60 protein-coding genes (2 of these 60 cut by a window edge) are annotated in these 55,106 nt (G+C 62.6%); 27 read left to right on the top strand and 33 right to left on the bottom strand.

All coding sequences use genetic code 11. The features are described 5' to 3' along the window. Nucleotides 1–674, top strand: the 3' portion of a protein-coding gene (locus JGU71_RS21005) for a protoporphyrinogen oxidase (protein WP_199706250.1). It extends 673 nt beyond the left edge of the window; 674 of the gene's 1,347 nt are visible here — the last part of the coding sequence; its start codon lies off the left edge, out of view; the stop codon is at nucleotides 672–674. A 22-nt stretch (nucleotides 675–696) separates the two neighbouring features. Further along, nucleotides 697–1,392 (top strand): hydrogen peroxide-dependent heme synthase, encoded by a 696-nt coding sequence (gene hemQ, locus JGU71_RS21000; protein WP_199706249.1) that lies wholly within the window; start codon nucleotides 697–699, stop codon nucleotides 1,390–1,392. On the opposite strand, the gene JGU71_RS20995 is transcribed toward hemQ, so the two are convergent. From JGU71_RS20995 to JGU71_RS20965, 7 genes are all read right to left on the bottom strand, one after another. Then, nucleotides 1,341–2,006 (bottom strand): TetR/AcrR family transcriptional regulator, encoded by a 666-nt coding sequence (locus JGU71_RS20995; protein WP_199706248.1) that lies wholly within the window; start codon nucleotides 2,004–2,006, stop codon nucleotides 1,341–1,343. The genes hemQ and JGU71_RS20995 overlap by 52 nt on opposite strands. After that, entirely contained in the window at nucleotides 1,993–2,661 is a 669-nt protein-coding gene (locus JGU71_RS20990) for a hypothetical protein (protein WP_199706247.1), read from the bottom strand. Before JGU71_RS20990 ends, JGU71_RS20995 begins: the two co-directional genes overlap by 14 nt. A 132-nt stretch (nucleotides 2,662–2,793) precedes the next feature. Further along, nucleotides 2,794–2,985: a hypothetical protein gene (locus JGU71_RS20985; protein WP_199706246.1), complete on the bottom strand. Its 192-nt coding sequence runs from the start codon at nucleotides 2,983–2,985 to the stop codon at nucleotides 2,794–2,796. Nucleotides 2,986–3,125: 140 nt separating this feature from the next. Continuing rightward, nucleotides 3,126–3,545: a peptide-methionine (R)-S-oxide reductase MsrB gene (gene msrB, locus JGU71_RS20980; protein ID WP_199706245.1), complete on the bottom strand. Its 420-nt coding sequence runs from the start codon at nucleotides 3,543–3,545 to the stop codon at nucleotides 3,126–3,128. A gap of 19 nt (nucleotides 3,546–3,564) precedes the next feature. Beyond that, nucleotides 3,565–4,899 carry a glycosyltransferase family 87 protein gene (locus tag JGU71_RS20975; protein ID WP_199706244.1) on the bottom strand — a complete coding sequence of 445 codons (1,335 nt, stop codon included), beginning with the start codon at nucleotides 4,897–4,899 and terminating at the stop codon, nucleotides 3,565–3,567. A 72-nt stretch (nucleotides 4,900–4,971) separates the two neighbouring features. Continuing rightward, nucleotides 4,972–6,543: an alpha/beta hydrolase gene (locus JGU71_RS20970; protein ID WP_199706243.1), complete on the bottom strand. Its 1,572-nt coding sequence runs from the start codon at nucleotides 6,541–6,543 to the stop codon at nucleotides 4,972–4,974. 22 nt (nucleotides 6,544–6,565) lie between these two features. Further along, complete coding sequence (locus tag JGU71_RS20965; RefSeq protein ID WP_199706242.1) at nucleotides 6,566–7,339, bottom strand: pyrimidine reductase family protein; 774 nt, start codon at nucleotides 7,337–7,339, stop codon at nucleotides 6,566–6,568. A gap of 35 nt (nucleotides 7,340–7,374) precedes the next feature. On the opposite strand from JGU71_RS20965, the gene zapE reads away from it, so the two are divergent. Then, nucleotides 7,375–8,391 carry a cell division protein ZapE gene (gene zapE, locus JGU71_RS20960; RefSeq protein ID WP_199706241.1) on the top strand — a complete coding sequence of 339 codons (1,017 nt, stop codon included), beginning with the start codon at nucleotides 7,375–7,377 and terminating at the stop codon, nucleotides 8,389–8,391. Here the strand turns inward: zapE and JGU71_RS20955 are convergent. Further along, nucleotides 8,388–8,966 (bottom strand): GNAT family N-acetyltransferase, encoded by a 579-nt coding sequence (locus tag JGU71_RS20955; protein ID WP_199706240.1) that lies wholly within the window; start codon nucleotides 8,964–8,966, stop codon nucleotides 8,388–8,390. The two genes, zapE and JGU71_RS20955, sit on opposite strands and share 4 nt — an antisense overlap. A gap of 228 nt (nucleotides 8,967–9,194) precedes the next feature. Here JGU71_RS20955 and JGU71_RS20950 point away from each other — a divergent pair, with 228 nt between their 5' ends. Beyond that, nucleotides 9,195–10,829, top strand: a complete 1,635-nt coding sequence (locus tag JGU71_RS20950) for a VWA domain-containing protein (protein WP_307829747.1) — start codon at nucleotides 9,195–9,197, stop codon at nucleotides 10,827–10,829. A gap of 16 nt (nucleotides 10,830–10,845) precedes the next feature. On the opposite strand, the gene JGU71_RS20945 is transcribed toward JGU71_RS20950, so the two are convergent. Together JGU71_RS20945 and JGU71_RS20940 are read right to left on the bottom strand one after the other, a co-directional pair. Beyond that, complete coding sequence (locus tag JGU71_RS20945) at nucleotides 10,846–11,301, bottom strand: SRPBCC family protein (RefSeq protein ID WP_199706238.1); 456 nt, start codon at nucleotides 11,299–11,301, stop codon at nucleotides 10,846–10,848. Nucleotides 11,302–11,363: 62 nt separating this feature from the next. Further along, nucleotides 11,364–11,825, bottom strand: coding sequence for a PaaI family thioesterase (locus JGU71_RS20940; RefSeq protein ID WP_199706237.1), 462 nt, complete (start codon nucleotides 11,823–11,825; stop codon nucleotides 11,364–11,366). Between the two features lie 107 nt (nucleotides 11,826–11,932). On the opposite strand from JGU71_RS20940, the gene JGU71_RS30615 reads away from it, so the two are divergent. From JGU71_RS30615 to JGU71_RS20925, 3 genes are all read left to right on the top strand, one after another. Then, complete coding sequence (locus JGU71_RS30615; RefSeq protein WP_372433209.1) at nucleotides 11,933–12,616, top strand: DUF6597 domain-containing transcriptional factor; 684 nt, start codon at nucleotides 11,933–11,935, stop codon at nucleotides 12,614–12,616. Between the two features lie 5 nt (nucleotides 12,617–12,621). Continuing rightward, on the top strand, nucleotides 12,622–13,476 hold the full coding sequence (locus tag JGU71_RS20930; RefSeq protein WP_199706235.1) for a prenyltransferase/squalene oxidase repeat-containing protein: 855 nt from the start codon (nucleotides 12,622–12,624) through the stop codon (nucleotides 13,474–13,476). 67 nt (nucleotides 13,477–13,543) lie between these two features. Next, on the top strand, nucleotides 13,544–13,843 hold the full coding sequence (locus JGU71_RS20925; protein ID WP_199706234.1) for a hypothetical protein: 300 nt from the start codon (nucleotides 13,544–13,546) through the stop codon (nucleotides 13,841–13,843). 6 nt (nucleotides 13,844–13,849) lie between these two features. On the opposite strand, the gene JGU71_RS20920 is transcribed toward JGU71_RS20925, so the two are convergent. Then, nucleotides 13,850–14,380 (bottom strand): CAP domain-containing protein, encoded by a 531-nt coding sequence (locus JGU71_RS20920; RefSeq protein ID WP_199706233.1) that lies wholly within the window; start codon nucleotides 14,378–14,380, stop codon nucleotides 13,850–13,852. Between the two features lie 249 nt (nucleotides 14,381–14,629). On the opposite strand from JGU71_RS20920, the gene JGU71_RS20915 reads away from it, so the two are divergent. From JGU71_RS20915 to JGU71_RS20905, 3 genes are all read left to right on the top strand, one after another. After that, nucleotides 14,630–14,914 (top strand): hypothetical protein, encoded by a 285-nt coding sequence (locus JGU71_RS20915; protein ID WP_199706232.1) that lies wholly within the window; start codon nucleotides 14,630–14,632, stop codon nucleotides 14,912–14,914. Nucleotides 14,915–14,999: 85 nt separating this feature from the next. After that, nucleotides 15,000–15,440, top strand: coding sequence for a hypothetical protein (locus JGU71_RS20910; protein ID WP_199706231.1), 441 nt, complete (start codon nucleotides 15,000–15,002; stop codon nucleotides 15,438–15,440). 136 nt (nucleotides 15,441–15,576) lie between these two features. Beyond that, nucleotides 15,577–15,963, top strand: coding sequence for a DoxX family protein (locus tag JGU71_RS20905; protein WP_199706230.1), 387 nt, complete (start codon nucleotides 15,577–15,579; stop codon nucleotides 15,961–15,963). 11 nt (nucleotides 15,964–15,974) lie between these two features. Here JGU71_RS20905 and JGU71_RS20900 read toward each other — a convergent pair whose 3' ends face one another. From JGU71_RS20900 to JGU71_RS20890, 3 genes are read right to left on the bottom strand one after another with little or no spacing between them, the layout of a single operon-like run. Beyond that, a complete protein-coding gene (locus JGU71_RS20900) occupies nucleotides 15,975–16,613 on the bottom strand; it encodes a hemerythrin domain-containing protein (RefSeq protein ID WP_199706229.1) in 639 nt (212 codons plus the stop codon). A 12-nt stretch (nucleotides 16,614–16,625) separates the two neighbouring features. Beyond that, on the bottom strand, nucleotides 16,626–17,117 hold the full coding sequence (locus tag JGU71_RS20895) for a luciferase domain-containing protein (RefSeq protein ID WP_199706228.1): 492 nt from the start codon (nucleotides 17,115–17,117) through the stop codon (nucleotides 16,626–16,628). 2 nt (nucleotides 17,118–17,119) lie between these two features. Continuing rightward, entirely contained in the window at nucleotides 17,120–17,539 is a 420-nt protein-coding gene (locus tag JGU71_RS20890; RefSeq protein WP_199706227.1) for a VOC family protein, read from the bottom strand. 119 nt (nucleotides 17,540–17,658) lie between these two features. On the opposite strand from JGU71_RS20890, the gene JGU71_RS20885 reads away from it, so the two are divergent. Then, nucleotides 17,659–18,306 carry a TetR/AcrR family transcriptional regulator gene (locus JGU71_RS20885; RefSeq protein WP_199706226.1) on the top strand — a complete coding sequence of 216 codons (648 nt, stop codon included), beginning with the start codon at nucleotides 17,659–17,661 and terminating at the stop codon, nucleotides 18,304–18,306. Between the two features lie 326 nt (nucleotides 18,307–18,632). After that, nucleotides 18,633–19,295 carry an STAS domain-containing protein gene (locus tag JGU71_RS20880; RefSeq protein ID WP_199706225.1) on the top strand — a complete coding sequence of 221 codons (663 nt, stop codon included), beginning with the start codon at nucleotides 18,633–18,635 and terminating at the stop codon, nucleotides 19,293–19,295. Between the two features lie 88 nt (nucleotides 19,296–19,383). On the opposite strand, the gene JGU71_RS20875 is transcribed toward JGU71_RS20880, so the two are convergent. Next, nucleotides 19,384–20,526, bottom strand: a complete 1,143-nt coding sequence (locus tag JGU71_RS20875) for an acyl-CoA dehydrogenase family protein (RefSeq protein WP_199706224.1) — start codon at nucleotides 20,524–20,526, stop codon at nucleotides 19,384–19,386. A 76-nt stretch (nucleotides 20,527–20,602) separates the two neighbouring features. Between JGU71_RS20875 and JGU71_RS20870 the strand changes: the two genes are divergently transcribed. Then, entirely contained in the window at nucleotides 20,603–21,208 is a 606-nt protein-coding gene (locus tag JGU71_RS20870) for a TetR/AcrR family transcriptional regulator (RefSeq protein ID WP_307829746.1), read from the top strand. Nucleotides 21,209–21,237: 29 nt separating this feature from the next. Here JGU71_RS20870 and JGU71_RS20865 read toward each other — a convergent pair whose 3' ends face one another. The 5 genes from JGU71_RS20865 to JGU71_RS20845 form a co-directional block, all read right to left on the bottom strand. Beyond that, nucleotides 21,238–22,005 carry a DeoR/GlpR family DNA-binding transcription regulator gene (locus JGU71_RS20865; protein ID WP_199706223.1) on the bottom strand — a complete coding sequence of 256 codons (768 nt, stop codon included), beginning with the start codon at nucleotides 22,003–22,005 and terminating at the stop codon, nucleotides 21,238–21,240. Between the two features lie 10 nt (nucleotides 22,006–22,015). Beyond that, nucleotides 22,016–24,109: a 4-hydroxythreonine-4-phosphate dehydrogenase PdxA gene (gene pdxA, locus JGU71_RS20860; RefSeq protein ID WP_199706222.1), complete on the bottom strand. Its 2,094-nt coding sequence runs from the start codon at nucleotides 24,107–24,109 to the stop codon at nucleotides 22,016–22,018. Between the two features lie 73 nt (nucleotides 24,110–24,182). Beyond that, entirely contained in the window at nucleotides 24,183–24,863 is a 681-nt protein-coding gene (locus JGU71_RS20855) for an SDR family NAD(P)-dependent oxidoreductase (protein ID WP_307829745.1), read from the bottom strand. Next, nucleotides 24,860–26,125, bottom strand: coding sequence for a sialidase family protein (locus tag JGU71_RS20850; RefSeq protein ID WP_233529848.1), 1,266 nt, complete (start codon nucleotides 26,123–26,125; stop codon nucleotides 24,860–24,862). The genes JGU71_RS20855 and JGU71_RS20850 overlap by 4 nt, the downstream gene beginning before the upstream one ends. After that, complete coding sequence (locus tag JGU71_RS20845) at nucleotides 26,122–27,696, bottom strand: ABC transporter substrate-binding protein (RefSeq protein WP_199706221.1); 1,575 nt, start codon at nucleotides 27,694–27,696, stop codon at nucleotides 26,122–26,124. The genes JGU71_RS20850 and JGU71_RS20845 overlap by 4 nt, the downstream gene beginning before the upstream one ends. Before the next feature lie 313 nt (nucleotides 27,697–28,009). Between JGU71_RS20845 and JGU71_RS20840 the strand changes: the two genes are divergently transcribed. From JGU71_RS20840 to JGU71_RS20795, 10 genes are all read left to right on the top strand, one after another. Continuing rightward, on the top strand, nucleotides 28,010–28,942 hold the full coding sequence (locus JGU71_RS20840; protein WP_199706504.1) for an ABC transporter permease: 933 nt from the start codon (nucleotides 28,010–28,012) through the stop codon (nucleotides 28,940–28,942). After that, nucleotides 28,942–29,883 carry an ABC transporter permease gene (locus JGU71_RS20835; protein WP_199706220.1) on the top strand — a complete coding sequence of 314 codons (942 nt, stop codon included), beginning with the start codon at nucleotides 28,942–28,944 and terminating at the stop codon, nucleotides 29,881–29,883. Before JGU71_RS20840 ends, JGU71_RS20835 begins: the two co-directional genes overlap by 1 nt. A gap of 1 nt (nucleotide 29,884) precedes the next feature. Next, on the top strand, nucleotides 29,885–30,709 hold the full coding sequence (locus tag JGU71_RS20830) for an ABC transporter ATP-binding protein (RefSeq protein ID WP_199706219.1): 825 nt from the start codon (nucleotides 29,885–29,887) through the stop codon (nucleotides 30,707–30,709). Further along, entirely contained in the window at nucleotides 30,706–31,617 is a 912-nt protein-coding gene (locus JGU71_RS20825) for an ATP-binding cassette domain-containing protein (RefSeq protein ID WP_199706218.1), read from the top strand. Before JGU71_RS20830 ends, JGU71_RS20825 begins: the two co-directional genes overlap by 4 nt. Then, nucleotides 31,614–32,573 carry an aldo/keto reductase gene (locus tag JGU71_RS20820; protein WP_307829744.1) on the top strand — a complete coding sequence of 320 codons (960 nt, stop codon included), beginning with the start codon at nucleotides 31,614–31,616 and terminating at the stop codon, nucleotides 32,571–32,573. Before JGU71_RS20825 ends, JGU71_RS20820 begins: the two co-directional genes overlap by 4 nt. Before the next feature lie 14 nt (nucleotides 32,574–32,587). Continuing rightward, nucleotides 32,588–33,352 carry an HpcH/HpaI aldolase family protein gene (locus JGU71_RS20815; RefSeq protein WP_199706217.1) on the top strand — a complete coding sequence of 255 codons (765 nt, stop codon included), beginning with the start codon at nucleotides 32,588–32,590 and terminating at the stop codon, nucleotides 33,350–33,352. Between the two features lie 711 nt (nucleotides 33,353–34,063). Continuing rightward, the gene (locus JGU71_RS20810; protein WP_199706216.1) at nucleotides 34,064–34,975 is read left to right on the top strand and encodes a universal stress protein; all 912 of its coding nucleotides are present in this window, start codon (nucleotides 34,064–34,066) and stop codon (nucleotides 34,973–34,975) included. 104 nt (nucleotides 34,976–35,079) lie between these two features. Next, nucleotides 35,080–35,958: a universal stress protein gene (locus tag JGU71_RS20805; protein WP_199706215.1), complete on the top strand. Its 879-nt coding sequence runs from the start codon at nucleotides 35,080–35,082 to the stop codon at nucleotides 35,956–35,958. Between the two features lie 25 nt (nucleotides 35,959–35,983). Next, complete coding sequence (locus JGU71_RS20800; RefSeq protein WP_199706214.1) at nucleotides 35,984–36,409, top strand: CBS domain-containing protein; 426 nt, start codon at nucleotides 35,984–35,986, stop codon at nucleotides 36,407–36,409. 132 nt (nucleotides 36,410–36,541) lie between these two features. After that, nucleotides 36,542–36,811 (top strand): hypothetical protein, encoded by a 270-nt coding sequence (locus JGU71_RS20795; protein WP_199706213.1) that lies wholly within the window; start codon nucleotides 36,542–36,544, stop codon nucleotides 36,809–36,811. A gap of 88 nt (nucleotides 36,812–36,899) precedes the next feature. Here JGU71_RS20795 and JGU71_RS20790 read toward each other — a convergent pair whose 3' ends face one another. The 8 genes from JGU71_RS20790 to JGU71_RS20755 all read right to left on the bottom strand — a co-directional run bounded on the left by JGU71_RS20790 (nucleotide 36,900) and on the right by JGU71_RS20755 (nucleotide 43,742). Further along, entirely contained in the window at nucleotides 36,900–37,160 is a 261-nt protein-coding gene (locus tag JGU71_RS20790) for an acyl carrier protein (RefSeq protein WP_199706212.1), read from the bottom strand. 9 nt (nucleotides 37,161–37,169) lie between these two features. Beyond that, a complete protein-coding gene (locus tag JGU71_RS20785) occupies nucleotides 37,170–38,405 on the bottom strand; it encodes a dihydrolipoamide acetyltransferase family protein (RefSeq protein ID WP_199706211.1) in 1,236 nt (411 codons plus the stop codon). 10 nt (nucleotides 38,406–38,415) lie between these two features. After that, complete coding sequence (locus JGU71_RS20780; protein ID WP_199706210.1) at nucleotides 38,416–39,390, bottom strand: alpha-ketoacid dehydrogenase subunit beta; 975 nt, start codon at nucleotides 39,388–39,390, stop codon at nucleotides 38,416–38,418. Further along, nucleotides 39,387–40,382 (bottom strand): pyruvate dehydrogenase (acetyl-transferring) E1 component subunit alpha, encoded by a 996-nt coding sequence (gene pdhA / locus JGU71_RS20775; RefSeq protein ID WP_199706209.1) that lies wholly within the window; start codon nucleotides 40,380–40,382, stop codon nucleotides 39,387–39,389. Before pdhA ends, JGU71_RS20780 begins: the two co-directional genes overlap by 4 nt. Next, nucleotides 40,379–42,169 (bottom strand): acetate--CoA ligase, encoded by a 1,791-nt coding sequence (gene acsA / locus JGU71_RS20770; RefSeq protein WP_199706208.1) that lies wholly within the window; start codon nucleotides 42,167–42,169, stop codon nucleotides 40,379–40,381. The genes pdhA and acsA overlap by 4 nt, the downstream gene beginning before the upstream one ends. Continuing rightward, complete coding sequence (locus tag JGU71_RS20765; protein ID WP_199706207.1) at nucleotides 42,166–42,858, bottom strand: SRPBCC family protein; 693 nt, start codon at nucleotides 42,856–42,858, stop codon at nucleotides 42,166–42,168. The genes acsA and JGU71_RS20765 overlap by 4 nt, the downstream gene beginning before the upstream one ends. Before the next feature lie 59 nt (nucleotides 42,859–42,917). Continuing rightward, the gene (locus tag JGU71_RS20760) at nucleotides 42,918–43,325 is read right to left on the bottom strand and encodes a hypothetical protein (RefSeq protein ID WP_199706206.1); all 408 of its coding nucleotides are present in this window, start codon (nucleotides 43,323–43,325) and stop codon (nucleotides 42,918–42,920) included. A 210-nt stretch (nucleotides 43,326–43,535) separates the two neighbouring features. After that, entirely contained in the window at nucleotides 43,536–43,742 is a 207-nt protein-coding gene (locus JGU71_RS20755) for a hypothetical protein (protein WP_199706205.1), read from the bottom strand. Nucleotides 43,743–43,999: 257 nt separating this feature from the next. Between JGU71_RS20755 and JGU71_RS20750 the strand changes: the two genes are divergently transcribed. Then, nucleotides 44,000–44,854 carry a universal stress protein gene (locus tag JGU71_RS20750; protein ID WP_199706204.1) on the top strand — a complete coding sequence of 285 codons (855 nt, stop codon included), beginning with the start codon at nucleotides 44,000–44,002 and terminating at the stop codon, nucleotides 44,852–44,854. Between the two features lie 110 nt (nucleotides 44,855–44,964). Here the strand turns inward: JGU71_RS20750 and JGU71_RS20745 are convergent, their stop codons facing one another. The 4 genes from JGU71_RS20745 to JGU71_RS20730 all read right to left on the bottom strand — a co-directional run bounded on the left by JGU71_RS20745 (nucleotide 44,965) and on the right by JGU71_RS20730 (nucleotide 48,418). Further along, on the bottom strand, nucleotides 44,965–45,573 hold the full coding sequence (locus JGU71_RS20745) for an Rv1733c family protein (RefSeq protein WP_199706203.1): 609 nt from the start codon (nucleotides 45,571–45,573) through the stop codon (nucleotides 44,965–44,967). Continuing rightward, complete coding sequence (locus tag JGU71_RS20740) at nucleotides 45,570–46,322, bottom strand: SDR family oxidoreductase (protein ID WP_199706202.1); 753 nt, start codon at nucleotides 46,320–46,322, stop codon at nucleotides 45,570–45,572. Before JGU71_RS20740 ends, JGU71_RS20745 begins: the two co-directional genes overlap by 4 nt. A 34-nt stretch (nucleotides 46,323–46,356) precedes the next feature. Beyond that, a complete protein-coding gene (locus JGU71_RS20735; RefSeq protein ID WP_199706201.1) occupies nucleotides 46,357–47,343 on the bottom strand; it encodes an Acg family FMN-binding oxidoreductase in 987 nt (328 codons plus the stop codon). 61 nt (nucleotides 47,344–47,404) lie between these two features. After that, nucleotides 47,405–48,418: an Acg family FMN-binding oxidoreductase gene (locus JGU71_RS20730; RefSeq protein ID WP_199706200.1), complete on the bottom strand. Its 1,014-nt coding sequence runs from the start codon at nucleotides 48,416–48,418 to the stop codon at nucleotides 47,405–47,407. A 172-nt stretch (nucleotides 48,419–48,590) separates the two neighbouring features. Between JGU71_RS20730 and otsB the strand changes: the two genes are divergently transcribed. Genes otsB through JGU71_RS20715 form a run of 3 tightly spaced genes read left to right on the top strand, consistent with a single transcriptional unit; the run spans nucleotide 48,591 to nucleotide 54,213 of the window. Then, entirely contained in the window at nucleotides 48,591–52,592 is a 4,002-nt protein-coding gene (otsB, locus tag JGU71_RS20725; RefSeq protein WP_233529845.1) for a trehalose-phosphatase, read from the top strand. Next, the gene (locus JGU71_RS20720; RefSeq protein ID WP_199706199.1) at nucleotides 52,589–53,602 is read left to right on the top strand and encodes an inorganic phosphate transporter; all 1,014 of its coding nucleotides are present in this window, start codon (nucleotides 52,589–52,591) and stop codon (nucleotides 53,600–53,602) included. Before otsB ends, JGU71_RS20720 begins: the two co-directional genes overlap by 4 nt. Then, the gene (locus tag JGU71_RS20715; protein WP_199706198.1) at nucleotides 53,599–54,213 is read left to right on the top strand and encodes a hypothetical protein; all 615 of its coding nucleotides are present in this window, start codon (nucleotides 53,599–53,601) and stop codon (nucleotides 54,211–54,213) included. The genes JGU71_RS20720 and JGU71_RS20715 overlap by 4 nt, the downstream gene beginning before the upstream one ends. A gap of 66 nt (nucleotides 54,214–54,279) precedes the next feature. Here JGU71_RS20715 and JGU71_RS20710 read toward each other — a convergent pair whose 3' ends face one another. Then, nucleotides 54,280–55,106: the 3' portion of a zinc-dependent alcohol dehydrogenase family protein gene (locus tag JGU71_RS20710; protein WP_199706197.1), read on the bottom strand. 223 nt of this gene lie beyond the right edge of the window; 827 of the gene's 1,050 nt are visible here — the last part of the coding sequence; its start codon lies beyond the right edge, outside the window; the stop codon is at nucleotides 54,280–54,282.

Raw genomic sequence — 55,106 nt, 5'->3', positions numbered from 1 at the left:
ACGCGTTGCTCGCTGCCGCCGATCCGGTACTCGAACTCGGCATGACCGTGCGCTCGATCGAACGGATCGGGACAAGCTGGCAGCTCGAGCCGCTGGGTAGCTTCGACGGGGTCGTCCTTGCCCTGCCTGCGCAGACGATCGGACGGTTGCTCGCGGTCGTCGCACCTGCTGCGGCGTCCGCTGCGGCTGCGATACCGCTGGCGTCGTCGGCGCTCGTAGCGCTGGCACTGCCTGCAGGCGCCGACCTTCCGCAGCATTCCGGCGTACTTGTTGCGACCGGAGAAAGTCTGCGCGCCAAGGCTTTCACGTTCTCCAGCCGGAAATGGCCGCACCTCGCCGAACGTGGCGTCGCACTCGTGCGGGCATCCTTCGGCCGCTACGGCGATTCGGTCGCCGATACCGGCGATGCCGACCTGATTGCAGCAGCGACCGAAGATCTGGCGACCGTCACAGGCGTGTCGGTGACTCCTACCGACGCGGTTGTCCAGCATTGGTCCGGTGGTCTTCCGCAGTATCTGCCCGGCCATCTCGATCGGGTCGACGAGATCGAGTCGGGCCTTGCCGACCTCGCTGGACTGGAAGTCGCTGGCGCGTTCCTGCGTGGGGTCGGCGTGCCTGCCTGCATCTCGGCGGGGTCCGCCGCTGCGGCACGCCTGCTGGCTGCTGTGCACTAGCCGTCATGGCACGATGGTGTGCGTGGCACGCCTAGATTTTCAGACACTCAATTCGACGATCCGATACCTGATGTTCTCCGTCTTTGCTGTCCAGCCGGGTCAACTCGGCGACGACAGAGAAGCGGCGATCAAGGATGCGCAGGTCTTCTTCGAAGGCCTCGCCGATAAAGGCGTCGTGCTCCGCGGTATCTACGACGTCGCAGGTCTGCGCGCCGATGCCGACTTCATGCTGTGGACGCACGCGGAAAACATCGAAGAGTTGCAGGCCGCGTACGCCGATTTCCGGCGGACGACCGTGCTCGGCAAGGCGAGTGCTCCGATCTGGAGCAACGTCGCACTGCACCGGCCCGCGGAGTTCAACAAGAGCCACCTTCCCGCGTTTCTCACGGGGGAGGAGCCGGGTAAATACATCTGCGTCTACCCGTTCGTCCGGTCCTACGAGTGGTATTTGCTGCCCGACGACGAGCGTCGCAAGATGCTCGCCGATCACGGCAAGGCCGCGCGTGCCTACGCCGACGTTCGCGCGAACACGGTGAGTTCCTTCGCGCTCGGCGATTACGAATGGATTCTTGCTTTCGAGGCACCCGAACTGCACCGAATCGTCGATCTGATGCGTGAACTTCGGGCGACCGAGGCGAGATTGCATGTGCGCGAAGAGATTCCGTTCTACACCGGCCCTCGCGTCGAGATCGACAAACTTATTGCGGCACTGCCCTGATCCGATTCGCTGTGGCTGTTACCGCGGTAGCCGAGTAGGTCGGCGACCATCGACTTCAGGCTGCTCAGCTGCAGGTCGCGGTCGTAGCCGAGTTCGCTCAGCCGGCTGTAGAGGCCGTCGACGAGGACGAGAACCCACCCGGCGAGTAGGTGCGGAGACGCTGTCGGTTCGACCTGGCCTGCGCGTTCGGCGTTCTCGATCAGTGTTGCAATCCCGTCGCGCGTCAGCTTCTCGGTGCCGGTGACCAGCTCTGCGAACTCGGGATCCTGGTGGCAGCGCTCGACGACGGCCGCCATCAGTCCCGCAATGATCGGTAGCCGCGCCTGCTCGGCACAGTGGTCGATCCACTCGATCACGCAACCGTACGGGTCGTCGGATTGTGCTGCCGCGGTGAAGAATTCGTCGAGGTCGGAGCGGTCCTGCTCGAAAATTGCGTTGAAGACCGCCTGCTTGTTCGGGAAGTAGTGAAACAGGCTGCCCGAACTGATGCCCGCCGTCGAGCAGATCTTCGCGGTCGTCGTCTTCGCAAATCCTTTGTCCGCGAAGCACTCCGCCGCGGCATCGAGGATGTGCAGGCGTCGTTTCGCATGTTGTTGTGGGTCAACGGTTCTCATCGGTTCTCCCCGCCACGGTGCTCCCTGCCACGGTGCTTTCCTCGGCGGCGATGTCGCGCTTTCGCTGCGCTGCTCGCTGCCGACGACCGACCTCGTTCGCGGCGATACCGATCGCGATCAGAACCGGGATCCAGTACTTCGCCGATGCTGCGATGGCTCCGACCCAGCCTGGCAGCGAGATGTCCGGCAGGTCGACGCTCGGCAGGGGAATGGTCGGCAGGTTCAGGTCGGGTAGATCGGGCTTGGGAATGTTCAGGTCCGGCAACAGGCGCAGCAGCAGATTCAGACCGAGGACCCCGGCGATGATCTCGATTGCCGCGATCCCGATGTGTCTGGCGGCGTAGACCTTCGGTCGGCGTTGTTTCAGCGCCGCGAGCCTCGCCTTCCTCGACCCGGTCGGGGGGTCGAACTCGATGTCACGTTCGGTGTCCTCGGGGGAACCGTCGAGCCGTAGTACAGCCTTCGATATCCGCGTACCCCAGCTGACGTCGACCGTGACCCGCGCAGCATCGAGATCGAACGTCACGGCACCGAAGGTTGGGATCCGACGCGTGTCGACGACGGTGTCGTCACGGAGTAGTTCGATCGACTTGTCGGCAGCTGGTCTGACGGCAACCGGGTGTCCTCGAACGCGCAAAGTCCACGTCTGATCCATAATCCCAATACTAGACCGCGTGCTCGGTTTATAGAAGATGTGAGGCGTTCGAAGCACGACGGCGCATGGTTGGTCAGTATGGGGTCGACCAAATGAAACCGCGTGGATGGAAGATTCACCGTTCCCGGCGGATCACTCGATCACACGGACCAGAGCGGACAGAATGCGGCCGAAGAACTCGTATTCGGTTGCGACTTCGATGACGGCGCCGTCGATCACGGTGTCGCGTCGGACTCGACGACTGCGACGAACGCTCACGGCCATAGAGCCGACGACGAGCAGCGACGCCGCAACGATCAGAACAACGAGCAGCAGCGGGTCCATGGATCCTCCTCTGATGTGGCAGCCGTGGGGCTGTCATCCGAGGGTCCCTCGACCCGCCCTGTCGCGATAGAAACCCAACGTGTCGAAACTTTCCCTCGACGGAGTGCAGGGTTTGTGCATCGGCCCGCAGTGGCGCCCGGCTACTCGGCGGGCTTCAACGTCAGCGAGATGGAGTTGATGCAGTACCGCTGATCGGTCGGGGTGTCGTACCCCTCGCCTTCGAAGACGTGGCCGAGGTGGCTGTGACAATTCGCGCACACCACCTCGACGCGCTTCATGCCTAGGCTGCGGTCGGTCTTCAGGATGACGGCGTCGGAGTCTTTCGGATCGAAGAACGACGGCCAACCGCAGTGGGACTCGAACTTCTCCGAACTACGGAAGAGTTCGGCGCCACATGCACGGCAGGCGTACACACCTTCGGTTTTGGTGTCGGTGTACTCGCCGGTGAACGGCCGCTCGGTACCCGCGAGTCGCAGGACCTTGAACTCCTCTGGAGAGAGCTTGACGCGCCATTCGTCGTCGGACAGCTGAACGGGGGGCTTGGATTCGATGGAACTCATGCCTCCACGCTAATAGGTTTCAGCGTGTGGTTGGGGCCGGCGATTCTGACAACTCTGTGACGGCGGTGTCGCCCGAGGTGGGAGCGGTCCCGGACGTGCTCCCGTCAGCGGGTGTCGATGCCGATTTGTCGATGACCGCACCCGGCAGCAGGTAGGACGGATCGATGCCCTTGTCGAGCCTGCCCTGCCGCCGCGCAGCGAGGTAGCGATCGGCGAGCACGGCGAAGATAACGAGCAGGAGCAGGCTCCAGCCCAGCGTGGTCTTCATGTATTCGGCGAGGCGACCGACATCGGGGAACCGCGTCGACAGCCAACTGTCGTAGTACATGAACCCGTAGATCGCCAACCACGCCGGCCAGTTCCGCAGTACCGAATTCTTGAGCACGACCGTCATCAGGAGCGGGAACAGCATCATCGAGTAGTACATCTGGCCGAGCGAACCGAGCAGCCACGACGCGGTGAGAATCACGCCCGACGACGTTGCGACGAAGAACAGTTCGTCGTTGCGGTAGTAGCGGTAGAGCAGCCACAGCGAGATCAACACCATGGCCACGAACAGCAACCGGATTCCCCAGGTCAGCCATGGCGCCAGACCGTAGTACTCGGCGTTTCCGACGATGGCACTGTTGAAGTAGTCGCGCGATTCGCCGAGGTAAGGCACCGTCTCGGTGACGAATGCCATCGGGTCCTTGGACAACGGCCAGGCAATTGCAGTGAGTGCCAGTGGCACGCCGATGGCGGTGACGAACACCTTCCATTGCCCCCGGACCAACGCGATCAGCAGTAACGGCGCGAGTATCGGTTTGACCGCGATCGTCAATCCGAGAGCGGCACCCGCCCACAGGTCGCGCCGCTTCAGCAACAGCATGATGAAGACGATTTCGCCGAGCAGCACACAACCGTTGACGTTGGTGAAGACCAACGTGTTGGTCACGGTTTCGGACGAGAACATCGCAAGAAGCAGGATCGGGGCGGCAACCGATTTCAGTCCGTAGCCGAAGAGCTTCAGCAACAGGTAACCCGCAAGAACGATGGCGAGTGCGTTGACCGCAATGAACAGCCACCGAGCCTTCTCCGGGTCGAGCACGGCCATCGGCGCGATCAGCAGAGTGCCGCTCGGTGCGTACAGATAGTGCGGATCGACCGAATCGAAGTTCGCGTAGTAGACCTCTCGATGATTGAGAAAGTCGAGCGCAGCCTGATAGACGGGCTTGAAATCGTCGGTGATGTAGCCGTTGATCGCCTTGATGAACACTCGATGCAACATCGTCATGATGGCGAGCGGCCACGCGACGTAGCAGATCACCTCGGTCGTCGTACGCCCGGTGCGAGGTTCGAGTTGTCTAAGGAACACTGGGGCACGGTACACCGAATGCGCACTCGGTTGTCCTATAGACACCCCGTTCGGGGTGGTTGCAGAAGTGCCTCAGGCGGGGCACACGGTCCCGTTCGGCGGCAGTTTGCCGTCGTTGACGTAGGCGACGACGCTGTCCTGAGCGCACCCGGAATGAGCGGTAACAGGGTGCCCCCAGCCTTGCCAGCTGAGTGCGGACACCTGACCGCCCGCGTTGCCGATGGCACCGGTCACCGAGCTGACACCCGAGTTGCCGGTGACCGGATCGGCGGCGCCGCTGAGCACCAGCACCGGGATCTTCAAGTCGGACGGCGCCGGGGGCGCTTGGGCTACCGGCCATGCCGAGCACGCGAGCATCGTCAGCGCGGCCTCGGGGCCGAAGATCGGGAACTTCTCTCCCCACTCCTTCTGCAACTCACGCACACGCTGCGGAGGCGGCCACTGCTGGCCGTCGCTGCATCGGTTGATGAACTGACCGTCACCCTCGGTCAACGCTTCCTCGCGGGCGATGAGCGATTGCAATGCGGTCACCTCACCCGCTGCGGCTGAGGCGAGGGTGTCGGCGAGTACGGTCACCCGGCTCGGCTGATCGCCGCGCGGCGAACCGAGGAAGCCGGAAATCGCGGTCAGCAGCGCATTGGACGAAATCGAGCCGAGCTGGCCGGCACGGGCTCGATTCACCAGGTCTGTGATCGCTTTGCGGGGGTCGGGTCCGAGCGCACAGTTCAACCCCGTGCACCGAGTCGCAAACGCGGTGATCGCGGCTTCGGCACCTTGCAACCTATGGTCCGTCAGCTGTGTCGCGTCCAAGCCGAGCCCCTCGGGCGAGTCGAGGATCAACCTGCTCACGTGCTTCGGATACTTCGCCGCGTAACTCAGCGCGACCTTCGCGCCGTTGCCGGTTCCGAGCAGGGCCAGTGTGTCGACCTGCCACACCGAACGGAGTTCCTCGAGATCGTCGGCGGCGTGGATGGCGTCGAAAGCAAGTTCCTGTGGCTGCAGAAAGTCTTTGCACGCGATCGTCGCGTCCTGGCTGAGTTTTGCGACAGCGTCGGCGGCATCTTCACCCGCCAGGCTGAACTGGGCGAGATCGAGCAGTTGGCGTCGCTGTTCGGGAGCGATGCATTCGATCGGCTGCGAATTGCCGATGCCGCGCCGGTCGATGGCGACGATCGGACGCGACGCGAGCAGGCCTGCAGCCGGACCTATGGCGAGCGAGGCAAGCGTGCCGGACGACGCTCGATCCGCACCCGAGGTGAGTACGAGCGGTGCTGCGTCGACGGGAGTCTGCGGCAGCCGTGCCCGCAGCGCCCCGACCGTGAAGGTGCCGTACACATTGTTTCCGGACTTGTCGATGGCGGCCGAGAACTCCGCGCAGTCGAGCACGAGCCCGGCGGGTCCGGCGCCGAGGCCGAACACTTCGAGTAGGGCGCGAGTGCAATCCCGCCATTCGAGATCGGTTTTCGGCTTCTCCAACGCGGGCAGCGGGTTTTCCGGCGGCGGCGTCGACGTCGAGTTGTCGCCACCCGAACCCTGGCTGTCGCGTTCGGTCGCGACGACCGGACGATCGGACGGGCCGACGCCACAGGCGCAGCAGAGCGCGACAATCATCCCGAGGACGGCCGCCAAGCGTGTCGAGCGCATAGTGCACAGCCTGCCAGGTTTTTCAGCGGGGCCGAGCGCGCACCCATCGCGTGAGGACGGTTCCGTCGTCGTCGGTCAGCAGATGCGCTCTCGCCATAGGTGTTCGAACGGTCTGCGGGGAGACCGCAATTCGACCCGTCGTACCGCTGACGAGCAGGGGCGATGTGGTGATGCACAGTTCGTCTACGGCGTCGTCCGCCACAAGTTGCCCGAACAGCGACGGCCCGCCTTCGCAGAGAATTCGATCGAGTCCGAGACCTTCGAGGGTCGTCAGTATCGCCTCGGTGCTCACCTGATCGGTGCCGATTTCCAACACCTCGGCTCCCGCTGCGGTCAACTGCGCTTTGCGTTCGGCAGGCGCGTCGCTACAGGTCAGGATGATCGGGGCGACGCTGGTGTCGGTCAGTAGCCGTGACGTCGGGTCGATGTGAGCGCCGGCGGAGACGATCGCGACCGGCGGAACTGCTGCAAGGCCGCGATCCAGGCGCCACTCGCGGCGGGCCTCGTTGGTCCGTGCCCCGCCGTAGTCTTCGGCTCGCGCAGTCCCGGCACCGACGAGGATGACGTCCGCCAGTTCGCGCAGAACTCCGAATACCTGCTTGTCGGAAGGTGTTCCGAGGCCGGTCGACGACCCGTCGAGATGGGCTGCGCCGTCGATCGTCGAAATGAAGTTGACCCGCAACCACGGTGCCGCGAGTTCTTCGGGGTAGGCGTAGAGGTCGCGAAGTTCGTCGAGACCGAGTGTCGTCGTGGTGTTGGAACCTGTGACCTGGGTCGCATTGTGGATATGCTGCACACAACAGATAAGAGCACGTCGTTAGGGTTGCGCGCATGCCCGAACGTCTCGTCGATCGCAGTCCGGTGGTTCCGGCTGACCAACTGGTCGCACAAATGGTCCCGCCGCCCATGTTCGACGATGTCAGTTTCGCGTCCTACATCCCCAATCCGAACGAGCCGACGCAGAAGGCAGCGGTCGAGAAGGCCGCAGAGTTCGCGAAGACGATCCCGGGGATCCGGTCGGGCGGCAAGCGGGGACTGTTCGGCAAGAAGCCCCAGCCGACCGGTGCCGGTCTCTACCTCGACGGTGGTTTCGGCGTCGGCAAGACCCACTTGCTCGCATCGATCTATCACGCTGCGCCGGAACCGAAATCGTTCGGCACGTTCGTCGAATTGACCCACGTCGTCGGGGCGCTCGGATTCAACCGAGCGGTCGAGGAACTGTCGTCCAACAGTCTGCTGTGCATCGACGAGTTCGAACTCGACGATCCAGGCGACACGATGCTCGTGTCGCGGTTGCTGACCGAACTCTCAACCCGTGGCGTCTCGATCGTCGCTACCTCGAACACACTTCCCGGACAGCTCGGCGAGGGTCGATTCGCGGCACAGGATTTTCTGCGTGAGATCAAGAAGCTCGGCTCGATCTTCGAATCGGTGCGGGTCGACGGACCCGACTATCGGCACCGCGATCTGCCCCCCGCACCGGAGCCGGTGACCGGCGAGGTACTGATCGAACGGGCGAATGCATTACCGGGAGCGACGCTCGACGACTTCGACGCGTTGTGCCGCCACCTCAGCAAACTGCACCCGTCGCGCTACGGAAAGCTTGTGAAGGGGGTGTCGTCGGTGTTCATCGACAATGTGCACCCGGTCGACGATCAGGCGGTCGCGCTGCGTTTCGTCGTCCTCGCGGACCGTCTGTACGACGCGAGCATCCCGGTGACGGTGTCCGGCGCGAAGCTCGACCAGATTTTCACGCAGGAGATGCTCGACGGCGGCTACCGCAAGAAGTATCTGCGCGCGACGTCACGATTGCTTGCCCTGTCGCGCTTTTCGGTAGCGACCGGTTAGCCCGATCGGCTGGGTCGGGCGGCTGGTTCGGTCAGTTGGATCGAACGCTGCATGACGAAGTCGTGGTGTAGCTGCGTTCCGACGCGGAACGTTTTGGTGCCGACCGTCTCGAACCCGTTTTTTGTGTAGAAGCGTTGCGCGCGTTGATTGTGTTGGTTCACGCCGAGCCACACGCCCGTGTAGCTGTTGGCCCGGGCGAATTCGACGGCGGCATCCATCAGCGCTGTCGAGACTCCTGTCCCGTGCTGGCCGGGGAGGACGTACATCTTGCTGATTTCGAGGATCGGTCGCAGGGTGACCACCTTCGCGACTTCCGCATCTTCGGGCGGGCCGTCGAGAAGCATGGCGTAGCCGACGATCTTGCCGCCCTTCGTCGCTTTGAGGACGGTGCGCAGCGGATCGGACAGGTATTCGCCGAATCGCTCGTAGCTCAACACCTCGTCGATGAATACTTCGATGTCTTCGGGACTAGCGTTCGGCGGACATGCAAGCGGGAACGTTGCTGCCGCAACATCACTGAGCGCTTCCGCGTCCCAGAGACCCGCCCGGCTGACGTCGACGGCAACCATGGTCATGTGACTAGTAGAACACGCAACAGTCGAGAACTGCGATATCTCCACGTTCGCCGTCGAGTGCCGAACCGCACGGGTTTCCCGCACACGATTGCGGTCTATTCGCCGCCTGCTGTCCAGGTCAGGCGCAGGTGCGGCGGGCGCGCACGTGGGGATTGCCCGATGTTGGCGAGCCGTGCGGCTGATCGATGTCCTTCTGCTCGGTGGCGCGGCCGTCCTAGAGTTGACCGGGTGACGACGATTACAAAGGGTGGCAACGTACCGCTTCCAGCCGCAGCAGGGCGGGTCCGCGTCGAGGTCGGTTGGTCGGGCGGTCCGAATCTGGATGCTGCTGCGCTCCTGCTGACCTCGGCCGGGAAAGTCCGCTCGGACGCGGACATGGTCTTCTACAACCAGCCGACGTCTGCGGAGGGCAGCGTTCGGCATCTCGGCAAATCCGGTACCAGGGATGCGGTCGCGGCCGACCTCGCCGCGTTGCCACCAACCATCGAGACGATCGCGGTGACAGCGTCGGCCGACGGTGCGCCCTTCAGCCAGGTCATCGGGCTGTCGGTGCAGGTCATCGACGAGGCAAGCGGTGCCGTCGTTGCGAGATTCGACGTCCCTCCCGCAGGCACCGAGACCGCCTTCGTTCTCGGCGAGCTCTACAAACGCAACAACGCGTGGAAGTTCCGTGCGGTCGGGCAGGGCTGGGCGTCCGGATTGGCAGGGCTTGCACAGGATTACGGGATTTCGGTCGACGACGATCCCGCCCCGGCCGTTCAAACGCCGCAGCCAGTGCATACGCCGCCGCCCGCTGCTCCCGCACCCACTGCTCCCGCACCTACTGCCCCCGCGTCCGCAGGTAACTCGTCGATCAACATGAACAAGGGCGTTCGGCTGGAGAAGCAGCTACGAGGCCAGCCGCCCACGATGGTCAAGCTGGTGAAGAAGGCAGGCATCTCGCTCGAGAAGAAGGGGCTGTCCGACCACAGGGCTCGCGTTGCGCTGTGCCTGGACATCTCGGCCTCGATGACCAACCTGTACAGGTCGGGCAAAGTCCAGGAATTGTGCGAGCGGGTACTCGGTCTTGCCGTGCAGTTCGACGACGACGGCGCGTGCGACGTATTCACCTTCGGCACAGGGGGATACGAGGAGGGTCCGCTCGATCTGCGCAACTATGGCGGTTGGGTTCAGAACCTGGTCGGCAGGCGTCGACTCGAGGGCGGCACGAACTACAACCGAGCAATGGAGGCGGTGCGGCAGTTCTACTTCCCCGAAAGCAAGGGTGGACCGCGCAACAGTCCACGGTTCGATCAGCTGCCCGTCTACGTCATGTTCGTGACCGACGGGCAGACCACCGATCAGGACGGGACGCGCAATCAGGTCACCTGGTCGTCCTACGAGCCGCTCTTCTGGCAGTTCATGGGACTCGGCCAGTCCAGCCGCAATGTGACGCCGGATCCGAACTACGACCAGACGAAGCATGCCGTTCCCGAGTTCGGCGGACAGCCTGCCCAACAGGGCGCGCCGGTGGGCTATCCGGGTCAGCCGGGGTATCCGCCTGCGCAGCAGGGCTATCCGGGCCAACCGCCGCAGGGTCAGCCTCCGGCGGATCCGCCGAAGAAGCGTCGAGGTCTCTTCGGCGGCGGCGGTGGCGGTACCGGAGGCGGTTTCGCGGCACGGCTTGCCGCGATGGCGACGGGCGATTTCAAGTTCCTGGAAGAACTCGACAACCTACCTGGCAGGTATCTCGACAACGCGAACTTCTTCTCGGTTGCCGATCCCGGCGCGTTGCCCGACGGTCAGTTGTACGACCTGATGATGGACGAGTACCCGGGTTGGGTTGCGCAAGCGCGACAGCAGGGCTTGCTGCCGCCACACTGACCGGTCCTGCGGTGGTTCAGTTCTCCACGACGTTCTTGATCCGGGTCAATGTCGTCCGCATGCCCTCACGGTTGGTTTTTCCGCGAGTCCAGCCGAACAGGGTCCAGTAGATCCGCAGTGGCAGAGCCGAGCCGATCTCGAAAGATTCGGTCACGTCGGTGCCGTCACCGCTCGGCTCGAACTGGTAGCGCCACGTATTCACCGGCATGCCGTTCGGGCCGAGGACGGTGAACGCGAACTCTCGACCCGGCTCGCACGCGATGATGCGGCACGTCGTCCAGTAGACGGGTCCGACGCCGTTTCGCTTGACGTGACCGCGAAACTTGACCCCGATCGCGGGTCCGGTAGCGCCGCCGAGCCATTCGGCCTCGAATGTTTCGGGGGAGAACTCGCCGGTCCTGGTGATATCGGCGACGAGGTCCCACACGGTCTCGGGTGGAACGGCCATGTGCACTGTCACGGAATTGCTCATGGGTCGACGCTACGACCGAGCCGTCGCGCAGATGCAGCCGGGTTGGGCGTGGATTCGTGGCGTCACCTCGGTCGCCATCGTTTCCACGTCGCTGTCGCGGCGGCACGGACTTTGCCGTCCCAGACCAATTCGACGTCGGCGAGAATCGTCGGCTCGGTGGCCTCGGTGATGGTTGCGCGCAGTTCGACCTCCTCGGTCAGCGAGCATGGCCTCAGGTACTTCACGTCGAGGCCGGCAGTCAGGTACGACAGTGCGGCGTCGCCGAGCGGATGCCAGCCCTGGCGGTCCGCTTCTGCCATAACCGCTGCGGCGCTGTGGCAATCGAGGATCGTGCAGATGATGCCGCCGTTGAGGTAGCCGATGCCGTTGTCGTGTTCGGGCCAGGGTCGGAAGGTGCCCGTGACGACGCCGTCGCCGGGAAAACTGTTGAGTTGCAGACCTTTCGGGTTCGCTGGACCGCAGCCGAAACAGGTTGTCTTGGGGTAAAGCCGCTGCTGGATGCTGACGGCGGCGTCGTGCGTCATGCTTGCTCCGTTGTTCGGGTTCTCGGGGTTCCCACTGGTGTACCGCATGTGGGTGCTACATCCCAGCGAAACGGTGGTGCGGTCGACGCGCGTTAGGCTGGGAATCGATGGTGTATCGGGAGTACAGGCCGCCCGCCGACCTGGTCGGCGTGGTGAGCTGTGTCTGGGAGCAGCTACCTGCCGAGGCCCACAGACAGCGTGTTGTGCCGGACGGCTGCCTGGATCTGACCTGGCTTGCCGATCGTGAGTTGGTGGTCGCGGGTGCGGACACTGCACCACGTCTCGCTGAACTCCCGGCCGATGTCTGCACGTCGGGAATCAGGATTACGCCCGGCGCCGGTGGCGCTGTCTTCGGTGTCCCCGCCGACGAATTGCGCGATCGGCAAGTCGACGCACATGCGCTGTGGGGCTCCGCGGCAGATCGTCTTGCCGCTGGATTGGCAGACGCGTCGCGGGCGGAACGGCTCACGCTCCTCGCCGGTGCCGTCACGGCACGAACGACACCGAACAATTCGTTGCCTCTCGAAGGGGTCCGTGTTCGCTGGACTGACGATCGGAGGGAGCGCAGCGACTGGAGGAGGAGGGAAGCGAGCACGATGAAGGCCCCTGAGAGACGCGAGCGGAGCGAGCTGCTGCCACCGGTTGGGCGCGCTCTCCGGTCCGTTGGCAGACAGAGCGCACGCCGCTGGCTACGCGAGCCAAGCGCACATGACCGAAGAAGTACGCAGGCTCACCGGTCGGAGTCCTGTCCGATTTCTGAAAGACCTTGTCTGACCCGCTGCGTAGCGTGACGGGAATGACGATCGATGTTGTTGCCGCCGAACGGTTTGTTCATGCGAACGCGCGCGTACTCGACAGACACAGGCTCGCGGCACTGCGTGGTCGACCGGCCGACCCGGTCCTGACCGCGTTGCGCGCGTATCGCAACTCCGACGGCGGCTTCGGACACGCCCTCGAGCCCGACGTCCGGACCCCGGACAGCGAGACGACGTGTGCGCTGCACGCGCTCGAAGTGCTGGCAGAGGTAGGAGCACTCGGCGACGATATGGTCGCACCGACGGTGGACTGGCTTGCCGCCAACGATGTCGATGGGGGAGTGCCGTTCGTTCTGCCCGGCGCTGCTGCCTATCCACACGGGCCGTGGATGGTTCCTACACCTGGCGGCTCGCATTTGACGTTCGGAATTGTCGGCGTCCTCGCCGCTGCCGATCTCGAACATCCGTGGATCGCTCGGGCGACCGAATGGTGTTGGGACAAGCTGGAGCGGCCGGACGAGTTGAACGCCTACTGGGTGAAGTACGCGCTTGTGTTCCTCGACGCGGTTGTTGACACTGCCCGCGCGGCTGCCGTCATCGACGGGTTCCGACCCTTACTCGACGAACAGGGGTCGGTGCCCGTGCCCGGTGGCACTGCCGACGAGCGGTTGACGGCGTTGACGCTGTCGCCACATCCCGGTTCGCGAAGCCGCGCCCTGTTCACCGACGATCAGCTGGAGGTCGACCTCGATCGTATGGCACGAGGTCAGCACGAGGACGGCGGCTGGACGTTCGATTGGCTCGGCTGGTCGCCGGGGCAATCGGCGGAGTGGCGAGGAATCGTGACCCTGCGAGCGTTGAGTGCGTTGTCGCTCAACGGTCGGATCTCAGTGTGAAGATAGCCGTGTGAATCAGGGTTCTTCCCCATGTACTCCGATGCCGAAGACTGGCTACCCTGAGTTCATGAGCAACGGCAGTTCGAAAGTCGCAAGTAGACGCGTGCTCGCGAAAATACTGGTGGCCGGTGCAGTCGTCACTACGCCGTCCGCTGTTCTTGCTTCGTCTGCCAATGCCGAGCCGGCGCCGGGGATCGACCAGCACGAACGCGATCGGGAAACCTACCGCGAACGCCAGGAGCGTAAAGAGAAACTGGTCGATCCGAGTCACGCGAACAACCGTTACTACTACCGACTCGATATTCCGTTGTGTCAGATGCTGTTCGAGCAGGAGAACTGGACGCGGCTCGAGGAGATCTGCCGCTGACGCCGATCAGGCCGGTCGCGCCAAGTCGATTGTCCAGTAGGAGTTCGAGTTCGATCCCGAGACGACGGCAATCCCGACGTCGGTGAACTTGCAGTTCAGGATGCTTTTGTTTTCGGAGTTCACGAATGCACCCACCACATCGGCGGAGGTTGCTGCGGGCGGCGTCATCAGGACGAGCTCGCCAACCGAGCTAGCTTCGTAGCCTGCATCTTTGATGCGGGTAGCCGGCGTCGACTTTCCCGAGCCGGCGCTGGTTGCGCGCTTGGTCCGCGCCATGTCTCCGCTGTGCGCCTCTGCCGCGCTGGTCAGCGCGCTGTTCAAGGCCAGTGAAGGGCAGCCGACCTTGTTGCGTGCAGCATTCATGGCGCCGACCGCGGCGTTGGGATCGAGCGGAGCCGCCGAAGACGGGGCCGCCAGCACTACGCTGCCTGCCGTAAGACCGATTGCCGAGACAGTCAAGGTCGCACCGCGGAGCCACGATGTCCGCGTCGAACGGCTGATCCGAGTGCTGGCTGACGTGTTGCTCCTACGATTCATAGGGGCAGACTAGCGGTCCAAAGCAACAGGCGCAGGTCGAGGTCTGTCGCCGCTGCCTGGTCAGTGCCGTTCGAGGTAGTTCGGTGAGCAGATTCTCGGCGTCGACGGGTGTGGCGAGCCGATTCGTAAAGACTCAGCAAAGTTGGGGGTTTGCCCCTATGTACTCCTGGGCGGCCTGCTGATAGACCTAAAGGACCAAGGGCCGCATCAGGATTCGGCTTGCCAACGCCTACATCAGGAGTGCGTTTCATGTTCAATACGAAGTCGAGCAAAGGTAAAGGACATCTCGTTGCGAAAGCGTGTGTTGTCGGCGCACTCGCAGTTGTTCCACTCGCGGTTGTCGCGGTGCCCGCGAACGCCTCGCCGGCCCCGGGAATTGTGCAGGTGGACAGGGATCGGCACCACAATCACCACGGCGATCGAGACCGGAACCACAACGACGATTTCTACCGTTTCCGGCTCGACAACAATCCCTACTGCTACTTGCTCTTCCAGCAGGGAAACTGGCATCTGTTCAACGCGGTCTGCCGCTAGCACCGCATAGCGGTCTCCGAAACGTCCCGATCGACGGCGTGCGAAGCGCTACGCTCCTGATCCGTCGGCGGGACAAAGGAGAAACATGAAGTTTTGCGTTGCGGTGGCAGCGGGGTTCGTGGCCAGCGCGGCAATTCTGGTTGGTTGCGGCGAAAACGTCGAGGGCACAGCGACAGCGGGAGACGAGACGTCGGCAACTGCTGAGCGCACAACCGAAGCCCCTACCCGGACGTCGTCGCCTCGCACGTCGACGCCGCGGTCGTCCACCTCATCTCCGGCGCCGTTCACCATCGGTGCGCTCGAGACGAAACTCGCAAGCAACGTCGACGCACTGTCGGTGGCATGCACAGGCCCCGCCGCACCGGAGTCCGGAGACCAATTCGACTGCGTCGCAGTCATCGCCGAAGGTGATCTCCCGATCACGGTGACCCTCACCGATGCCGCCGGGCAGAAGTACGCCTACGACGGCAAAGCCGATTTCGGCACGACGATCAAAAGCGTCTCCGGAAGCTTCACCCTGAAATAGCAGTTCCTGCGAGTTGCGCGTTGTCACAGCAGTCGGTTGGTCGGCGTCTTATGGTGCGACCGCCACAGTTGGGCGGCACCCATCGCAACTCCTGCCATCGCCGGGGGAGTTCGCCGACAGCTTTCAGGAGAGCCTCGTGAACATCGCGCTGTGGATCGTCGCCGGACTGCTGGCCATCGCTTACCTAGCTGGTGGCGGCGGCAAAGTTGTGCTCTCGAAAGAGAAGCTGGTTGCGTTGGGCCCCAGCGCCGAGTGGGCCGAAGACTTCAGTGCCGGAGGCGTCAAAGCGATTGGCGCACTCGAAGTACTGGCAGCCGTGGGGTTGATCCTGCCTGCCCTGCTCGACATCGCACCGGTGCTGGTGCCGCTGGCCGCGTCGGGTTTGGTGCTGATCATGATCGGCGCGACGATCACCCGCATTCGACGACACGAATACACGTTGATGGCGTTGGACTTGGTCTATCTCGCTCTCGCCGCGTTTGTGGCATGGGGTCGGTTCGGGCCCTACTCCTTCACCGAGTGAGATCGAGTCGCTCAGCTTGTAGCCCAGGTCGGGGCGATCTCGCGTCGGTAGCGGCGTCCCGCGATTCTGGTGAACAGGAAGATGACGGGCGGCGGTAGTTCCTTGCGGAGGCCGGCGATATCCGACGAATCGGCTCCGTCCTTGAGCCATTCGATGGTGTTGCCCATGGTCTTGAAGTGCGCCTTCTTGACCTGGCGGAGAGCCGTTTTCATCGGTGGCGCGTTTTTGTATGCCGCAGAGATCGGCTCGAGATCGCGTTCCTCGTGCGCGAGGTGGTCACCGAGCACCGTGCCGAGATGTGCGACCGCGTCGCGGGCGACCGTGGCGGTCGCGGTGGTCGGATCCAGCGGCAGTGCCGCCATTGCGCGGCTTGCGGCTCCGAGTGCGGCTCGCATCGCCTCGTGTTCGCCGTCGAGTTCTGCCACGACTCTGAGGTCGGCATCGGTCTGCTGCAGCGCCGGCCAGAAGTACTGCTCCTCGTAGTCGTGGTGGTGATGGATCTCGTCTTCCGCGAAATCCCATGCACGCTCGAGTTGGTCGGCCCGTTCTCGAGACCCGTCGGGGAACGTGTCGAGGGCGCCTACGAAGCGGGCGATAGTCCTCCTGAAGGCGGCGTGGACGATGGTGTTCATGGTCAGGTGTTCGGTCATGATCTTCTCCGCTCAGATGGTGGGTGTAGACGTCGTTGCCGTGACGCCGCAGGCAAAGTTGTAGGACGCGCGGACGATGGCCAGTGCGACGGCAACTTCGCTGTCGTCGCGCGGCGCGTAGAGCATCACGTTGGTGCGTGGCAGTCGGCCGGAGTGAACCAGAAAGTGGGGCTCGGTCCAGCCGGCCGCTTCGACCTCCGATACCAGGTCGAAAGGCAGTGTCAGGTGCAGGCTGTGGTCGCCTTTGGCGTGGCCGTGGCAGAACTCGCGGCCGACGAAGAAGGCTTCTGCCGGACCCGCAGGGAGATCGTCGGCGATAACGAGTGCTCGTGCGCCTTCGATGGATATCGCCGATGCGCCCTCGCGGACTCCGGGCCAGGATCCTGCCTCGTCGAGGACCGCGGTGAGGTACCGGTCGTCGGCGGGCTGCTGGTCGATCTGGCTGTGTGGAATCTGCGATGTCGTCGTCGGCGGCGGGCCGCCCCGGGGCGGCAGGGCCTCCATTGTCAGGCCCCGGTCCAGATCAGCTCGATGGCGATTCCGTCGGGATCGCGTAGCTGTACAAGTGCCAGCGGCATCGGCTCGTTCGCCTCGAACACCGGCTCGTGTTCGACGCCGAGGGCGTCGAGGTGTGCTGCCCATGCGCGCACTTCGTCGGCACTCGACACGGCAAGCGCGAAGTGATCCAAGCCGGTACGGGCAGGGTCGAACATCTTACGGTCGGCGTCATGGTGATGGTCGAGGCCGAGGAAGAAGGACGTGCCAGGTCGCGTCATGACAACCGCATAGCCGGTGTCGTTGTCGTGCTTCTCGACGAACGCTCGGACCAGGCCGAGTGTCTCGGCGTACCACGCCTCGCTGGCGTCGATATCGCGGACGGTGACGCCGAGGTGGTGGTAGCCGGCAAGTGGTGGTGCGTCGCTCATGGTCTTCCCTTTCCGATGGAACAATGGAATCCTGTAGTGGAACAACATTGTGGAATGTCATTACATAATCAGACAGTAGAATGGCATTACACAATCCGTCAAGAGGGTGAGGAAATCTCGTGGCAACCGGATCGCGGACGAAGAATCGCACCAGCAAGGCCGAGCAGGCGAGCGCGACTCGAAGCAAAATCGTCGTCGCCGCCACGGAGCTGTTTCTGCGCGACGGCTTCGTGACAACGACCATGGCCATGGTCGGCAAGGAAGCCGGCGTCGCAGTGCAGACGCTCTACCTGTCGTTCGGCAACAAGACAGCCATCCTGCAGGCCGCGTTCGACCAGGCCCTGAGAGGCGACGAGTCCGTCCAGGACCTGCACCAAACCGACTGGTTCGGCCACGTGCTGACCGATCCGGACGGTGCGGCGGCACTTCGCCTCTTCTGCGAACGATCTGCCGAGGTGATCGACCGAGCCGCACCACTTTTCGACGTGATGAGAGCTGCGGCCGCCGACCCTGAGGTCGGGGACTTGCTCGCGTACAACAAGAAGCTTCGCTACGACGGCTTTCGGCGCATCGTCGAAGCAATCGCCTCCCGCGACGGCTTCAACGCCGAGCTATCGGTCGAAGAGGCGCACGGAATTCTCTATACGGTGCTCAGCGAGGACGCGTACTTGCTGATGGTCACCGAGCACGGCTGGACCCGAGAACGTTGGCTGTCCTGGGTCACCGAGACCTGCCTGCAGCAATTCTTCCCCGATGGGGCCCGCTGACGACGCCGAAAACGCCGGAGCGAATGCCACATTGGTGCGCCAATGCGGGACCAGTGCCACATCCGCTCCGCTAAGAATCGGGCGTTTGGACGTCCGAAAGGTGGGTATTCAAGCGCAATCGACTCGCATCGACCACGGTTCGTCTGCAAGCAGTGGTCTAATGTGCGCACGATGTAAAAGTTCCAGCTGCCCCGGACCCTGGCGGCCCCGAAGATCTGTTGCCTCAGGCACACCACCTTCAGAGGGATCATGACGTTTCCAGTGGTTCGGGTTCGGTACGACGTCAGTGACGATCGTTGCGCGCCAGCGGTTTCAAGGACCTGACTATGTCCTTGTCCATCTCGACGACAACGACCGACACGGTGAATCTGATCGCGGTCGAAGGGGAACTCGACCTTGCCACGGTGGACCATATGGTCGCCGAACTCGGTCAGTGGGCTCGAAGAGGCAGACATCTCGTCCTGGACCTGTCGCGACTGACCTTCTGTGACGGGATCGGGTTGGCGGCATTTCAGGTCCTACACATGCACGCAACCCGGGCAGGCGGATCTCTGTATCTCATCGAAGTCCCGACAGATATCAGTCGGCTTATGCAGCGAGTGGGATTCGACCGTCTCGTTCCGGTGAGTGCGTCCCGAGCACCGTCCATCAGGCCGGGCAGACGCTGCCGCGTGGTAGCTCCGCCTGATCTCGACGTCGCCCGCGTGCGGCGCTGGTGCACAGATCGGGTTCCCGAGTACGTGCGCAGCGAATTCCGTATCAGCTGCGAAGTTGCAGACAGTTGTCTCACCATCCACGAGTGCTTCGGCCCGAACTGGTACCCGATGGCCTTTGCTCGGCTGCGCTACAACGGACTCAATGGCTTGTGGGTTTTGCAGTCGCGTGAGCGCGGACGCAATTTTCAGACCTGCGAATTCCTTTCGCCGAGTGCGCAAGTGCAAGATCTGCTCGACTATCTCGACACCGACGATTCGATCTTCTGGGGTTAGGGCTCATCCACGTCGAAAGCACAGTTGTTCAGGCAAATTCGGCCTCCGGAACCTGAACAGCCATGCACTCGATTCCTCGCTCGACTACCTACCGGTCTGCGAGTGATCGTGCGATGACGAGACGCTGAATCTGGTTGGTGCCCTCGAAGATCTGGGTGATCTTCGCTTCCCGCATGTATCGCTCGACGCGGAAGTCGCGCGTGTAGCCGTAGCCGCCGAGTACCTGCACTGCGTCGGTGGTGACCTTCATCGCGGCGTCGGTGGCGACGAGTTTGGCGACCGAGGCGTTGCGCGAGTAGGGGAGTCCCGCGTCGCGGCGTCGGGCGGCATCGAGATAGGTGGCGCGGGCCGAGTCGACGGCTGCGGCCATGTCGGCGAGGAGAAAACCGAGGCCCTGGTGGTCGATGATCTTGCGGCCGAACGCGGATCGTTCCTGCGCGTACGCAACGGCATCGTCGAGTGCGGCCTGAGCGAGACCGACCGCGACCGCGGCGATTCCAAGACGCCCGGAATCGAGTGCGCTGAAAGCGATTTGGAGTCCCTGGCCTTCGGCACCCACCAGCCGTTCGGTCGGTACGAATGCGTTGTCGTAGTAGGCCGCGGTCGTCGGGATGGCGTGCAGACCCATCTTTTCCTCGGGCTTGCCGAAGCTGAGGCCCTCGGTGTCCTTGGCGACCAAGAAGCAGGAGATGCCGCGCGACCCCTCGCCGGTGCGAGCGAAAAGGTTGTAGAAGTCGGCGACGCCACCGTGGGTGATCCACGCCTTGGATCCGGTGATGCGGTACCCGTTCTCGGTCGCGCTCGCTTTGCAGTTCAGCGCGGCGGCGTCGGAGCCCGCCTGCGGTTCGGAGAGGCTGTAGGCGCCGATCATGTTGCCGCCCAGCATGTCCGGTAACCATCGCTGCTTCTGTTCGTCGGTGCCGAAGATCATCATCGGATGGCAGGCAAGGGTGTGCACGCTCACCGCAACCGCGACTGCCGCCCAGCGCGCCGCAAGTTCCTCCAGGACCTGCAGGTACACCTCGTACGGCTGACCTCCGCCGCCGAACTCCTCCGGATAGGCCAAGCTCAACAGGCCAGCCTCGCCAAGTGTTGCGAAAACGCCCTCAGGGTAGGTTTCGGCCTTCTCGTGCGCGTCGACGATCGGGGTGAGTACCTTGTCGGCCACGTCACGCGTGAGTTGGATCAGTTCGTGGGCTTCGGGCGTGGGCAACAAGCGTTCGACGGCCAACTGAATACTCCTTCGAAGCTACTTGGAATGATACTGAGGTATCTTAAACAGTACTGTCAGCGAAGGAGTACTGCAAGTGACCGTTCAGTACCATTCCGGTGTGCCTCCGCGTCCCCCGCAGTTCACCACCCGTCGGCGTGCGGAACTGTTCGACAGGTTGGTCGAGTTGTTCCTGGCCGAGGGGTTTGCGCATCTGACTCTCGACGAGATCGCTTCTCGCTTGCGGTGTTCGAAGTCGACGCTTTACACCCTTGCCGGCAGCAAGGAGCAACTCGTCCAGGCTGCCACGGTGCATTTCTTCCGGAATGCGGCTGTCGCGGTCGAGGAGAAGATCGCTGACGTGACCGGACCACGGGAGCGGATCACTGCGTATCTGGCCGCGGTCGGCGTCGTCCTCGGTGATGCATCCGAACAGTTCATGGAGGACCTCGACGGCTTTCCGCCCGCACGCGAGGTCTACGAGCGAAACACCGAGATAGCGGCTGACCGGGTCAACGAGCTGATCACCGACGGGGTCGCCGGGGGAGTGTTCCGCGACGTTCATGCAGCGTTCGCCGCCGACCTGGCAGCAACGATGATGGTCAGAATCCAACAGCGCGCTGTGCACGCGAAGACAGGGCTGGACGACGCCCAGTCCTACCGTGAACTTGCAGCCATCCTCACTTCAGGAATCAGCGTGTGAGACAAGGCCGCTCGTTTCGCTACCGACAGTCAGACCGTCACGACTGCGATACCGGCGTCGGTGAAGGGACGTAACTGTTCGTCCGTTGCCGACGAGTCGGTGACCAATGTGACGCCGGGCGGCAGTGGTGCCCATGCGTGGAACGGTCGTTGGCCGAGCTTGGCTGCGTGTGCGAGTACGTAGACCTCGCCGGCGCGCTCGATCATCAGTTCCTTGAGCCGAGTCTGTTCCAGCTCGGCCTCACATATCCCGCGATCAGCGGTGACGGCGTCGGCGCCGAGAAAAGCGCGGTCGAAAGATACTCGTGCAAGCGAAGATTCGGCGAGTGGCCCGACGAAACCCTGGCTCAGATGCCGCAAGGTGCCGCCGAGACATTCGACTCGCACGTCGTTGGCGTCGGCAAGTTCTTCCAGAGCGGTCAGTCCGGCGGTGATGACGGTCAGCCGCGTTGCGTCGCGGAGAAACTCGCCCATTGCGCCGACGGTTGTGCCGGCGTCCAACAGGACGGTTTCGCCTGGAAGCACTTGGCTCGCTGCCCATTTCGCGATCGCCCGCTTGGCTTCGAAGCCTTCGAGTGCCCGCTGCCGGATCGACGACTCTGGGTGAGCGTCGAGCGCGATCGCGCCGCCGTAGGTTCGGGCGAGTAAACCCTCGGTCGTCAGTTGGCCAAGGTCGCGGCGGATTGTGGACGGCGTGACGCCGAACAGGACCGACAGATCCTCGACGCTCGCGAGACCGCTGGACTTCGCCAGCCGGACGATCTCTGCGCGCCGTGCCTGTGATTGTCGGACCGCCATCGCACCTCTCCTAGACTGCGGCCGTACTTGTGGCCAATTCGGCCGCCTGCCGCAGGGCCTCGACCATGCTACCGGCCTCGGCAATGCCCTTACCTGCAATGTCGAACGCTGTTCCGTGGTCGACCGACGTGCGGATCACCGGCAGTCCGACGGTGATGTTGACGCCCGCCTCGATGCCGAGCACTTTGACAGGTCCGTGTCCCTGGTCGTGGTACATCGCAACGATGAGGTCGTAGTCACCACGGCCGGCAAGGAAGAACGCGGTATCGGCAGGCAGCGGGCCGGTGACGTCCATACCTTCGGCGCGGAGCAATTCCACTGCAGGGACGATCTTCTGATCCTCTTCGCCGTATCCGAACAGACCGTTTTCGCCGGCGTGCGGGTTGATTCCACACACGCCGATCTTGGGGCTCGAGTTGCCCGATCGTACGAGCGCGTCGTGGCCGCGGCGGATCGTCCGCTCGACGAGTCCTGGCTCGATCTTGGCGACAGCGTCGAGCAGTCCGATGTGTGTGGTCACGTGGATGACCTTCAGCTTCGGCGTCGACAACATCATCGACACCTCCTCGGTACCGATCAGGTGCGCAAGTAACTCGGTGTGGCCGGGGAAGATATGTCCCGCGGCGTGCAGCGCTTCTTTGTTCAGGGGGGCGGTGCAGATTGCCTGCACATCACCTGCGACGGCCAGTTCGCTTGCGACACGGATGTATTCGTACGCTGCGTGTCCCGCGACGGCAGATAATTCACCCCAGGCGAGATCCTCGGGGAGCAGGTCGAGATCGACGACATTGATCCGTCCCGCGACGAACTCTGCGTCCGACACCTTCTCCACAGTGACGATCTCGGGTTCGAGGCCGAGAACACCGGCGGCCCGCCGTAAGCGGGACGCATCGCCGATGACGATGGGGCGGCACCACGCTGCGACCCGAGGATCGAGCACCGCAGGCACGATGACCTCCGGGCCGATGCCGGCGCCGTCGCCCATCGTCAGTGCTACGTACGGAAGGTTCTCTGTCATGGGATGCGCCTTACTGTTGGGTCGAAGGTATGCCGCGATCGCCGAAAGCGAGCGGTGGTCACCGAAACTGCCCGGGCGCGTCACCACTGTGCGGCCGCCTGGGGTCACGGACACGATTGCGCCCGGCGCAATCTCGTGCACTGGTTCGAGTCGAGCCACGCCGAGCCGATCGAGCACGGTGCGTGCGGTCTCGCCGCCTGTCAGCACCAGATTCGTGGAGTCGTCGATGAGTCGTGCTGCGACGTCTGCGAGTGCGCACACCAACCGGTGCGAGTTCTCTGGGTCCACTGTCCCGGCGATCGCAAGTGCAAACACATCGTCGGGTGCCGACACGCTCGCTCGACCGGCCAGAAGCTCGGCCGGATCGAGTCGCACCACGGGTATGGAATCGGCCTCGAGCTCGCGTAATTGAGGTGCGGCGTTGGAATCGGCGGTGCCGACGACGAGCACCGTGCGTGCCGACTCAGCGACAGGATACGAAACAGGGAAGCCCGGATACAGCCGCGCGACCGCTTTGGTCAGCGCACCGGTTCCGACAAGAATGGTGTCCGCGGACGACTGTGCAACAACGGCATCCAGGTCGGCGTCGGACGTGATGTCGACAATCCGAACTCCAGCGAGGCCTCCTACCGCCGCGGCGATGCTCTGCGGAGCCGACGCGGTCTCGGCCGCCCATAGCTCTGTCTCGTGCAGTGGTGTGTCGTTTACATGCACAACGCCATCGATGACATGCCGTCCGAGTGCAGGATTGCCAGCGGCAATGACGACGGGTCGGCCGGTGGCTGCCGCGGCGCGAATCGTAGCGGCGATGTTGCCGCGCAGTAGTGAATCGATCTTGACGAGTACTCGCATCGCGGCTGCACTCGAAAGGGCCTCCGATACAACGTTTTCCGCATCTGCGGAACGAAGCCGGCGGGTGTGCAGATCGACGACGGTCACGCCGAGGGTCGGGGCGGAGAGGGTCAACTGCACTTCGACGCCGAGGTCGCGGCCCAGGAATGCGGATGCAACTTCGGCCGCACCGGACAGATCGTCGGCCAGCACAAGCAGGGACTGCTCGATGTCGGCGAACGCTGCGGTGCTCATGTTCGGTCTCCTCCGAAAAGCTGCGTGTTGTGTGCGTTTACACTAGCAGAAATGCGCAGTTCGCGCAGAATATTCACAATGACGATCCGGCGCACTGCACCAACGCCTGGCCTGTGATGCTGCGTGCGCTCGGACTCAGCAGGAAAGCCACCGTTCCGGCGATCTCCTCCGGCTCGATGAACCGGCCGAGCGGTGGCATTGTCGGCGGGGTTGCGCTTCGAGCCGGATCGGACAACATCGGAGTCGAAGTAGGGCCGGGGGCAACGACATTGACGGTGATTGCGCGGTCCATAAGTTCCAGCGCCCACGATCGGGCCATGGCAAATTGAGCTGCCTTCGTCGCGGTGTACTGGCTCTTCCCCGCTACGCCCGTCATCGTCCGGGATCCGATCAACACGATGCGTCCACCGTCGACGACGTCATCGATCAAGGTATCGACAAGTTGCTCGGCGGCTGCGACATGGACCTCCCACATCGCGTGACTGTCCGTCGTCGACAGGTCCCCGAGTCGGGCAGATCGCTGTAGGCCTGCTGCGTGCACGATCGCATCGATCGGGCCGAGGTCGGATACTGCATGCCGTAGGTTGGCCAGGTCGCTCAGATCGCATTCGATCCACGAGAACGTCGCGTCCTCGAATTCTGGTTTTCGCCGCGACAGCCCCGTCACCAGCCACCCGTCGTCGAGTAGCCGACGCGCCGTCGCTGCTCCGATTCCGGAGCTGACGCCGGTGATCACCGCACGTGGCCGGCTCACGATGTCGGGCCGTTCGACAACCAGGACCGATCGACGCGCACGTACTCGATTGCCTGGCGGAATCGGGTGAAGGCGATGTGCAGTGCACCGTCCGACGAGCCGATGATGCTGGGGTACGAGTACTCCCGATTCAGGCCGTCGCGGGAATTATTGGTGAGGCAGTATCCGTCGCCGACCTCGAGATCGCGCTGGACAGGCCAGGTCAGCCCGCCGTCGGAGGAGACTGCCAACGTCATCGGTGCCCGGGGTGCACCCCAGAAAGCGGCTCGGCTGTCGCCGTCGTCGATCGGCGTCGGACTTTCGATATCTGCACCGTCTATCGAACCGTTGTCCGCAAGCCCGTCGTCGTCGATCTCGTCGTAGAGCGACGTCCGGCGTGCCGTGGCGTCCGCGGCACTGGAGTTGTTGAATACCAAGGCAAGTCGGTCATCGGGCAAGACCACGAACTGGATCGACGAGTTGTTGTTCGGCAACTCGGTCGCGACGGGTGCCGACCAGGTGTCGCCGTCGTCGGTGGACACACTTCGATAGATGTGATCGGCCCACCGGCTGCGGTACAGGGCGACCAGTGTGCCGTCCGACAACCGACCGATGTTCATGTGGACGCATCCGAGGCTGTCCGGGACGACAACCTCACGCCAATGCTCACCGCGGTCGTCGGAGATCATCACACCGCTGTAGTCACGATCGCCGACCCACTTGCGACCAGGTACGCGAACGCAATGGAAGACGGGTAGCAACAGCCGCCCGGACGGCAGCACCGCAAGCGGTTGTCGGACGAAGACGCCGCCGGAAGCTGTCTCCGGAATCAGCGTGTGCGGTTGGCCCCATGATCGCCCACCGTCGACGGAGATGCGGCGCAGGACCCGGGCGGTGTCCTGATTTCCTGCGTGCTGGGAAGTCCACAGCAGCCATACCGTTCGGTCGTCGACTACGTGCAGCACGGGATTCTGTTCGGACCTGGTCGAGTCGTCGGACAATTGGACGGGTGCCGACCAGACAGCGGAGTCCGGCGCCAAGGTCGACAGCCAGACGCTGATGTCTGGAACGCCCTCCTGGGTGCCCGAGAACCATACGCAGGCAAGCGAATTGTCCGGAAGCAGAGCAAGGTTCGCGGCGTGATTCTGCACTTGCGGCGCGGGAAGAAGCGCGTCGGATCGTCCGCTTTCGTTGCTGGAACGTAGGACGCCATCGGTGTTGCCGACAGTGGTCAGTGTTCGTTCGGTCATCGGTGCTCCGGATTCGTCGGCTGTGCTGGTCATACCTTCAGCGTCGCTGCGCTGAGGTCGTAAGAATTGGTTGGTCGTAGGCCGACGTCGCCGATCCTGCTCCTGCGGGCGAGCACGACTCTGGGAACGAACGACCACATGCTCGGACAGGTTTCCCAGATCATCCGCTGCGCCTCGGCAAGCAAGGTCGCCCGTCGCGCGGGATCGGCATCCTCCGACGCCCGGGTGATGACGTCGGTGATATCGGGAAAGATGTAGCCGTGGTAGGTGTCTCGCGTGGCCTCCTTCTCGGGGGTCCCTGCATACATGCCCTGCAGGATGGTGACACCGAGACCGGTAGGTCCTGGAAAGCCGTTTCCGAGGACATCCCAATCGCCGCCACGCCCCTGTCGCCAGGTGGAGATGTCGCCTCCTGGCTCGAACTGCTGCAGCGTCGGACGAACGCCGACAGCGGAAAGCATCTGTACGACGGCTTCCATGATGTCGGTATCGGCTACGAATTCGCCTGTCTCCCAAATGATTTTGAGATCGAGATTGCGTACGCCCAGAGCGTCGAGTTCGGCGCGGGCGCGGGCAGGATCGTAGATGTATTCACCGGTCTCGATCGCGCCGTCGAGAGTGATCGGGATGACCCCCTTGGACGCTGTTGCCGAGCCCTGCATCACCTCGTCGATCAGCGACTTGCCATCGATGGCATACGTGAGTGCCCGACGAACTCGAGGGTCGGCCAGCGGGTGGCCGGCAGGTTTGCGGAAGTTGAAGAACAATTGATTGAGCCGGACGCCGTCGACACGGTCGATGGTGACGCCGGACAACCCGGATAGTTGATCGGCGGAATCGGGGGAGATGGAGTCGATGACGTCGACCTCACCACTGCGTAGTGAGACAACGCGATTCGACTCGTCCGGGACGAAGCGCACCTGTACCGAATCGATGTTCGGCGGCGCGCCCCAGTAGTTGGTGTTCTTCTCGAGGGTGTAGTCGCCGGTTCCGCGGTTGCTCGCGGTCACGATGTACGGACCCGACCCGACGCCGGACTGCAGCTCTTCCGGGAGGTTGTCCGCGGCCGGTGTGATCAGGATGTTGGACATCAAGTAGTCGAGCACAGGGACCGGCCGAACCGTATCGAGAGTAAAACTCGATTCGTCGATCTGCTTCACCGTCGGCCACTCCGGGAAGAAGGCGCCGACGAAGGAGCCGTTCACCTCGCTGTACATCTGTAATGCGGTGGCCACATCCTGTATCTGGACCGGGCGCCCGTCGGAGTAGACGATTCCGGGGCGGAGGTGGACGTACCACTGCGTGGGGTTGACGAGCTCGAACCGGTCCGCGAGAACAAGTTTCGGCTTCAGATTCTGATCGAGCGTTACCAGGGACTGGCGCACGGCGCGCTGCACAGTCAGTGCGGCGTCGAACTGGTTGAGCTTGTTGTCCAGACTCACCAGCGAGCGGTTGAGCGCGAGGCTGACCGTCCGCGGGCCGGGTGTTCCCGTCGGTGTAGCGCATCCCACGACGGAGCCGAGGGTCAGCCCGGCACCGAGAAAAAAGCCCGAGCGGAGCAGTGCTCGTCTCGAAAGCTGATGCTGTAGAGGAGATCTGGTCATCGTCGACCTCTCGAAGAAGTAGTGACGTCGAAAGCTGGGCAGCTCGGACACCGGTCGAAGGACTTGGCGACTGTGATCACGGGCACAGTGAACAGAATACGCAGAACTGCATGTAATGCGCAATATTGGGACAGCACTTGCGTGAAACGCGCAGAAATGGCATTGTGAGCTGAGTTACACCGAACGCCGCGATCAGCGGCCCGATCAACACCGGACGAATGGTGCACGGATGACACAGCAACTCGCGGAGCCAGCGCCGACAGACGCGACCCGCACTGCGCCCGTCGGCAAGAAGGCCGCACGACGGGCGGCGATGCCCCGGTACATCGTGAAACGACTCGCACAGAGCCTCTTCACCGTATTCCTCACGCTCAGTACCGTTTTCGTGCTGATCCGCATGGCACCTGGCGACCCGGCGTATGCGATGGCCGGTCCACTGGCCACCTCGGAGGACCTTGCGCGCATTCGGACGGACATGGGCTTGGATCAATCCGTCTTCACGCAGTACCTGCTCTACCTCAAGGGTCTCGTGCAGCTCGATTTCGGTACGTCGTATTCGTTCCGAGCGCCGGCGCTCGATGTTGTGCTCGGTCGGCTGCCGTACACGATCACGCTCGCGGTGGCGGCCATAGTCCTGACTACCCTGCTCGCGATTCCCCTCGGCGTCTGGATGGCCCGACACGCAGACACCCGTCGCGAACTCGGAGCCAACGTCGTGACGATCGCTGGACAGTCGATGCCCGACTTCTGGACCGGGTTGATGCTGCTCACCGTCTTTGCCGTGGTATTCCCGATCCTCCCGTCCGCTGGATTCACCCAGTGGTCGTCGCTGGTACTGCCCGCTGTGACGGTGGCTGTCCTACAGATTGCGCTGATTTCCCGGATGGTTCGACGCGAGATGGTCAATTCGTTCACCTCGCCGTACATGACCGTTGCCCGTGCTCGAGGCGTATCGCAACGCGAACTCACCTGGCGGTACGCGATGCGCAACTCGGCGATCCCGGTGTTGACCGCACTCGGAACCAGGTTCGCCTCGATGCTCAACGGCGTCGTCGTGGTGGAGGTCGTGTTCGCGTGGCCGGGCGTCGGATCGCTGGTCGTGCGGGCGCTCGAAACACGCGACTACCCACTCATCCAGGCGACGGTTCTCGTGACCGCTGTGCTCGCAATCCTCGTCCAGCTTCTCGTCGATCTGTGTTACCCGCTCCTGGACCCGCGGGTGCGGCTCGGAAAGGGTACGAACTGATGACCACCGTCGCCGAACGCACAGGGCCCGTGCGCCCAAGTGCAGTCACTACCAAGGACATCGCACGCGCCGGTGCGACGCGTCGCGCTCGCGACAGTCGCCTCAAGATCTGGGTCGGCGCCATCTGCGCACTCGCGGTGATACTTCCTGTCGCCTTTGCACGAGTATTGCCGCTGCCGTCGCCCGATGCCACCGATCTTGGAAAGCGTCGCCTCCCGCCGTTGACCGCAGGGCATCTGTTCGGCACCGATCAACTCGGACGTGACCTGCTGGCACGCGTCCTGTACGGCGGCCAGGTGTCACTCACCATCGGTGTGCTTGCCATCGTCGTGTCCGGTCTGATCGGACTGCTGCTCGGTTCGCTGGCCGGCTACCTAGGCGGCTGGGTCGACACCGCTGTCAGCCGACTTCTCGAAGCTCAACTCTCGCTGCCGCTGCTGATGATGTTGCTGTTGGTCGTAGCCTTGTTCGGTCCGTCGATTCCGGTCATCACGTTTGTCATCGCGATAGCCCAATGGCCTGAAATTGCGCGTCTCACAAGGTCTCTGGTGCTGGTCGAGCGGGAGAAGCCGTACATCGCCGCCGCCCGTGTGCTCGGACTCGGTAAATTCGCGATCCTGCTTCGCCACGTTCTACCCAACGTCATCAAAGCTGCGTCACTGGTCGTCCTCCTGCTGCTCGCCCAAGCTGTCCTGCTCGAGAGTGCACTGAGCTACCTCGGAGCAGGGCCGCAGCGGCCGTTCGCAACCTGGGGTCGCATCATCGCCGACGGCCAGGACTACATCACCACCTCCTGGTGGTTGGTCACGCTGCCCGGTCTCGTGATCGTGCTGATGGTGGTCGGTGTGAACCTGCTCGGTGACGGTCTGCGCGACCGGCCGGCGGGCTCGGGTGCGCGTGGCTTCCTTATGCGATTCCGCCCGAACAGAACTGGAGCGTGACGTGGGAAATCTGCTGAAAGTCGACGAGTTGCAGATCGAGCTCGTGACGGCGAGAGGCGTAATTCGGGCCGTCGACGGTGTCTCGTTCTGCATCGACGCCGGCGAGACGGTCACGATAATCGGGGAGTCCGGCTCCGGAAAATCAACCACGGCAATGGGCATACTCGGCTTGCTCCCGGAGGATCTTGCGGTCCTTTCCGGATCCGTTCGCTTCAAAGATCGCGATATTCTCGGTGACACCAAGGCGCTTGCCGATGTGCGTGGCAAACACATTGCGCTCATCCCGCAGGACCCGATGACGGCCCTGAGCCCTGTCCACACAGTGGGGAGCCAACTGCGAGAAGCGGTGCGCCACGGCGGTGTTCGTGGCAAGTCGAAAGAAATCGCCCGTGCCGTGGAACTGCTCGAACAGGTGCGCATCCCGAATCCGGAAACCCAACTCGGCAAGTATCCGCATCAGTTCTCCGGCGGCATGTTGCAGCGGGTGCTTATCGCCGGTGCGCTCGCCGCGGACCCGGAACTCATCGTGGCCGACGAGCCGACCAGCGCACTCGACGTCACCGTTCAAGCGAGCATTCTCGATCTGCTGATGGAACTACAGGAGCGCACCGGGATCGGAATGCTCGTCATCACACACGATCTCGGTGTCGCCCGACTCGTATCGGATCGCATCTACGTGATGAAAGACGGTGCCTTCGTCGAGAACGGCGAAGCGGAAGATCTGGTGCGCAGGCCACAGAGTGCGTACACGAAGAAGCTTCTCGATGCGATTCCCGTACTGGGACCATGGAGTGCGGCAAAGACGGAAGTAGGGGTTTCGGCATGAGCGAAGCAACGGCACAGCCGGAAACGCTGTTGGCGGTCGAGGATCTCGTCGTGGAGTATCCGGTTGCTACCGGTACGTTCCGTGCGGTCGACTCGGTCAGCTTTTCGGTCAGCAGGGGAGCCACCGTGGCCATCGTGGGGGAGTCCGGGTGCGGCAAGTCCACGATCGCGAAATCGATCGTCCGGCTGCTGACGCCTACTTCCGGTCGAATCGTCATCGGGGACACCGATATCGCGCAGTTGTCGGAGAGAGCGCTACGGCCGTTCCGATCCCGCGTGCAGATGGTCTTCCAGGATCCGTACGGGTCCCTCGATCCGCACTTGACCGCGGTCGACATCGTCGGCGAGCCGCTTCGGCTACAGGGTGTTCGCGCCAAGAACGCCCGCGCGAAGAAGTCTGCGGAGTTGATGGACCGCGTCGGTCTGCCCTCGACTGCGCTGCACCGTCGGCCGGCGGAGTTCTCGGGCGGCCAGCGCCAGCGCATCGGGATTGCCCGCGCACTTGCAAGCGGTCCGGAGATCCTGGTGTGCGACGAGGCGACGAGCGCGCTCGACGTATCCGTGCAGGCACAGGTGCTGGACCTCTTGCGCGAGATCCAGAAGGACACCGGGCTGACCTATGTGTTCATTTCGCACAACCTCGGCGTGGTGCGTGAAATCAGCGAGACCGTCGTCGTGATGTCGAAGGGTCGGGTCGTCGAATCCGGTTCTACTGCAGAGGTTCTGGCACATCCTCGCGAGCCGTACACGCAAGCGCCACGCGCTGCGGCGCTCGATCCGACAGCAATGGTCGGAATCAAACCGAGACACGTCCTGTCCAGGCAAGCCGCCGCACCACAACAAACCGAGTCGACACCCAGCCTGGCCGAACAGTCGTCAGCTGCCCGATCTGTAGGAGCTTCCTCGTGACAACACGCAAGATGTTCTCGCCGATGGTGCTCGGCACCATGACGTTCGGCGACACAGTGGACATCGACGGTGCGGGGGCGTTGCTGGATGTTGCCCTCGACGCCGGGATCTCGCACATCGACACCGCAAATGGCTACGCCGCTGGTGAAGCCGAGCGAATATTGGCCAAGTTGCTTGCAGGCAAACGGGATTCGGTCACCATCGCTACCAAAGCTGGCATGTACCTCGGCGACACCGACGGTCATTCCCCGCTGTCGCCGAAGGGATTGCGGCTCAGCCTGGAAGCCAGCCTCGCGCGCCTCGGCACCGATTACGTCGATCTGTTCTACCTGCATCAGCCCGATCGAGTCGCGTCCCTGGACGACACACTCGGTACCGTTGCGGAGTTCGTTGCCGAGGGAAAGATTCGCGAACTCGGGGTGTCCAACTTTGCAGCGTGGCAGATCGGCGAGGTCGTGCGGGTCGCCGATAGTGTCGGGGCGCCGCGACCGATCGTCGCTCAGCAGTTGTACAACCTGTTGGCGCGCCGGATCGAGGACGAATACGTCGAGTACGCGGCAGTCTCGGGCCTGACGACGATGGTCTACAACCCGATCGGCGGCGGATTGCTCACCGGCAGACACCAGTTCGGCGAAGCGCCGACGGAAGGCCGTTTCGGCGATTCACGCCTCGCCGAGATGTACCGCGAGCGGTATTGGAACACGCAGATCTTCGAGGCGATTGCCGCACTGTCACGCGTCGCCGCCGACGCCGGACTTCCCCTTACCGAACTCGCGCTGCGGTGGTTACGCTCCAAGCCCGTCGTGGGCCCAATTCTGCTCGGTGGGTCGAAAACGTCTCACCTGCAAGCCAATATCGCTGCTCTGGCACGTGGGCCGCTGTCCGACGATCTGGTCGCGGCCTGCGACGAAGTTGGCGCCGCACTGCGTGGCCCGATGCCCGCATACAACCGATAGGAACATCGATCACAATGTCTGCCGCTGATTTCGCCGCCCGCCTTCGAAACCGGGAACGGGTGCTCGGGTACTGGTCCGTGATCGACAGTCCGGTCTCGACCGAGTGGCTCGCCCACGTCGGCTGGGATTACATCGCGCTCGACCTGCAGCACGGCCTGATCGGCTACGGCGGCATGCTGCAAGGCCTGACCGCGATCGACGCTGCCAACGGTCCGGCTGGCATCGTCAGGGTCGAGGCGAACGACCCGACGCCCATCGGCCGCGCGCTCGACGCCGGCGCCGTCGGGGTCATCGTCCCGCTCATCGATTCTGCTGCGGACGCCGCCCTTGCGGTGTCTGCTAGCCGGTATCCTCCGGTCGGCATCCGATCGTACGGACCGATGCGCTCGCAGTTACGGATCGGCCCCAACCCGGTCGATGCGAATCGTGACACCGTGGTCCTCGCAATGATCGAAACTCCGCTCGGCCTGGAAAACGTCGAATCGATATGTGCGGTAGCCGGTCTCGACGGCGTCTACGTGGGTCCGTCCGATCTTCGGCTCGCGGTCGGCGGCTCCTCACCCTCCGATCCGACTGTCGACGAGCAGTTCGAAGCTGCTCTGACTCGCGTCCGGGAAGCCGCTGCGGCCGCCGGAATAGCCGCAGGAATTCACACGGCCTCGGGTGCGCTCGCGGCTCGCCGGCTCAGTGAGGGCTACACCTTCGCCACCGTCGCATCCGACCTCACCCACCTCAGGGCCGTGTCGGCAGCGCACCTGAAAGACGCGCTGGGGGAGTAGCGCTGATCGTCGTAGGTCGTGTGAACACACCAGATCACAATTCACCTGCAGGCTGGCAACGCCTCCATCCCTGAGCTTGGGAAGATGTTGGGCCCCATCGGCGTTCCCACGAATCGAAGTCGAACGTCGATATGACGAATCGACGGCAGGAATCAAGGTGAAACGATTCCGGCGGTCATTACTTTCGCCGAGGATCGCACCGGGGTCATGCGACTGAAACGCCCACAACGACGGGCACAATGCACGTCTGTTCAATCTTCTTCGTCGACCGCACCAAACGGCAACATCCGCCGCTACTGCGCGCGACACACCACGTACCTGGGTAGCAGCCCGCGCGACGGCGACACCATCGGGGTGCGAGGGTGACGTCGTGCTCCGACCTCATCGCAGACTCGTCGAGTATCTCTGTCGGCAGGTTCCATCTGCACATCCTCCGAACTGGCCCGCAGTACCGCCCTTGGGCTGAGAGGACCCTTGCGGTTCACCCGTACCGTCTGCGCTGCGCACCACCTGGTCGTAGGGGCAATGCGGACTCGTTTGGAGAAGAGGGAAGCCCCGCACCGAAGTGGTGTGGGGTTTCTCTCGTTGCGTGCGGTCCGCGCCGACGAACGCATGGGCGTCTCAGGCGGGGAGGGACCAGATTACCTTCGGCCCATGTAATGAGGCCTTCGACTTCTGTTGGGAGGTCAACGATTCAGCCAGCATCGATTGATGTCCGAGAGTTCCCTCGATTCGAACGCCGTGTTGCCGGGCTCCGTTGTGGTTGGGATCGACGGTTCACGCGCCGCGTTGGGTGCAGCCCTTTGGGCCGGGCAAATTGCACATCTGCGACATGTGCCGCTTGTGGTCGTCTACGCAGTCTCAGCGGCGCAATATTTCGGGCGCGCCGAAACCTCCATCGAATCGGTTCTGAGCCGGCATGAACACGAACAGTCGAAGTGGCTGATCGCTCACGCAGCATCGATGGTCCGTAGACGAAATCCTGGCTTGCGCGTGTCGTGGCTCATTCGGCCGGGGTCAGGCCCGGACGTTCTGATCGACCTCAGCGCTCGCGCCGGCTTGATCGTCGTCGGCGCGACTGGACGCTCGACGATCCGCGCACGTTTGCTTGGCTCGACTGCGTCGGCAGTGTGCAATCGAGCATCCTGTCCCGTTGCTGTGGTGCATCGAAGTGCCGAGCCGAGCGAACGACATCGAATGCGCAACCTCCCTGTTGTCGTCGGTATCGACGGCGGACCCTCCAGCGAGAGGGCGGTAGCCAATGCGTTCGAGTACGCATCGATGCTCGGGGCACCGCTGCTGGCGGTTCATACGTGGTTGGCAAACGAATTGCCCTACGGAACGGAAGTGTCGTCCGACGGCGATGCAGAACGTGAAGAAGCGCTCCTTGCCGAATGTTTGGCTGGTTGGCAGGAGAAATTTCCCGACGTGACAGTCGAGCGGGTGTGCACGGAAGGGAATCCGTTGGTCGAGTTGTCTGCGCGGGCGGCACAGGCACGGATGGTCGTCGTCGGAAGCCACGGGCGCGGACCGCTGACCAGTCTCCTGCTCGGATCCACCAGCCGGGGTTTGGTGCACCGAGCGCCGTGCACGGTGCTCGTCTGCCGAACACGAAGCGTGTGATAACGAGGGCTTACGGCTGTGCCGAAAGTGACAAAGGGCCGCGGTGTCGAAAGTGGTTGCCGCATAGCGTTTTGCGCAACAGCAAACCTATCGAGGAGAACATCATGGCAAGTCAACCCGTCATTGTCGGCGTCGACGGTTCACCGGCATCGGGAAGTGCGCTTCGTTGGGCGGCGAACGAAGCTGCGCAACATCACGTGCCATTGCACATCGTGAATTCCTGCGCGGATCAACGGGGTTATGCCGCCACCGTCGCGGCAGTCGCCTTCGACCGGGGACCGATGCAAGATGCTGCGCGTAAGGTGCTCGCTCGTGCGAAGGCCGATGTCGCAGCACATTTCACAGGAGGGGAGCCTTCCGAAGTCAAGACGATTCTCAGCGACGATCCCGCCGAACCGACGCTCATCGATCTATCCAAGAATGCCCGGATGCTCGTCGTCGGCTCCAGGGGGATGGGTGCATTCAAACGTGGTCTGCTCGGTTCGGTGAGTACCGCGGTCGCGCGTCACGCGCATTGCCCGGTTGCCGTTATTCACGAAGAGAACGACGACGCATTCGTCACGACGAATCGTCCTGTCGTTGTCGGTGTCGACGGCACGCGATGCAGTGAACGAGCAATCGAGATCGCCTTCGACGAAGCATCACATCGGGGGAGCGAGTTGGTCGCAGTGCATGCGTGGTCCGATGCGAGCGATTTCGAGCACCCCCTCCGGGATTGGCTTGTCTCGGCCGCCAACGAAGAGGCAGCACTTGCCGAAAGTTTGGCCGGTTGGCAAGAGAAGTTTCCCGATGTGACGGTGCGCAGGATTGTTGAAAAAGACCGTCCCGCAAGAAATTTGGTGAAGCACGCCGAGGACGCAGGTTTGGTGGTTGTCGGCAGTCACGGCCGGGGCGGGTTCGCAGGGATGCTCCTCGGGTCGACGAGCCAGGCACTGCTGCACAGCGTGACCTGCCCGCTGATCATCGCTCGTGGGTCTGCCTGAGTGCAGTGGCGAGAAGAGGTTTCGTGTGACGCCCGGAAACGTGGACGTCGGCTCCAGCGACGAGGTGGGTCCGGTCGTTCACGAAATCATGACCGCGCGCGTGGTGGCGATCGGGCGGTCGGCCACTCTGCACGAGGCGCTGGCCGTCATGCTGGGGGCTCGCGTTCGGCATCTCCCGATCGTCGACGACGGGAAATGTGTTGGGCTTCTTTACGAGTCGGACGCACTCTGGGAACTGTATCTACATGGTGAGTTGGCTCGGACCGCTGGTGAGTGCGCGCGGAGCCCTGTTCCGTTCGTTCCTTTCGACGCTTCTTTGTCGGCTGCGGCACAGGTCTTCGAAAGTGCCGCCGCAGACGCGGTGGTAGTCGATCGGGCCGGCCGCATAGCAGGAATTCTCACGGCGACAGATGTCGTTCGTGCGACGGCCCGTGCTCGCGTCCAATTGTGAAATGACATTTGGCCCATTGGCCGCGGTGAACGGCAGCTATTCGGAGGCTTCCGCCTCTGCTTTGCGGAGTGCAGCGGGAGTCGAATATAGGTACAACGCCTTTGCTGGGAAGGCGGCAAAGGAGAGTTGCAAATGTCCGAGATTCCTATCGTGATCGTCGCTTACTACTTTGCGTTCTTCGGCTTCGTCTTCGAGCATGCTTTGCTGTTCGCCTCGATTGCGGTTGTGCTCTGGCTATTGCTGCTTGTCCCTATCAAGGTTTGGACGAAACTGTGGTCGATGATTCACCGGCCGATCGGTCATGCGACGCGGCGACATAGTCCTGTACGCGAACTTCCTCGTCCCGAGGCGCTGAAGGTGCCGGTAGGCATGAACCATCGCCCGCTGGATCACGCGCGCTGACCGACCCGCTCGAAATCCCTCCCCCCCAAAAAAATCCCCCGCGGATGTTGTCCGCGGGGGATTTTTCGAGCCGTTTCGAGCCGACTCGTCAATTTCGGTCGGCTACTGCGACTGTCGATGCAAGGAAGTCGACGATATTGTCGATCGTACGCATCGATGCATATTCCGACTCGGGTATTTCCACTCCGAACCGTCGGCTGAGCTCGATGAGAAAATTGAGCCAATCCATCGAGTCCAAGTCGACTTGATCGCGTAGAGCTGCGCTCGACTCCAATTCGGCAGGCACGACTTCTGGAGCAATTTCGGTCAATGCTGATACGACTTCGCTCTGGATTTCAGCAGTATTCATCGATACCTCTCACAATTGATCTGGATTTTGCAACAGCTCGCGGATCTCGGCCAGGAACAGTGCGCCACGGCGTCCGTCGCTGACTCTGTGATCTGCTGCCAAGCTGGCAACAACCGTGGGCATCGCACGGACCTGTCCGTTTTCGATCCACGGTCGTTCGAGAATGCTTCCGAAGCCGACAAGTGCCACCTGTGGCGGGTAGATGACGCCGAAAACTGTTTCCACCCCCTGATCACCGAGACTGGTGACGGTCAGCGTCGGGTCGGAAAGCTCTGAGCTACGTAGAGTTCCGGCCCGAGCTCGTTTCACGAGATCGGCAAGGTCGGACATCACACGATCGACTGGTTTGTCTGCGACATCGTGGATCGCGGGCGCGATGAGGCCACCACCTCTGATGGCAATGGCTACGCCGAGGTGGATTCCACTTCGCGCTTCGAACTCGCCGTCGGTCCAGAACCCGTTCATCTCGGGATACTTGCGAGCCGCGACCGCTGTCGCCTTGAGCAGCAGAACTGCGGGCAGGACCCGTTCGCTGAGCGGCCGCGACGCATTGCGCGCTTCGAGCCACGCCGACATCGGGCCCAACGAGATGGTGTCGCTGAGGTAGTAGTGCGGAATGTCGCGCTTCGATCGGATCATTGCCGCAGCAATTGTATTGCGCATAGCGGCATTTCGGTCGACGTGGACGTTCGCAGGCTGCTCGACGGGGCGGCTTGCCGCCCGCACCACGTCATCGATGACAATCGATCCCGCGGGACCCGTTCCTTCGATGGTGCGAAGGTCCACATCGAGGTCGCGTGCACGTCGCCGCGCGGCAGGCGATATCCATTGCCTGTGCGTCGGGTCCGGAGCCGCGCTGCTGGGAGGCGGTTGTCGGACGCTGTGCACTGTTGTCACCTGGGGCGGTCTTTCGATGGACACCGTCGCAGATGGCTCAGGTTCGGGCCGCGCAACCGGTGCCGCAGCGGCGACCTCGGGCTCCCTCGGGCGAACCTCGGCGGATGGTTCGTCAGGGTTGGCGAGTGTCGCGAGTACCGTTCCGACCGGGACAGTCGCGCCAACGGGCACCAACAGTTCTCGGACGGTTCCTTCCTCCCAACACTCCACTTCGACAGCGGATTTCGTTGTCTCGACCTCCGCGACGACCTGGCCGCGGGCGACCGTGTCTCCAGGCTTCACCAGCCATTCGTTGATCTGCGCTTCGTCCATGTCGGCCCCGAGCGACGGCAGTTTGAATTCGATCACCGTGTCGCCCTCATTTCCTGCCGAGGATCGAATGCACGGAGGCAACGATTTTTTCCACTTGTGGCAAGGCCGCTTCCTCTAGGTGCTTCGAATAGGGAATCGGCACTTCTTCACTGCAGACACGGGCGAGGGGTGCGTCGAGTTCGAAGAAGGCTTGTTCTGCAATCTGAGCCATGATTTCGCCCGCGAAGCTGCCCGTACGCCACCCTTCGTCGACGACAACCGCTCGATGCGTTCTGCTGACCGACTCGAGAACGGTCTTCGTATCGAGCGGACGCAAGACTCTCAGATCCACTACTTCGCAGTCGATCCCGTCGCTCGCGAGACTTTCGGCCGCGCTCATCGTCTTCGGCAACGACCCACCGTAGGTAATGAGTGTGACGTCCTTGCCTTGTCGTCGCACCGCGGCGTGCGAGATATCCACAGTAGATCGATCGTCCAGTTCCGCGGACGTGTTGTATAGCTGAACGTGCTCGACGATGACGACCAAGTCCGGATCGGCCAGCGCGGCCGGCAACATCCCTCGCGCATCGGCTACCGTCGCGGGCGCAAGCACCGTGATGCCGGGGATGTGCGCGAACCAGCCCTCCAGGCTGTGCGAATGTTGAGCGCCGAGCTGTCTGCCGGCGCCGGTCGCCATCCGAACCACAAGCGGCACCGAAAACTGACCGCCGGACATATGGCGAAGTGCGGCTGCGGTATTCACGATCTGGTCGAGAGCGAGCAGGCTGAAGTTGACAGTCATGATCTCGACGATCGGTCGCATTCCGCCTATCGCTGCGCCGATGCCCATACCGACGAAGCCGAGTTCCGACAGGGGAGTGTCGCGGATTCTGTCGGGTCCGAACTCGTCGAGCAAACCCTTCGATACGGCATAGGTCCCGCCGTACTTTCCGACATCTTCACCCATCATGAAAACCCGGTCGTCGGTTGTGATCGCATCCCGGATGGATTGCCGGATCGCTTCGCGATATGTGGTCTTCATCGGTTGGCCTCGGGGTGAGGAGACATGACGTCTCGCATCAGGTCGGCGACAGGCTCGAAGGTTCCGGACTCCGCGTAGTCCACTGCTATGTCGAGCTCGCGCGCGACCTCGTTTTCGATCTGTGCCAAGTCGGCATCGGTCATCAGGCCGCTTGCCCGCAGTTGGTCGGTCCACGCCGCGATGGGGTCATGGCGCTTCCAACGCTCGATTTCGGTTTTGTCGCGGTAGAGATCCGGGTCGAACATCGAGTGCGGCCGAAACCTGTAGGTGAGCAATTCGAGAAAGAACGGCCCGCCCGTTGTGCGGATGTGGTTCGTCGCAGCTACCGCTGCTTCGAAGGTTGCGTGAACATCCATACCGTCGACGCGAAGGGTTGGGACCTTGTATGCGGCCGCCTTTGCGCTCAGGTCGGTTTGCGACTGAGCACGGTCGAGCGCCGTTCCCATCGCGTAGAGGTTGTTCTCGCAGCAGAACAACACGGGAAGTTGCCACAGTGCTGCCATGTTGATGGTTTCGTGGAACGCACCCTCGGCGACGGCGCCATCACCGAAGAAGCATGCGGTGACCTGGTGACGGCCTTGCATCGAGTCTGCGAGCGCGAGGCCGGCTGCAAGTGGCAGTCCGCCCGCAACGATCGCATTTCCGCCGAAAAAGCGAGTGTCCGAATCGAAAAGGTGCATGGACCCGCCGCGCCCACGCGAGCAGCCTTCCACCTTGCCGAACATCTCGGCCATGATCGACTTCATCGGTACACCACGGACGAGTGCGTGGCCGTGTTCTCGGTAGGTTGCCACCACGCCATCTGCTGGCTCCAGAGCGTGCATCACTCCGACCGCAACAGCCTCTTCCCCGACGTAGAGATGCAAGAATCCACGAATCTTCGTTGCGCCGTACAGTTCCGCAGCCTTCTCTTCCATCCGCCGAATGCGGAGCATGTCCGCGAGCAAGGTCAGGGCAAACGTCTTTTCGTAGTGAACAGTGCTCGATGTCATGACGAGGACTCCAGCGTCGACAGGTCTCCCTCGGGCAGTCCGAGCTGCCGCGCCTTCAACAGGCGTCGCATAATTTTTCCGCTGCGGGTGTGCGGAAGTTGCTCGGCGAAGTCGATACCCTTCGGCGCCACCGCTGCACCGAGGCGTTTTCGCGCGTGCCCCATGAGTTCTCGCCGCAAGGCCTCGTTGGCAACATGCCCTACCTTGAGCGTCACGAAAGCGTGGACCACCTCGCCGACCATGTCGTCCGGAATGCCGATGACCGCGGCCTCGGCGACTGCTGCGTGCTCCATCAGGACGTTTTCCACCTCGAACGGCCCGATCAGATGGCCCGCGGACTTGATGACGTCGTCGGCGCGGCCAACGAACCAGAAGTAGCCGTCGGCGTCACGCCGAGCGAGATCACCGGTCAGGTAGAAGTCCCCGGAGAAGGATTCTCGGTAGCGGTCTTCGTTGTTGAGATATCCACGAAACATCGAAGGCCAGCCGACCCGAAGTGCGAGCTCGCCTTCGACATTCGGTTCGTCGACGATGACGACTCGACCTGCTTCCCGTCGCACTACGAATGCGTCGACGCCAGGAAGCGGCCGGCCCATCGAACCCGGCTTGATGTCGAATGCGGGGGTGTTGGCGATCATGATTCCACCGGTCTCGGTCTGCCACCAGTTGTCGTGGATTGCGTGGCCGAGGACGTCCCTGCCCCACAGCACTGCGTCGGGGTTCAGCGGTTCACCGACCGAGGCGACGAATCGTAACTTCGGATACTGGAATTGCTGTGCCAGTTCGGGGCCGGCCTTCATGAGCATCCGGATCGCAGTCGGTGCCGTGTACCAGACCGAGATGTCGAGTTGCTCGAGGATTCGATACCAGCGCTCGGCATCGAAGTCGGCGGGATCGACGACCGATGTCACGCCGTGCAGGAGTGGCGCGATCACACCGTAGGACATGCCGGTTACCCAGCCCGGATCGGCTGTGCACCAGTAGATGTCGTCGGGATGCAGGTCGAGCGCATAACGACCCGTTGCATAGTGCGTTACAGCTGCCCCGTGGACGTGAATGGCGCCCTTGGGGGTTCCTGTGGTGCCACTCGTGAAGTGCAGTAGCGCAGGGTCTGTCGCCTTCGTGGGTGTCAACGGGGCGTCGTCGTCGACCTCCGCCATGAGCCGCGCCAGGTTGAGTGTGCCGGCGACTTCGGAAGGGCTGCCGTCGTCGTCGATGAGAAGAATGTGACGCAGGGAGGGCATCGTCTCCCGGACTTTCGCGATCTTGCGCCGGTACAACTTCTCGGTCGTCAACATGACGGTGCCCTCGCCGAGTCGCACCCTCGTTGCGATGGGTTCGGGTCCGAAGGCCGAGAACATCGGGGAAACGACCGTGCCGTTGCGCAATGCGCCGAGGATGCCGTAGTACAGCGCCGGAACTCTGCCTGCGGCGACGAACATGGTGTCACCCTTGCCGATTCCGAGTCGGCGAAGGACGTTGGTGAAGCGGCGCGCCTGCTCCGCCAGCTCGCCGTAGGAAATGTCTTCCGTGCCGAATTCACCGTCGCGGATCTCGCTGTTCACGAAACGAAATGCGGTTCGATCGCGCTGCGGCCCCATCGCGTGTCGGTCCAGCGCCAGCTCTGCGATGTTGCACATGTCGTCTTCGTCTGCCCCGAGCTGCCGCGCAACCTCACCCCAGGAGAATGCCGAACGCTCGGCCTCGTAATCGACGAAGTTGGGTCGGACGAGAAATTCGCTTGGCGACTTGTAGATGCGGTCGGTTCGGGCGGTGGTCGTTGTCATCGTGCGCTCGCCGTCGTCGCTGGGGTGCGTCCCGGGCGGGTCTGTGCCGCTTGCAGGGTGCGAGAATATTGCCGCTCGGCACGAAACTTTATGCCCAGCAGCATTTTTCGTGTCATCAAAGCGGTCACGGGCCCGGCGAGCTCAGCGCCGAGCACGTCGAGGATCTGCCGTCGATGTTGCCGACTTCGGACGACGAGTCGGCACCGATCCTCCCAGTGCGGAATGATGTGGAAGGACCAGACTGCATCCCAGGGCGTATCCGGTTCTTGTTCCCGCAGGACGATATGACGATGCGGGCTCGATTCGACGACCGGCAGTGCCAGTCCGTTGCGGATCCCCAACCAGCCTTTCGGGACCAGCCGGACCACATCCCCGACTTCGAGACTCTGCCATTCCGGATGGATCGAATCGGCGTTGCGGATATGTAAACCGAAAAGATTCTCGAGCGTCTCGTAGCTGTACAACCCCCCGCGGTCCTGGCCGATCTGAACCAACCACTGCCAGATGACCTCCGGCGTAGCGTCGATCCACACCGCGTCGGTGTTCACGATCGAGGGCTCCGATATCAGCTCGTCACCGGGGAGTTCCGCTCGGCATTCTTCTTTGGTTGCGCCCCAGTTCCGGTAGTAACGGCGTGCTCCCGCCGCAACTAGCCCCAGCGCTGCAACCTTCACAAGTGTCGATGTCATTGTCAAAGCTTGACCCCGAGCGGGGCGACGACGTAGGGGCAACTGTCACGTCGAGACTGTCAAAGGTCATCCGGGTTGCTTTGCAACTGTCGATCGCTTCTAGTCGACGGCCACCATTCGCGGTGCGCCGCCAGCCCCAATACCTCCAAAAGAACCCCAACCACGACGAATGACGGTTGCAGCCAACTCAATTCTTTGACCACCGCCATCTCCGTCGCGATCCACACCACCAGCAAAAGACCCGCGACGATCGCCGCAACCGTAGCTCTCGGGTCTCCCACGATTGCCAGCCGAGTCGTCACCGCCATCGGAACCGCTACGACGAGAGCGAGTGCAATACCGCCGAATACAGGGCTGTGAAATGGAATTCGCCCGACTGCCGCGTCGTTCAGAGTTGCGACGCCTGTCATCAGTGCGATCGCGCCGGCTGCTGCCAGGATGGCGGTGGTACCTGTCAGAGTTGCCACGGAATACGCCCATGAGTTTCGGACCGGTTCACGAATCGTCACTTGCATGTCGATAACACTGCGCGGGTGCCCGAAGCGGTGTTAGGGCATGAAGTACATCGCTGTGGTGACCTTGGGCCGCAGGGCGATTGAGGCGGTCGACAGTTGATCGCCCGGCGGTCGATGTGACCGCCGGGCGATATCAGCCGATCCGAGACTCGGGTCTCCGAATCACGAATGGCGCGGCATATTGCCGCCGTGCCCGCGCGTAGCGACGATGGCAAGTGCGATGGCCGTGCCCGCTGTCGTGAGTGCGGCGACAGCGCCGATTCCCGCCCAATCGCCGAACCCGGATCCAGCGGCGGTCAAGGCAATTCCAACGAAGGCCACTGTCAGCATGGCGAGCACGTAAACGGTTGTCCAGACTGTCGGTTTCATGTTTTTCCTCGCTTGCAGGTTTGGATGCCGATCCAATTGTGAGTTCCGAAATTCGCTGATCCCAGGGGAATACGGCTCGGGGCGGGTGGTCGCAGGGCCCAAGTGTCCGGGCCAAGCGGCCCTTCGTAGTGCTGGTCGATTGCGGCAGTCTGAGAGACAAGTCAGTATCCAAAAAAGAGGCCGACCGGAGCAGCCCGTCTGCAATCGGGTCCAAGCAGCCCTCGGTCGGTTCGTCCATTTCTAGAGCGGAGTGCAACATGGTTCAGCCACCCCAAAAATCGATCGTGGTCGGAATCGACGGATCCATCGCCGCAATACATGCGGCAGAGTGGGCCGCACCCGAAGCCGCCGCCCGAGATCTGCCGATGACACTCGTCTACGTCGCAGATCCAGTCGCCGAGGATCCCGTCGCCAACGCACCGGATCTGGAATTCGACTATGGCAGAGCGGCTCTGGACGCCGCGCGTCGAGCGGTTGAGAGCGTTGACGAGAGCGTCAAGATCGAGACCGAAGTACTACGTGGAACGATCGATTCGACACTCGCCGAGTTGTCGGACGGTGCGGCGATGGTTGTCGTCGGCTCGGTGGGCATCGGCTTCTTCGCCGAAATGATCCTCGGGTCAACGGCGTCCGCAGTCGCGCGAACAGCGCACTGTCCGGTGGCGATCATTCGCGCACCACACAGGTATGCCGAAGTTCCAGCGGCAGGCCCGATCGTGGTTCCCATCGAGGGCGATCAGCATATCGACGCAGTCCTCGCCGCAGCCTTCTTCGAAGGCAACACTCGGCGCGCGGAGGTAACGGTTCCGCAGACGCGTCGGCAACGTCCGTGGGCGGTTCACTCTGCCTCGACGACGGTCTCTCGGGGTGCAGTGTCGGTGGAGGAGAAGCTGAGTTCACTGCGCAGCAGGTATCCGGACGTGATGGCGTATTCGCTGATCATCGACGGGTATCCGATTGCCTACCTCGAGCAGTTGAGCAAGAGTGCCCAACTTGTCGTCGTCGGTCGTAACAAGTCCGACTCCGAGTGGGGCGCCAGCCTCGATTCGACGGCGCATGCGATGGTTTACCACGCCAAGTGCCCTGTATTGATTGTCCCGTCGGACGATTGATCGGAAGCGGTCCGCCCAGGCCCGGCAGGCAATCTATTTGCCGCCGGGCTTTCGGGTGTGAAGACGAATCGCCGTGGACTATTCTTGGAACGGACTATTCTTGGAACGGACTATTCTTGGAACTTTCTAGGATTTCGGTCGAACAATTCCCATTCTTGCGTCCAAGCGCGCCGGTTGCGAACTGCCAGATAGGCGTGCAGGAGTTGAAGGCCGGCAAGGAGGGCGAATGCGGAAAGAGCAATGCCCAACATGGCGCATGAAATTGCGAAAGCCGCGGCATCCGACGTCGGCAACGGCGCGTCGACACGCTCGCCGGCAGAGTCGAGCCATATCGAAACATGATCACCCTTGGCGACAGCTCCAGGTACGCGTTTGGACGATCGAAACGTTTGCCCATCGACAGTCCACGAAACCTCGGCGTTGGTCGACGTTACCCCCGCAGCGCCTGTTCGGACATCTTCGGGACTGATGGCGGGCGCGACGCCGACAACCGTCGCTTCGACCTCGTGCTTGGTTGCGCGGTCGGCAGCCAGTTCGGCACTCCGTGAACTGTATGCGGCGGTGCCTACCGCTGCGCAGATGGGCACGGACGCTGCGAACACAACGACTGCGACGATCACAGCGGTGAAGTAGAGCCGGTCCGTGGCTCGCATCAGCGGATTTCTGCTCCACGGCAGCATCCGGTAGAGAGAAACGACGCTGGACAAGAGCGGATTCATTGCGCCGACCGTTCCTGGTCGCGGACGGTTACACCTGCTGTCGCGCCACCGTCGACGACGAACTCCGATCCAGTCGAGTAGGTGGCTTCGAGCGCGACGAAGCGAACCATTGCCGCCACTTCTTCAGGCGTGCCGAAACGAGCGATCGGCTGATCGGCAACGGTGTCACTGCTCAGGCCAGCGGTCATAGGGGTTGCGATCGATCCAGGATGGACCGAGCACACGCGAATGCCGTCAGGGGCGAGGTCGAGTGCGGCGGCTTTCGTCAGTCCACGTAGTCCCCATTTGCTGGCGACGTACCCCGCCAATCCCGAATAGCCGATCAGTCCGGCAGTCGAGGAGATATTGACTATCGCACCTCCGCCGTTTCGGCGAAGTACCGGCGCAGCTGTATGGGTGCCCAGCCACGGACCGTACAGGTTTACATCGAGGATGTGTCGAAATGGGTCAGGCCATTCATCGTCGATGCCTCGAAAGTCGACGATTCCTGCGTTGTTGACGACAATTGAGAGAGGGCCGAGATTTTCGTCGGCGTCGACCACTGCCGCACGCCAATCGTGACCATTTGTCACGTCGAGATGACGATACAGCGCGTTGTCACCCAGCGATTCTGCGAGTTTCTTTCCCTCGTCGTCTTCCAGGTCGCCGATCAGTACTCGAATGCCGGAATCGATCAAAGCACGTACAACCGCTGCGCCGATTCCTTGCGCGCCGCCGGTGACGATTGCACTACGCCAAAGAGAATTCACTGTCGTGGTCCTGTCGAATCGAAGGTGTGATGTGTCACTTTCGCGTGACAAGTACCTCGGAAAGTGGGCGTCGCGGTGTCGCCTGCCCTTCGTCCGAGCGGTCTGGCGCGATTCCGATCCTTATCAGGACCTGTGGAACTCCTCCACAAGTGGACACGCTGCCGACCATCTCGCGACTGTGTGGAAGCTCGGTGACATGTGTCAGGGCGCAGGTCGCCAACCCCGACTTCGTGCATTCGAGCAGAACTTCCGACAGCGCTTCTCCGCAGCGCAGCCATTCCAGTCGCGTATCCGCCGCGGTCGACAGCAAGACGATCGCTGCCCGATCGTCGGTGACGTCGGCTCGTCTGGAGTTGGGACTTCCGGGGGGAAATCGTCGGCCCATCGCAACTCTCTCGTGTTCGGTCGGCGACACCAGCGCTTGCTTGGGAACACCATCCGGTAGTGCGGATTCGCCAGTCCACCAGTACAACTCGTCCTGGTACATCGAATCGCGTTGACGTCTGCTCGCTGTGAGAGACGACGCGTGTATCAACTCTGCGTGAGCATTGCGGCCGAGGAGTTCGAGACGAACTCCGGTAGGCGCGACCAGGTCACGCAACTGTTTCGTCAAAGCCTCCGGATCGGCGGGCGGGCATAGCGGCAGCCGGTCACTTCTGCGATCAGCTATCGCTGTGGCCATCGCGATCGTCTGCGGGCTCGGTTGTCCCTCCGATGCACCGACATCGATCCGTGCGAGGTGGTCGCGATTGCCGTCGGGCATGCGTGTGATCGTCGTGTGTCGTCCCTGCGCCGCGAACGCAATTCCGAGATGATCGAGTGCTGCGCCGCAGCTGATTATCATTTGTCGACCGAAGGCGTCCGTGGACGGCAGAAGCCGGTCCGAGTCGCAATACAGGTGCAGGGCATCCCCGTCGGCTATCCAATGCCACGGTTGACTGTTGTGCAGCGACGGTGCTCGGCAAGCCAGAGCAACCGCGGATTCGATAGTTCTGCGGTCGAGCGTAGGAACCGTACTCATTTCTCGGTCTCTCGGTTGTGTCGCTGCGGAAATTGGCGGGAGAACTGTCGCTTCTGTTCGGTTAACGCAAGGCTTCCCGTCGTCTGCCCGTGGTGACGCCATCGAGAGAATCGATCATCTCCGTTACGGCGTGTCTCGGTGTCCTCGGCAGCGGGTCGGCTGTGGAAGGCGACCAACCGACCCGCAGCAGCATCTGTGGAAAACCGCTGTTGTCCAGTACCTCCGAGCGAATCGCTGCGCGGGTCATCGGTATCTCGAGGGGCTCGGTGAGAGCACACGTGGCCAAGCCGAGAGTTGTCGCCGTCAGCAGGCCGGCACTCGTCGCTTCGCCCGCGCGTAGTCGAGACATGACGTCGTCGGAAGGTGTTGCAAGAACGAGGTATTCGGACGCATCGTCCGTCCGTCGTTCGCTATGGGGTTGCTCGAGTAGCGGGTTCGCAAATGCTCGGGAGGTGATTTTGCTGGACTCGTCCGGTACGGGAGTGTTTGCCGCAGGAACCCCGTCGAGCGAACCTCGGCGACCACTCCACACGTGGAGTTCTGTTTGGTACTCCATGTCGAGTGCGTGCGCCGCTGCGGCGTCGGCAACAGCCTTCTCCAGAAGTGGAATCGCCTCGGCGCGATACAACACGATGCCTTCCTGCGCGGCGCGAGACGCCATCTGCGCGATGTGGCCGAGTGGTACGGGCCACGAGCTGTAGCGACGCCTGTCCGTCCTTCGCCGAGGGATGGCGCCGGCCAATGCAATGTCCTGTTCCGATGCGACTTTGCGTTCGAATTCGAATGACGCAATGTGCTCGGGAACGGCCGGATTGGGGAACCGGTGAGCGCGGGCACGCCAACCGAGAGCGGCTGCCGCGACCCTGAAATGGTGGAGGACGGTGCCACAACTCAACATCAGATCTCGCCCGTCCGGATCCGTATGGCGCAGTATGACTTTGGGGTCGGCGTACAGATGCACGGTCTCGTCGCCGATACGCCAGCGCCACGGCTGCGAATTGTGCACCGACGGGGCATGCATAGCTAGGGCGATTGCAGATCTGATCGTGGTGTCGTCGGGGACATCTGCGTCCATTGCAGTACCTCTCTCGGTTTCGATGAGGCAACTTTCGCAGTCGGAAGGTGGCGAGTGCAGAGGCCGAAGTCCCTCGTTCGAAGGACCAACTTCAGGTCGCGTGACTTGATGTTCCTCGATCGAGTACAGACGTCCCTACCGCTCGGGGCCGCGCCGCGGGATATTCGCGTCTATGCCAACAGACCGAACCGCGATGTCGGACAATGCGGCTCGGGCCGCGACCATCGACCCGCGTTACCACGATGCCGTCATATTCGACATGGACGGAGTTGTCACCGACACGGCCGCGCTTCATGCCGCGGCGTGGACGGAATTGTTCGACGCATTTCTCGCCGATCGTGCTGCTCGGTCCGGCGAGGATCATTCGCCATTCACACCTTTCGACTACAAGAGATACGTCGACGGCAAGCCACGGTTGTCAGGCCTAGCGGACTTCCTCGCCTCGCGAGGAATCGCTTTGCAGCACGGAAGCCAGGACGATCGGTTCGAGGACGGCACCGTGCAGGGCCTCGCCAATAGAAAGAACGAACTGTTTCATCTACGAATCGCGCAAGGCGTTCCACGGTTCCAGTCGACGATCGACCTGATCGAGAAGCTGATGCGAACGGGTATCAAGACAGCAGTGTTCACAGCCAGTCGAAATGGCGCCGAGGTGCTGGCCGCGGCGGGGGTGGCAGATATGTTCGATGCTGTTGTCGACGGGATGGTGGCACAAGAGTGCGGACTTGCTGGAAAGCCTGACCCGGCAGTACTTCTCGAAGCTGTCCATCGAATCGGAACCCGTGCAACCCGGGCGGTTGTGATCGAAGATTCCGAAGCTGGGGTGGCGGCGGGACGCAGCGGTGGATTCGCCCTGGTTATCGGCGTCGAGCGAGTTGGAGACACGGGCAGACTGCAGGATTGCGGCGCCGACGCCACGGTAACCGACCTCTCCGACATCGCGGTCTGCGAAACCTTTGCGCACGTGGCGGACATTCCCCCTGCGCTCACCGATCACAGCGAGCTCGCTCCGGGTCTGCGGGTAGCCCGCCCGGCAGTCTTTCTCGACTTCGACGGCACGCTGTCCGACATCGTGAACGATCCCGACTCGGCCACTCTGGTCGAAGGCTGTGCGATCGAACTCGCCCGGCTCGCAGGCTTGTGTCCTGTTGCGGTGATCAGCGGTCGAGATCTTGCCGACATTCGGGCGCGGGTCGGTATTCCCGGACTCTGGTACGCGGGCAGTCACGGCTTCGAACTGATCGGTCCAGGTGGCGAGTACTACGAGAACGAGGGTGCACTCGCGGCGATCCCCGATCTCGTCCGAGCAGTATCTCGGCTGCGCTCGACTCTGGCATCTGTACCGGGAGTGCTGTTGGAGCACAAAAGATTTGCGGTCTCGATTCACTACCGAAATGTGGCGAGCTCGAGCGTCGACAGCGTGGTCCAGACGGTTGCATCCATTGCTGCCGAGACCGGACTTCGACTTACGACCGGTCGAAAGGTGCTCGAACTCAGGCCGAACGTGGACTGGGGGAAGGGACGGGCTCTGCGGTGGGTACTTGCTGACATCGTTGGGACGAGTAGCAGGACCCCGCTGTACGTTGGAGACGATCTGACCGATGAGGACGCATTCGATGCAGTTGCGGGCACCGGCGTGGGCATCGTTGTTCGCGATCCGGATGTGGCGGAGCGAAGATCAGCGGCGAAGCTCGCGGTCGATGGCCCAAGCGAAGTCTGCAAAGTACTCCGAAAGCTCGCCGACCGCTTGCAACGAGCTACCGCAGCATGTCCCGCCGACACCTGGTCGATAACCTACGACGGCTACGACCCGGCTGATGAAAAGTTGCGAGAAGCGCTGTGCACGACGGGAAATGGGGTGATCGCGACACGCGGGTGTGCACCGGAAGCCAGGGCGGGGGAGTTGCACTATCCAGGCACGTATGCAGCCGGTGTGTACAACCGGCTGGTCGACCGCATAGCAGGAAACTTGATCGAGAACGAGAGCATCGTCAACCTGCCGAACTGGTTGCCGGTCACGTTTCGGACCGACGGACCACAGGGCGCGTGGTTCGACCTGGATCGCGCCGACCTTCTCGACTATTGCCAGCATCTCGACCTACGTCGATCGATTCTGCACCGGCGATTCAGGTTTCGCGATCCGCTCGGGCAGACGACTGCGGTCGATCAACGACGATTCGTCGCGATGCACAACCCCCACGCTTGTGCGCTCGAGACTACGATAACGGCGGAAAACTGGTCCGGCACAATAGAATTTCGCTCGTTGATCAACGGGGCGGTTCAAAACACCCTGGTCGATCGATACCGCGAACTTTCCAGTGAACACCTCGACCAGGTGCAAACCAAGGCGCTTTCCGAGCAAGCAGTGCTTCTTGCGGTCGCGACCAATCAATCGCGCATTCCCGTGGCAGTGGCGGCGCGGAACTCGTTGTGGCGCGCCGCCAATAGCGGCACCAGCGTTCGTGGACGGTATCGACTCATCGAGCAAAGCAAAGCGATCGGACACGAGATCGTCGTCGATATCGAAGTGGGGCAAAGCGTTACATTGGAAAAGATGGTTGCGCTCTTCACCGGGCGGGATCGCGCCATCTCCGAACCGTCCGACGAAGCAACTCGGCTGTTGCAGCGGTTGGGTCGTTTCGGCGAGCTTCTCGATGGTCACGTCGTCGCATGGAAACACATATGGGCCCACACGGACATCGTCCTGGAGGGCCACGACGAGACGCAGCGAATCGTGCGGCTGCACCTACTGCACCTGATGCAAACGGTGTCGAGGAACACCTCGGATGTCGACGCGGGGATTCCTGCTAGAGGTTTGCACGGTGAGGCCTACCGCGGCCACGTGTTCTGGGACGAACTGTTCGTGCTCCCGGTGCTCAACCTCCGCATGCCTGCTCTGTCGGAATCGTTGTTACGCTATCGATTTCGTCGACTTCCTGAAGCGCGTCGGCTGGCTTGCGAGGCCGGCTACCGCGGCGCGATGTTTCCGTGGCAGTCCGGGAGTGACGGCCGCGAGGAAAGCCAACAGGTGCATCTCAACCCGCAGTCGGGTCGCTGGATGCCGGACGCAAGCGCTCGCGAGCATCACGTCGGTGCCGCAATCGCGTACAACGTGTGGCAGTTCTATCAAGTGACCGGCGATCTGGACTTTCTATCCGACGCCGGGGCGGAGATGCTGGTCGAAATTGCGCGCTTCTACGTAAGTTTGGCGAGCTTCGACGAGCCCAAGGGACGCTACGTCATTCGCGGAGTCATCGGTCCCGACGAGTTTCATTCGGGGTATCCCGACAGGCCGTACGACGGCGTCGACAACAACGCGTACACGAACGTGATGTCGGTATGGGTGATTTTGCGCGCGCTCGATGCGCTCGAGTTGATCCCGAGCGTGACCCGTAGCGAATTGTTGGAATCGCTCGGTGTCGGAGCAGACGAGATGACCCGTTGGGAGGCTGTGAGTCGCGAGATGTTCGTCCCGTTCCACGATGGCGTGATCAGCCAGTTCGAGGGCTACGACGGGCTCGTCGAACTCGACTGGGACCGATATCGAGAGCGATACGGCAATGTCGGTCGACTGGACCGGATTCTCGAGGCAGAGGGTGACGACGTCACCAGGTACAAAGTGTCGAAACAAGCGGATGTGAAGATGCTCTTCTATCTGTTGTCATCGGACGAACTTCGCGAATTGTTCGGACGACTCGGTTACGCGTTCGAGCCCGAGATGATCCCGCGCACGATCGATTACTACATGACCCGCACGTCGCACGGTTCGACCTTGAGTGCGGTCGTGCAGTCATGGGTTCTTGCGCGCGCCAACAGATCTCAGGCATTGGAATTTCTCCATCGCGTGCTGGAGTCCGATGTCGCCGATGTGCAGGGAGGAACGACAGCCGAGGGTATTCATCTCGCCGCGATGGCTGGAAGTACAGATCTGTTGCAACGCTGCTTCTCCGGACTCGAGACTCGCGGTGAACGGCTCGTCCTGTGTCCGAGCTGGCCTTCCGAACTCGGTGCGCTGGAGTTCTCGATCTACTATCGCGGACATCGTCTTTTGCTTCGGATCGTCGGTAAAGAAGTGACGATTACAGCAGCCGAAGGCAGTCAGCGACCGATCGACATCGAATGTCGCGGACACGTCGCGTCCTTGCGGCCTGGGCACACCGTGCATCTGACATGAGTGCCTTCACGATCCTTGTCATCGTCGTGGTCCTTGCCATGGCCTTCGACGTCACCAACGGATTTCACGATTCGGCGAATGCCGTTGCGGCGCTCGTCGCTACGCGCGCAGCGACGCCGGCCCAAGCGCTGGTGCTCGCGACCCTCGGGCATGTTCTCGGACCGTTGCTCGCAGGCACTGCCGTCGCCGACACGGTCGGCGGTGTGATTCGGGCGGCGCCGCACGAGACGGTGGCCGCTATTGCTGCCGCGTTGACGGCGGCGATCGGGTGGAACCTGATCACCTGGAAGTTCGGCCTACCGTCCAGCTCATCGCATGCTTTGGTCGGCGGATTGGTGGGTGCCGCGGTTCTGGCGGGGGGTTTGTCAGGCGTCAGGTGGGGCGGCTTCGAGGCCGGCCGGCCGACCGGAGTCCTCGGAGTCCTTGCTGGACTCGCGATATCTCCGATGTTGGGTGTTGCTGTCGGTGCGGGAGGCATCTACTTGGGCCGTCGGTCGTTGCGAAGAGCACGACGCGAACTGAATGTCCTACTGCGAAAAGCGGAGTGGGCTACAGCGTCGGCCTTGCCGTTCAGTCATGGTGCGAACGACGCACAGAAGACGATGGGCGTGGTGACGCTGCTCCTCGTTGCCGAAGGGCACCTGTCGACTTTCGCTGTACCGCTGTGGGTTCGAGTGGCTGCGGCTGCGTGTCTCACGATCGGTACGGCGTTCGGTGGCTGGCGAATCGTGCGGACCGTCGGCAGCGGGGTCTACCGGATGCAACCACTCGATGGACTTGTCAGCCAGGGCGGGTCCGCCGCTGTGATCTTGGCGGGTGCTGCCGTGGGGGCGCCGGTCAGCACAACTCATGTCGTCGCGTCGAGTGTGGTCGGTGTCGGCCTGGAGCAACGAGCTCAGCACGTGCACTGGGCTGTGGTTCGCGAAATTGGAGCGGCGTGGATCGTCACTCTGCCTGTCAGCGCCGCGATAGCCGCGGCCGCATACCCCTTATGGAGTGCATTGTCATGAAACTGCCCAGTGCCTGGTTTCTTCCGGAAACACACGACATTCTCGGCACGATGGTCGAACAGTTCGACGTCGTTCGACAGTCCTTCGACGTGCTCGTGTCCTGGTGTGCCGGAATCGACGGAGATGATCCGATCGTGGCGATGCGTGCGCTGATTGTCCGAGAACACGCGCGCCGTCGACATTTGCATACGCAGGTTCGGTCGAGCTTCAGCACTCCGCTGGGGTCGGAGGACCTGTTCGAACTCGGCGAGCGACTCGGCGAGATCTGCGAGCGTTCGTACGCGCTTGTCCGCGAGGCCGAGATCTCGCACACCGCGACGGACCCCTGCCTGGGACTGCAGGTGGAAGCGATCGACAGGGCGATGCGTCCCCTCGGTGCGGCGATTCACGCACTGCCGCACGCTCGAGCCGGCAAGTTGGCCGACGAGTCGCTCGAGCTCCTGGCCTCGGCAGAGCACGCCTACCGGGACGCGATTGCGGATCTGGAGAGGGAACCCGATCTTCGTCTGGAACTACGCCGTCGAGAGCTGTACCGGCGTGGGGAACATCTTGCCGACGCGGTTCGCGGGGCGGCGAGACGGACCTGGTACGCGGTGTACAAGTCGCAGTAGTAGATCGTACCGACGCCAACGTAAGCCGCGCCCGACTTCGGGCGCGGCGTCCGGTGTATGTCCTGGTCAGAGCTGGGGGGCGGAAAGAACGACTTTCAGTGCACCGGTTTCCGAAGCGCGTGCGAAAACGTCGTATGCGTTTTCGAATTCGTCGAGGCCGAATCTGTGCGTCACCATCGGTGACGCATCGACCTGTCCGCTCGCCAGGAGCTTGATCAGGGTCGGTGTCGAGTTGGTGTCCACAAGGCCGGTCGTGATCGTCAGATCTTTGATCCAGATGCGTTCGAGGTGCAGGGTCGCGGGCGCACCGTGCACGCCGATGTTGGCGACGTGCCCGCCCGGACGAACCAAATCGATCGCCAGTTCGAAGGTTTCGGGGATGCCGACGGCTTCCATGGTCACGTCCGCTCCGAGACCATCGGTGAGTCCACGCACGATGTCGAGCACGTTCTCGTTGAGGCTGTTGACGGTGATGTCGGCGCCGGCGTTCTTTGCCGCAGCGAGCCGCGATTCCGCGACATCGATCGCGATGATGTGACTCGGGCTGTAGAGGCGAGCAGTCATGATCGCGGCCAACCCGATCGGTCCCGCGCCGACGATGGCTACGACGTCGCCCGGCCGGACCTTGCCGTTCAGCACACCTACCTCATGGCTCGTAGGAAGTATGTCGGCCAGCATCAGCATCTGCTCGTCCGACAGTCCCGGCGGCACAGGGTGTGTCGAGTTGTCCGCGAACGGTACTCGGACGAATTCCGCCTGTGTCCCGTCGATGAGGTGGCCGAGAATCCAGCCACCGCCGCCGAGACATTGTCCGTACTGGCCTGCTCGGCAGAACCGGCAGGCGCCGCAGGACGTGATGCACGAAACCAGAACGTGGTCACCGACTTTCACGT

The sequence above is a fragment of the Antrihabitans stalagmiti genome (assembly GCF_016482825.1).
GTDB lineage: Bacteria > Actinomycetota > Actinomycetes > Mycobacteriales > Mycobacteriaceae > Antrihabitans > Antrihabitans stalagmiti.
The sequence above is the reverse complement of the archived record's forward strand: the minus strand, read 5'-3'. Positions and strand labels throughout refer to the sequence as shown.

Excerpts from the sequence above, each read along its gene's own strand:
- JGU71_RS30615 (WP_372433209.1), top strand. The coding sequence starts at position 11,933 with ATGGTGTATCGGGAGTACAGGCCGCCCGCCGACCTGGTCGGCGTGGTG.
- JGU71_RS20790 (WP_199706212.1), bottom strand. The coding sequence starts at position 37,160 with ATGAATACTGCTGAAATCCAGAGCGAAGTCGTATCAGCATTGACCGAA.
- pdxA (WP_199706222.1), bottom strand. The coding sequence starts at position 24,109 with ATGAGCACCGCAGCGTTCGCCGACATCGAGCAGTCCCTGCTTGTGCTG.
- JGU71_RS20890 (WP_199706227.1), bottom strand. The coding sequence starts at position 17,539 with ATGAGCGACGCACCACCACTTGCCGGCTACCACCACCTCGGCGTCACC.
- msrB (WP_199706245.1), bottom strand. The coding sequence starts at position 3,545 with ATGAGTTCCATCGAATCCAAGCCCCCCGTTCAGCTGTCCGACGACGAA.
- otsB (WP_233529845.1), top strand. The coding sequence starts at position 48,591 with ATGCCAACAGACCGAACCGCGATGTCGGACAATGCGGCTCGGGCCGCG.
- JGU71_RS20840 (WP_199706504.1), top strand. The coding sequence starts at position 28,010 with ATGCCCCGGTACATCGTGAAACGACTCGCACAGAGCCTCTTCACCGTA.
- JGU71_RS20930 (WP_199706235.1), top strand. The coding sequence starts at position 12,622 with ATGACGATCGATGTTGTTGCCGCCGAACGGTTTGTTCATGCGAACGCG.
- JGU71_RS20920 (WP_199706233.1), bottom strand. The coding sequence starts at position 14,380 with ATGAATCGTAGGAGCAACACGTCAGCCAGCACTCGGATCAGCCGTTCG.
- JGU71_RS20900 (WP_199706229.1), bottom strand. The coding sequence starts at position 16,613 with ATGACCGAACACCTGACCATGAACACCATCGTCCACGCCGCCTTCAGG.
- JGU71_RS20795 (WP_199706213.1), top strand. The coding sequence starts at position 36,542 with ATGTCCGAGATTCCTATCGTGATCGTCGCTTACTACTTTGCGTTCTTC.
- JGU71_RS20940 (WP_199706237.1), bottom strand. The coding sequence starts at position 11,825 with ATGACGCACGACGCCGCCGTCAGCATCCAGCAGCGGCTTTACCCCAAG.
- JGU71_RS20880 (WP_199706225.1), top strand. The coding sequence starts at position 18,633 with ATGTCCTTGTCCATCTCGACGACAACGACCGACACGGTGAATCTGATC.
- JGU71_RS20985 (WP_199706246.1), bottom strand. The coding sequence starts at position 2,985 with ATGGACCCGCTGCTGCTCGTTGTTCTGATCGTTGCGGCGTCGCTGCTC.
- JGU71_RS20805 (WP_199706215.1), top strand. The coding sequence starts at position 35,080 with ATGGCAAGTCAACCCGTCATTGTCGGCGTCGACGGTTCACCGGCATCG.
- JGU71_RS20845 (WP_199706221.1), bottom strand. The coding sequence starts at position 27,696 with ATGACCAGATCTCCTCTACAGCATCAGCTTTCGAGACGAGCACTGCTC.
- JGU71_RS20995 (WP_199706248.1), bottom strand. The coding sequence starts at position 2,006 with ATGAGAACCGTTGACCCACAACAACATGCGAAACGACGCCTGCACATC.
- JGU71_RS20835 (WP_199706220.1), top strand. The coding sequence starts at position 28,942 with ATGACCACCGTCGCCGAACGCACAGGGCCCGTGCGCCCAAGTGCAGTC.
- JGU71_RS20970 (WP_199706243.1), bottom strand. The coding sequence starts at position 6,543 with ATGCGCTCGACACGCTTGGCGGCCGTCCTCGGGATGATTGTCGCGCTC.
- JGU71_RS20910 (WP_199706231.1), top strand. The coding sequence starts at position 15,000 with ATGAAGTTTTGCGTTGCGGTGGCAGCGGGGTTCGTGGCCAGCGCGGCA.
- JGU71_RS20945 (WP_199706238.1), bottom strand. The coding sequence starts at position 11,301 with ATGAGCAATTCCGTGACAGTGCACATGGCCGTTCCACCCGAGACCGTG.
- JGU71_RS20895 (WP_199706228.1), bottom strand. The coding sequence starts at position 17,117 with ATGGAGGCCCTGCCGCCCCGGGGCGGCCCGCCGCCGACGACGACATCG.
- JGU71_RS20825 (WP_199706218.1), top strand. The coding sequence starts at position 30,706 with ATGAGCGAAGCAACGGCACAGCCGGAAACGCTGTTGGCGGTCGAGGAT.
- JGU71_RS20810 (WP_199706216.1), top strand. The coding sequence starts at position 34,064 with ATGTCCGAGAGTTCCCTCGATTCGAACGCCGTGTTGCCGGGCTCCGTT.
- JGU71_RS20850 (WP_233529848.1), bottom strand. The coding sequence starts at position 26,125 with ATGACCAGCACAGCCGACGAATCCGGAGCACCGATGACCGAACGAACA.
- JGU71_RS20815 (WP_199706217.1), top strand. The coding sequence starts at position 32,588 with ATGTCTGCCGCTGATTTCGCCGCCCGCCTTCGAAACCGGGAACGGGTG.
- JGU71_RS20865 (WP_199706223.1), bottom strand. The coding sequence starts at position 22,005 with ATGGCGGTCCGACAATCACAGGCACGGCGCGCAGAGATCGTCCGGCTG.
- JGU71_RS20755 (WP_199706205.1), bottom strand. The coding sequence starts at position 43,742 with ATGAAACCGACAGTCTGGACAACCGTTTACGTGCTCGCCATGCTGACA.
- JGU71_RS20745 (WP_199706203.1), bottom strand. The coding sequence starts at position 45,573 with ATGAATCCGCTCTTGTCCAGCGTCGTTTCTCTCTACCGGATGCTGCCG.
- JGU71_RS20915 (WP_199706232.1), top strand. The coding sequence starts at position 14,630 with ATGTTCAATACGAAGTCGAGCAAAGGTAAAGGACATCTCGTTGCGAAA.
- JGU71_RS20730 (WP_199706200.1), bottom strand. The coding sequence starts at position 48,418 with ATGGACGCAGATGTCCCCGACGACACCACGATCAGATCTGCAATCGCC.
- pdhA (WP_199706209.1), bottom strand. The coding sequence starts at position 40,382 with ATGACATCGAGCACTGTTCACTACGAAAAGACGTTTGCCCTGACCTTG.
- JGU71_RS20955 (WP_199706240.1), bottom strand. The coding sequence starts at position 8,966 with ATGACCATGGTTGCCGTCGACGTCAGCCGGGCGGGTCTCTGGGACGCG.
- JGU71_RS20780 (WP_199706210.1), bottom strand. The coding sequence starts at position 39,390 with ATGAAGACCACATATCGCGAAGCGATCCGGCAATCCATCCGGGATGCG.
- JGU71_RS20765 (WP_199706207.1), bottom strand. The coding sequence starts at position 42,858 with ATGACATCGACACTTGTGAAGGTTGCAGCGCTGGGGCTAGTTGCGGCG.
- JGU71_RS20990 (WP_199706247.1), bottom strand. The coding sequence starts at position 2,661 with ATGGATCAGACGTGGACTTTGCGCGTTCGAGGACACCCGGTTGCCGTC.
- acsA (WP_199706208.1), bottom strand. The coding sequence starts at position 42,169 with ATGACAACGACCACCGCCCGAACCGACCGCATCTACAAGTCGCCAAGC.
- zapE (WP_199706241.1), top strand. The coding sequence starts at position 7,375 with ATGCCCGAACGTCTCGTCGATCGCAGTCCGGTGGTTCCGGCTGACCAA.
- JGU71_RS20925 (WP_199706234.1), top strand. The coding sequence starts at position 13,544 with ATGAGCAACGGCAGTTCGAAAGTCGCAAGTAGACGCGTGCTCGCGAAA.
- JGU71_RS20750 (WP_199706204.1), top strand. The coding sequence starts at position 44,000 with ATGGTTCAGCCACCCCAAAAATCGATCGTGGTCGGAATCGACGGATCC.
- JGU71_RS20715 (WP_199706198.1), top strand. The coding sequence starts at position 53,599 with ATGAAACTGCCCAGTGCCTGGTTTCTTCCGGAAACACACGACATTCTC.
- JGU71_RS20735 (WP_199706201.1), bottom strand. The coding sequence starts at position 47,343 with ATGAGTACGGTTCCTACGCTCGACCGCAGAACTATCGAATCCGCGGTT.
- JGU71_RS20720 (WP_199706199.1), top strand. The coding sequence starts at position 52,589 with ATGAGTGCCTTCACGATCCTTGTCATCGTCGTGGTCCTTGCCATGGCC.